58 protein-coding genes (2 of these 58 only partly in view) are annotated in these 57671 nt (G+C 45.1%); 46 read left to right on the forward strand and 12 right to left on the reverse strand.

What is annotated here, in order from left to right; genetic code table 11:
* Both mltA and tcdA read left to right on the forward strand, forming a co-directional pair.
* A protein-coding gene (gene mltA / locus QJR74_RS03610) for a murein transglycosylase A (RefSeq protein WP_304373254.1) crosses the window boundary here: on the forward strand, positions 1-679 show its 3' portion. It extends 443 nt beyond the left edge of the window; the window shows 679 of its 1122 coding nt (coding positions 444-1122); the start codon falls outside the window, past its left edge; it ends in the stop codon at positions 677-679.
* Positions 680-714: 35 nt separating this feature from the next.
* Positions 715-1515, forward strand: coding sequence for a tRNA cyclic N6-threonylcarbamoyladenosine(37) synthase TcdA (tcdA, locus tag QJR74_RS03615; RefSeq protein ID WP_304373255.1), 801 nt, complete (start codon positions 715-717; stop codon positions 1513-1515).
* On the opposite strand, the gene csdE is transcribed toward tcdA, so the two are convergent.
* Entirely contained in the window at positions 1512-1958 is a 447-nt protein-coding gene (csdE, locus tag QJR74_RS03620; protein ID WP_304373257.1) for a cysteine desulfurase sulfur acceptor subunit CsdE, read from the reverse strand. The genes tcdA and csdE overlap by 4 nt on opposite strands.
* Positions 1959-1969: 11 nt before the next feature.
* Entirely contained in the window at positions 1970-3178 is a 1209-nt protein-coding gene (csdA, locus tag QJR74_RS03625) for a cysteine desulfurase CsdA (protein WP_304373258.1), read from the reverse strand.
* A 126-nt stretch (positions 3179-3304) separates the two neighbouring features.
* Here csdA and QJR74_RS03630 point away from each other — a divergent pair, with 126 nt between their 5' ends.
* From QJR74_RS03630 to rlmM, 4 genes are all read left to right on the forward strand, one after another.
* Positions 3305-3532, forward strand: coding sequence for a YgdI/YgdR family lipoprotein (locus tag QJR74_RS03630; protein ID WP_048914013.1), 228 nt, complete (start codon positions 3305-3307; stop codon positions 3530-3532).
* A 437-nt stretch (positions 3533-3969) separates the two neighbouring features.
* A complete protein-coding gene (locus tag QJR74_RS03635; RefSeq protein ID WP_304373259.1) occupies positions 3970-4875 on the forward strand; it encodes a transcriptional regulator GcvA in 906 nt (301 codons plus the stop codon).
* Between the two features lie 34 nt (positions 4876-4909).
* Complete coding sequence (locus tag QJR74_RS03640; protein ID WP_304373260.1) at positions 4910-5305, forward strand: DUF423 domain-containing protein; 396 nt, start codon at positions 4910-4912, stop codon at positions 5303-5305.
* Entirely contained in the window at positions 5298-6398 is a 1101-nt protein-coding gene (gene rlmM, locus QJR74_RS03645) for a 23S rRNA (cytidine(2498)-2'-O)-methyltransferase RlmM (protein WP_304373261.1), read from the forward strand. Before QJR74_RS03640 ends, rlmM begins: the two co-directional genes overlap by 8 nt.
* Positions 6399-6400: 2 nt before the next feature.
* Here rlmM and xni read toward each other — a convergent pair whose 3' ends face one another.
* The 3 genes from xni to queF all read right to left on the reverse strand — a co-directional run bounded on the left by xni (position 6401) and on the right by queF (position 9535).
* Positions 6401-7159 (reverse strand): flap endonuclease Xni, encoded by a 759-nt coding sequence (gene xni / locus QJR74_RS03650; RefSeq protein ID WP_304373262.1) that lies wholly within the window; start codon positions 7157-7159, stop codon positions 6401-6403.
* A gap of 48 nt (positions 7160-7207) precedes the next feature.
* Positions 7208-8572 carry a nucleotide 5'-monophosphate nucleosidase PpnN gene (ppnN, locus tag QJR74_RS03655; protein ID WP_304373263.1) on the reverse strand — a complete coding sequence of 455 codons (1365 nt, stop codon included), beginning with the start codon at positions 8570-8572 and terminating at the stop codon, positions 7208-7210.
* A 117-nt stretch (positions 8573-8689) separates the two neighbouring features.
* Complete coding sequence (gene queF / locus QJR74_RS03660) at positions 8690-9535, reverse strand: NADPH-dependent 7-cyano-7-deazaguanine reductase QueF (RefSeq protein ID WP_304373264.1); 846 nt, start codon at positions 9533-9535, stop codon at positions 8690-8692.
* Positions 9536-9598: 63 nt separating this feature from the next.
* Here queF and syd point away from each other — a divergent pair, with 63 nt between their 5' ends.
* The 7 genes from syd (at position 9599) to eno (ending at position 19227) form a co-directional block, all read left to right on the forward strand.
* Positions 9599-10144 (forward strand): SecY-interacting protein, encoded by a 546-nt coding sequence (gene syd / locus QJR74_RS03665; RefSeq protein ID WP_304373265.1) that lies wholly within the window; start codon positions 9599-9601, stop codon positions 10142-10144.
* A gap of 689 nt (positions 10145-10833) precedes the next feature.
* A complete protein-coding gene (gene truC, locus QJR74_RS03670; RefSeq protein ID WP_304373266.1) occupies positions 10834-11550 on the forward strand; it encodes a tRNA pseudouridine(65) synthase TruC in 717 nt (238 codons plus the stop codon).
* A 60-nt stretch (positions 11551-11610) separates the two neighbouring features.
* Positions 11611-12918 carry a 23S rRNA (uracil(1939)-C(5))-methyltransferase RlmD gene (rlmD, locus tag QJR74_RS03675; RefSeq protein ID WP_304373267.1) on the forward strand — a complete coding sequence of 436 codons (1308 nt, stop codon included), beginning with the start codon at positions 11611-11613 and terminating at the stop codon, positions 12916-12918.
* Between the two features lie 31 nt (positions 12919-12949).
* Positions 12950-15184: a GTP diphosphokinase gene (gene relA, locus QJR74_RS03680; protein WP_304373268.1), complete on the forward strand. Its 2235-nt coding sequence runs from the start codon at positions 12950-12952 to the stop codon at positions 15182-15184.
* Positions 15185-15235: 51 nt separating this feature from the next.
* On the forward strand, positions 15236-16039 hold the full coding sequence (gene mazG, locus QJR74_RS03685) for a nucleoside triphosphate pyrophosphohydrolase (protein ID WP_304373269.1): 804 nt from the start codon (positions 15236-15238) through the stop codon (positions 16037-16039).
* A gap of 162 nt (positions 16040-16201) precedes the next feature.
* The gene (gene pyrG, locus QJR74_RS03690; protein WP_304373270.1) at positions 16202-17839 is read left to right on the forward strand and encodes a glutamine hydrolyzing CTP synthase; all 1638 of its coding nucleotides are present in this window, start codon (positions 16202-16204) and stop codon (positions 17837-17839) included.
* An 86-nt stretch (positions 17840-17925) separates the two neighbouring features.
* Positions 17926-19227, forward strand: coding sequence for a phosphopyruvate hydratase (gene eno, locus QJR74_RS03695; RefSeq protein ID WP_304373271.1), 1302 nt, complete (start codon positions 17926-17928; stop codon positions 19225-19227).
* Between the two features lie 60 nt (positions 19228-19287).
* Here eno and QJR74_RS03700 read toward each other — a convergent pair whose 3' ends face one another.
* The gene (locus tag QJR74_RS03700) at positions 19288-20616 is read right to left on the reverse strand and encodes a GntR family transcriptional regulator (RefSeq protein ID WP_304373272.1); all 1329 of its coding nucleotides are present in this window, start codon (positions 20614-20616) and stop codon (positions 19288-19290) included.
* Positions 20617-20925: 309 nt separating this feature from the next.
* On the opposite strand from QJR74_RS03700, the gene QJR74_RS03705 reads away from it, so the two are divergent.
* The 15 genes from QJR74_RS03705 to queE all read left to right on the forward strand — a co-directional run bounded on the left by QJR74_RS03705 (position 20926) and on the right by queE (position 33055).
* Complete coding sequence (locus tag QJR74_RS03705; protein WP_304373273.1) at positions 20926-21168, forward strand: Flp family type IVb pilin; 243 nt, start codon at positions 20926-20928, stop codon at positions 21166-21168.
* A 66-nt stretch (positions 21169-21234) separates the two neighbouring features.
* On the forward strand, positions 21235-21642 hold the full coding sequence (locus QJR74_RS15205) for an A24 family peptidase (protein ID WP_369685582.1): 408 nt from the start codon (positions 21235-21237) through the stop codon (positions 21640-21642).
* A 13-nt stretch (positions 21643-21655) separates the two neighbouring features.
* Positions 21656-22423 carry a hypothetical protein gene (locus QJR74_RS03710; protein WP_304373274.1) on the forward strand — a complete coding sequence of 256 codons (768 nt, stop codon included), beginning with the start codon at positions 21656-21658 and terminating at the stop codon, positions 22421-22423.
* Positions 22410-23771: a type II and III secretion system protein family protein gene (locus tag QJR74_RS03715; protein ID WP_304373275.1), complete on the forward strand. Its 1362-nt coding sequence runs from the start codon at positions 22410-22412 to the stop codon at positions 23769-23771. The genes QJR74_RS03710 and QJR74_RS03715 overlap by 14 nt, the downstream gene beginning before the upstream one ends.
* A complete protein-coding gene (locus tag QJR74_RS03720; protein ID WP_304373276.1) occupies positions 23771-24217 on the forward strand; it encodes a hypothetical protein in 447 nt (148 codons plus the stop codon). Before QJR74_RS03715 ends, QJR74_RS03720 begins: the two co-directional genes overlap by 1 nt.
* Before the next feature lie 25 nt (positions 24218-24242).
* On the forward strand, positions 24243-25364 hold the full coding sequence (locus QJR74_RS03725) for a hypothetical protein (protein WP_304373277.1): 1122 nt from the start codon (positions 24243-24245) through the stop codon (positions 25362-25364).
* 6 nt (positions 25365-25370) lie between these two features.
* Positions 25371-26642: a CpaF family protein gene (locus tag QJR74_RS03730; RefSeq protein WP_304373278.1), complete on the forward strand. Its 1272-nt coding sequence runs from the start codon at positions 25371-25373 to the stop codon at positions 26640-26642.
* Between the two features lie 4 nt (positions 26643-26646).
* The gene (locus QJR74_RS03735; protein ID WP_304373279.1) at positions 26647-27579 is read left to right on the forward strand and encodes a type II secretion system F family protein; all 933 of its coding nucleotides are present in this window, start codon (positions 26647-26649) and stop codon (positions 27577-27579) included.
* A gap of 1 nt (position 27580) precedes the next feature.
* Positions 27581-28426 (forward strand): type II secretion system F family protein, encoded by an 846-nt coding sequence (locus QJR74_RS03740; RefSeq protein WP_304373280.1) that lies wholly within the window; start codon positions 27581-27583, stop codon positions 28424-28426.
* Positions 28419-29159: a tetratricopeptide repeat protein gene (locus QJR74_RS03745; RefSeq protein WP_304373281.1), complete on the forward strand. Its 741-nt coding sequence runs from the start codon at positions 28419-28421 to the stop codon at positions 29157-29159. The genes QJR74_RS03740 and QJR74_RS03745 overlap by 8 nt, the downstream gene beginning before the upstream one ends.
* 9 nt (positions 29160-29168) lie before the next feature.
* Positions 29169-29675 carry a hypothetical protein gene (locus QJR74_RS03750; RefSeq protein ID WP_304373282.1) on the forward strand — a complete coding sequence of 169 codons (507 nt, stop codon included), beginning with the start codon at positions 29169-29171 and terminating at the stop codon, positions 29673-29675.
* Complete coding sequence (tadF, locus tag QJR74_RS03755) at positions 29672-30238, forward strand: tight adherence pilus pseudopilin TadF (protein WP_304373283.1); 567 nt, start codon at positions 29672-29674, stop codon at positions 30236-30238. The genes QJR74_RS03750 and tadF overlap by 4 nt, the downstream gene beginning before the upstream one ends.
* A 3-nt stretch (positions 30239-30241) precedes the next feature.
* A complete protein-coding gene (locus QJR74_RS03760) occupies positions 30242-30625 on the forward strand; it encodes a hypothetical protein (protein ID WP_304373284.1) in 384 nt (127 codons plus the stop codon).
* The gene (locus QJR74_RS03765) at positions 30607-32313 is read left to right on the forward strand and encodes a hypothetical protein (protein ID WP_304373285.1); all 1707 of its coding nucleotides are present in this window, start codon (positions 30607-30609) and stop codon (positions 32311-32313) included. Before QJR74_RS03760 ends, QJR74_RS03765 begins: the two co-directional genes overlap by 19 nt.
* 70 nt (positions 32314-32383) lie before the next feature.
* Complete coding sequence (gene queE, locus QJR74_RS03770) at positions 32384-33055, forward strand: 7-carboxy-7-deazaguanine synthase QueE (RefSeq protein WP_304373286.1); 672 nt, start codon at positions 32384-32386, stop codon at positions 33053-33055.
* Between the two features lie 3 nt (positions 33056-33058).
* Here queE and queD read toward each other — a convergent pair whose 3' ends face one another.
* Positions 33059-33424, reverse strand: coding sequence for a 6-carboxytetrahydropterin synthase QueD (gene queD, locus QJR74_RS03775; protein WP_304373287.1), 366 nt, complete (start codon positions 33422-33424; stop codon positions 33059-33061).
* A gap of 257 nt (positions 33425-33681) precedes the next feature.
* Here queD and cysJ point away from each other — a divergent pair, with 257 nt between their 5' ends.
* The 3 genes from cysJ to QJR74_RS03790 are packed head-to-tail and all read left to right on the forward strand — an operon-like array spanning position 33682 to position 37951.
* Positions 33682-35493 carry an NADPH-dependent assimilatory sulfite reductase flavoprotein subunit gene (cysJ, locus tag QJR74_RS03780; RefSeq protein WP_304373288.1) on the forward strand — a complete coding sequence of 604 codons (1812 nt, stop codon included), beginning with the start codon at positions 33682-33684 and terminating at the stop codon, positions 35491-35493.
* Entirely contained in the window at positions 35493-37217 is a 1725-nt protein-coding gene (gene cysI, locus QJR74_RS03785) for an assimilatory sulfite reductase (NADPH) hemoprotein subunit (RefSeq protein ID WP_304373289.1), read from the forward strand. Before cysJ ends, cysI begins: the two co-directional genes overlap by 1 nt.
* The gene (locus QJR74_RS03790; RefSeq protein WP_304373290.1) at positions 37217-37951 is read left to right on the forward strand and encodes a phosphoadenylyl-sulfate reductase; all 735 of its coding nucleotides are present in this window, start codon (positions 37217-37219) and stop codon (positions 37949-37951) included. The genes cysI and QJR74_RS03790 overlap by 1 nt, the downstream gene beginning before the upstream one ends.
* Here the strand turns inward: QJR74_RS03790 and QJR74_RS03795 are convergent.
* Complete coding sequence (locus QJR74_RS03795) at positions 37948-38943, reverse strand: M28 family peptidase (protein WP_304373291.1); 996 nt, start codon at positions 38941-38943, stop codon at positions 37948-37950. The genes QJR74_RS03790 and QJR74_RS03795 overlap by 4 nt on opposite strands.
* A 218-nt stretch (positions 38944-39161) precedes the next feature.
* On the opposite strand from QJR74_RS03795, the gene cysG reads away from it, so the two are divergent.
* From cysG to rpoS, 13 genes are all read left to right on the forward strand, one after another.
* On the forward strand, positions 39162-40577 hold the full coding sequence (gene cysG / locus QJR74_RS03800; RefSeq protein WP_304373292.1) for a siroheme synthase CysG: 1416 nt from the start codon (positions 39162-39164) through the stop codon (positions 40575-40577).
* An 8-nt stretch (positions 40578-40585) separates the two neighbouring features.
* Positions 40586-41494, forward strand: a complete 909-nt coding sequence (gene cysD, locus QJR74_RS03805; protein WP_304373293.1) for a sulfate adenylyltransferase subunit CysD — start codon at positions 40586-40588, stop codon at positions 41492-41494.
* A 10-nt stretch (positions 41495-41504) separates the two neighbouring features.
* Positions 41505-42938: a sulfate adenylyltransferase subunit CysN gene (cysN, locus tag QJR74_RS03810; RefSeq protein ID WP_304373294.1), complete on the forward strand. Its 1434-nt coding sequence runs from the start codon at positions 41505-41507 to the stop codon at positions 42936-42938.
* Positions 42935-43540: an adenylyl-sulfate kinase gene (gene cysC, locus QJR74_RS03815; RefSeq protein WP_304373295.1), complete on the forward strand. Its 606-nt coding sequence runs from the start codon at positions 42935-42937 to the stop codon at positions 43538-43540. Before cysN ends, cysC begins: the two co-directional genes overlap by 4 nt.
* Before the next feature lie 26 nt (positions 43541-43566).
* Positions 43567-43878, forward strand: a complete 312-nt coding sequence (locus tag QJR74_RS03820; RefSeq protein WP_304373296.1) for a DUF3561 family protein — start codon at positions 43567-43569, stop codon at positions 43876-43878.
* A 118-nt stretch (positions 43879-43996) separates the two neighbouring features.
* Positions 43997-44308: a cell division protein FtsB gene (ftsB, locus tag QJR74_RS03825; protein WP_048912562.1), complete on the forward strand. Its 312-nt coding sequence runs from the start codon at positions 43997-43999 to the stop codon at positions 44306-44308.
* A 15-nt stretch (positions 44309-44323) separates the two neighbouring features.
* Positions 44324-45034, forward strand: coding sequence for a 2-C-methyl-D-erythritol 4-phosphate cytidylyltransferase (ispD, locus tag QJR74_RS03830; protein WP_304373297.1), 711 nt, complete (start codon positions 44324-44326; stop codon positions 45032-45034).
* A 10-nt stretch (positions 45035-45044) separates the two neighbouring features.
* Complete coding sequence (gene ispF / locus QJR74_RS03835; RefSeq protein WP_304373298.1) at positions 45045-45524, forward strand: 2-C-methyl-D-erythritol 2,4-cyclodiphosphate synthase; 480 nt, start codon at positions 45045-45047, stop codon at positions 45522-45524.
* On the forward strand, positions 45524-46573 hold the full coding sequence (truD, locus tag QJR74_RS03840; RefSeq protein WP_304373299.1) for a tRNA pseudouridine(13) synthase TruD: 1050 nt from the start codon (positions 45524-45526) through the stop codon (positions 46571-46573). The genes ispF and truD overlap by 1 nt, the downstream gene beginning before the upstream one ends.
* A complete protein-coding gene (surE, locus tag QJR74_RS03845; RefSeq protein ID WP_304373300.1) occupies positions 46554-47318 on the forward strand; it encodes a 5'/3'-nucleotidase SurE in 765 nt (254 codons plus the stop codon). Before truD ends, surE begins: the two co-directional genes overlap by 20 nt.
* A complete protein-coding gene (locus QJR74_RS03850; protein WP_304373301.1) occupies positions 47312-47938 on the forward strand; it encodes a protein-L-isoaspartate(D-aspartate) O-methyltransferase in 627 nt (208 codons plus the stop codon). The genes surE and QJR74_RS03850 overlap by 7 nt, the downstream gene beginning before the upstream one ends.
* A gap of 131 nt (positions 47939-48069) precedes the next feature.
* Entirely contained in the window at positions 48070-49248 is a 1179-nt protein-coding gene (gene nlpD, locus QJR74_RS03855) for a murein hydrolase activator NlpD (RefSeq protein WP_304373302.1), read from the forward strand.
* Positions 49249-49290: 42 nt separating this feature from the next.
* On the forward strand, positions 49291-50283 hold the full coding sequence (gene rpoS / locus QJR74_RS03860; protein ID WP_062812130.1) for an RNA polymerase sigma factor RpoS: 993 nt from the start codon (positions 49291-49293) through the stop codon (positions 50281-50283).
* A gap of 57 nt (positions 50284-50340) precedes the next feature.
* Here the strand turns inward: rpoS and mutS are convergent, their stop codons facing one another.
* Positions 50341-52902, reverse strand: a complete 2562-nt coding sequence (gene mutS, locus QJR74_RS03865) for a DNA mismatch repair protein MutS (RefSeq protein WP_304373303.1) — start codon at positions 52900-52902, stop codon at positions 50341-50343.
* 866 nt (positions 52903-53768) lie between these two features.
* Between mutS and QJR74_RS03870 the strand changes: the two genes are divergently transcribed.
* On the forward strand, positions 53769-54290 hold the full coding sequence (locus QJR74_RS03870) for a type IV secretion protein Rhs (RefSeq protein WP_304373304.1): 522 nt from the start codon (positions 53769-53771) through the stop codon (positions 54288-54290).
* A gap of 12 nt (positions 54291-54302) precedes the next feature.
* Positions 54303-54710 carry a putative T6SS immunity periplasmic lipoprotein gene (locus QJR74_RS03875; protein ID WP_304373305.1) on the forward strand — a complete coding sequence of 136 codons (408 nt, stop codon included), beginning with the start codon at positions 54303-54305 and terminating at the stop codon, positions 54708-54710.
* A gap of 365 nt (positions 54711-55075) precedes the next feature.
* Here the strand turns inward: QJR74_RS03875 and QJR74_RS03880 are convergent, their stop codons facing one another.
* The 3 genes in view from QJR74_RS03880 to QJR74_RS03890 are tightly spaced (at most 11 nt apart) and all read right to left on the reverse strand, a layout consistent with a single transcriptional unit that may run on beyond the window.
* On the reverse strand, positions 55076-56422 hold the full coding sequence (locus QJR74_RS03880; protein WP_304373306.1) for an LLM class flavin-dependent oxidoreductase: 1347 nt from the start codon (positions 56420-56422) through the stop codon (positions 55076-55078).
* Positions 56419-57618 (reverse strand): SfnB family sulfur acquisition oxidoreductase, encoded by a 1200-nt coding sequence (locus tag QJR74_RS03885; protein ID WP_304373307.1) that lies wholly within the window; start codon positions 57616-57618, stop codon positions 56419-56421. Before QJR74_RS03885 ends, QJR74_RS03880 begins: the two co-directional genes overlap by 4 nt.
* Before the next feature lie 11 nt (positions 57619-57629).
* Positions 57630-57671, reverse strand: partial view of an SfnB family sulfur acquisition oxidoreductase gene (locus QJR74_RS03890; RefSeq protein WP_304373308.1) — the 3' portion only. Its footprint extends 1164 nt past the window's final position; the window shows 42 of its 1206 coding nt (coding positions 1165-1206); the start codon falls outside the window, past its right edge — the gene reads right to left on this strand; the stop codon is at positions 57630-57632.

A 57671-nucleotide genomic window follows, 5' to 3' on the forward strand; every position in this document is an offset into this window, starting at 1 on the left:
TGGCCGCTATAAATTACCACGTCGTGCAGATATTTATGATGGGGCGATTGATTCCCGTTACGTGATCGCTTGGAGTAACTCTTTAATCGATAACTTTATGATGGATGTCCAAGGAAGCGGTTATGTTGATTATGGCGATGGCCGACCACTGACCTTCTTTGGTTATGGCGGCAAAAATGGCTGGGCGTATCACAGTATTGGCAAAGAGTTGATCGATCGCGGTGAAGTCAAACGTGAAGATATGTCGATGCAAGCGATTCGTGATTGGGCAGATAGCCACTCTTATGCCGAAGTTCGCCAGCTATTAGAGACTAACGATTCCTTTGTCTTCTTCAAACCTGAGCCTTTCACCCCTGTTCGTGGAGCCAGTGCGGTACCGCTGGTGGCTAAAGCCTCAGTTGCGGCAGATCGGTCGTTAATTCCACCAGGTTCAGTGCTCCTTGCGGAAGTACCGCAGCTGAATGAAAAAGGGAAGTTTAACGGTAAATATCAAATGCGCTTAATGGTTGCATTGGATGTCGGGGGCGCGATTAAAGGGCAACACTTCGATATTTATCAAGGTATTGGCCAAGAAGCCGCCCATTTAGCGGGATTCTATAACCACTATGGAAGGGTGTGGATCCTGAAATCTGCGCCAGGCGCAGGTGTATTTTCGGCTAATCCAGTCTTTAGCCAATAATCGATAGAGCGTTTTATTTAAAGAGTAGAGTAACGATGACAGAAGCATGGCAGCAGCGGTTTTCCGGTATTACCCGGTTATATGGTCAGCAAGCCGCACAATTTTTTCCTGACGCACGTTTTTGTGTGATTGGAATTGGGGGCGTTGGGTCTTGGGCTGCAGAGGCCCTTGCTCGAACGGGGATCGGTCATATTACGCTGGTCGATATGGACGATGTCTGCGTGACCAATACCAACCGTCAGCTGCATGCCTTAAAAGAAACGGTGGGGGAGCAGAAGATTGAAGTGATGGCGGCAAGGCTGCGCGAGATTAATCCGGAATGTCAGGTAACCTGCATTGATGATTTTATCAGTCCAGAAAATGTGGCGGAGTACGTTAACCACTCCTTCGATTACGTTATTGATGCCATTGATGCGATCCGCCCCAAAGCCGCCTTACTGGCGTTTTGTCGGCGGCATAAAATCCCCGTTGTCACGATAGGCGGGGCAGGTGGACAGATCGATCCAACCCAGATCGCCGTAGTGGATCTAGCGAAAACGATTCAAGATCCGCTGGCGGCGAAATTACGTGAACGATTGAAAAGCGACTTTTCTATAGTGAAAAATAGTAAAGGGAAGCTAGGAATAGACTGCGTCTTTTCGACCGAGGCACTTCGCTACCCGCAAGCCGATGGTTCGGTATGCCAATCCCGCGCCACCGCTGAAGGGCCTAAACGTATGGATTGTGCCTCAGGCTTTGGGGCTGTGACTATGGTCACCGCTTCCTTTGGTTTTGTAGCGGTGTCTCATGCGTTGAAAAAATTTATCGCCCGTAAACTGCGTCAAGTGGGAAGTTAATCATGCGCCAATGCGGTATTTGCCGCATTATTAATCGCTTGGGCAACCGCTGCTAAGCCACTGTTGCGTGTAGCAGTGAGGTGATGGGCTACGCCCAACTCACTAAATAGAGCTAACAGATCCTTATTAGCCAGTGAGTGAGGAGAATGTCCCTCACATTGGCTGAGGAGAATGGCTAATAAACCTTTTACAATGCGACTTTCACTCTCGAATACAAAGTGAAATTGACCTTGTTCAGTCAGTTCATGGGCGACCCATACGCGATTCTCACAACCAAAAATCTCATTCTCTAAAGTGCGGAATGCATCCGGTAGTGTTGGCATTTGACGACTCAGGCGGATTATCTCTCGATATCGGTCTTCCCAATGAGGGCTTTTAGCTAATCGTTGAGTGATCGCTTCAGTAGTGATATCCGTACCAAAAGGGTGATCGGGAAGCTGCATAAATTTCGGCCTTAATCTTCTTCAGTGAGTAATTGATAAGCAAAGGTGACGGCTTTCATTAATTTTTCGACATCCTCTTCGTTATTATAGGCTGCGAAGGATGCACGTAAGGTGCTATTCACGCCAAGTGCTTGGATATAAGGCTGAGCACAGTGTTGGCCTACACGTAATGACACATCGTATTCGCTGATCAAGGTGAAGAGATCAGCACTGTGCAGCGAGTTGAAAGCGAATGAGATAATCGGTGAACCCGCGGCACGAAATAAAGTTATTCCCGGCAGTGCTACTAACTGTTTTGCTGCACGGTCGGCGAGTTGGCAGGCCCAGGCTTCTGCCGCTTGCCAATCCACGGATTGATGGAAATCGAGTGTGCTTGCTAAGCCAAGTACGCCAGCAATATTGGGTGTTCCAGGTTCAAAGCACCATGGCGCAGGCATTAAACGATAGCCATCGAAATCAACGTGACTAATAATTTTTCCTCCTCCTTGCACCGGGCGCATTTCAGCCAAGCGATCTTCACGGGCATAAAGAATACCGATACCTGTTGGTCCGTATAACTTATGTGCGGAAAACACGTAAAAATCTGCATTCCATTGTTGTACGTCAGCAGGATGATGGACAATACCTTGCGCACCATCCACCAATACGGCTGCCCCAGCGCGGTGGGCGAGCGTAATGATCTCAGTCATCGGCGGCATGTAACCCGTAACATTCGACATTTGTGTTATGGCGACTAAACGCGTCTTAGCTGTCAGCAGTAGCGTTAATTGCTCGATATCCAGCTCACCCACGGCGTTCACCGGCCAACGGATAACCTTCGCACCGGTTTTCTCTGCCAGCATTAGCCAAGGCAATAAATTGGCGTGATGTTCGACTTCGCTAACTAAAATCTCGTCACCAGGTTGTAGTTGATGGGCTAACCATGCATCAGCCACGAGGTTGATGGACGCCGTACTGCCCTGTGTCCAGATAATATGCTTGGCATCGACGGCATTAATTAACGCTGCGACTTGTTGGCGGCAAGCCTCATAACGTTGCGTGACCTCTTGCGCTTGTGAGTAGTGGCTGCGATGTACCGTGCCACCGTTTTGATAATAGGCTTGTGTCGCCTCAATCATTGCCTGTGGACGCAGACTTGTCGCGGCGCTGTCAAGGTAACAGTTCAACGTATGGAGTGCGGGAAACTGTTGACGAAACCATTCAGGAGAGAATTTTCTCATACTGTGCGCGATAACCTTTTTTTGAACTCAAACCATGGCAATTTTCGTGACTTGGCCTATGGTAAGTATAAGAACTGAAAAATCCAGATCTATAATGACTGAAGAAATTCGATACGGAGATAATAAATGAAAAAGCATCTTTTAGCTGTATTGGCTGTCTCGGGCTTAGCTTTTACTCTTGCAGGGTGTTCGAGTAATTATGTTATGCATACCAACGATGGACAGACCATTGTTACTCAAGGTAAACCTTCAGTGGATGAAGATACTGGGCTTATTCTTTATAAAGATGGCGCAGGTGTCAAACAACAGATCAACCGTTCAGAAGTGAAAGATCTGACTGAAGTCGGCCAATAACCTCTTCTCTAGGCTGGCGGTATTCGCTGCCAGTCACCTTCCTCGTAATGCCCTCTAGCATGAATTAAATCTATCCGTATTTCACGCAAACGATTGGTATTTGCGCCCTTACTTTTGTCTCTTTCTAGATCCAAATGATGTCGCCTAGGCAAAAAAAAACACCGCCTAAGCGGTGTTGTAAATAATATACTATGGACAGACAGGGTGTATATCACAGGAAATAGTGGACTTGAACCTTCCAAGTCAAATGCAAACACAACATCACCACCTACGCTTCTCCCGGTAAACATTACCGCTTATCGGAGTACCACATCGGAAGTGGGCGCCACTATAGGTATTTAGTGGAAGTTACTCAATGGACAATTTATAATGCTTCACATTATAAAAACTAATGTTGAGATAGCCGCTCGCTGTCTCCTAATGAGTCCCTATAGGTTATGTCGAAACGTCTTCCTCCTTTGAATGCGCTAAAAGTCTTTGACGCTGCAGCGCGGCACCTGAGTTTTACCCGTGCAGCGGAAGAGCTATTTGTCACACAAGCAGCAGTCAGCCACCAAATTAAAGCGTTAGAGGATTTTCTAGGATTAAAACTGTTTCGACGACGTAATCGTTCACTGTTGCTGACGGAAGAGGGGCAAAGTTACTATCTCGATATCAAAGAGATTTTCTCTGCCTTGAATGAAGCGACTCGTAAACTTCAAGCCCGAAGTGCCAAAGGTGCTTTAACGGTAAGTTTATTACCCAGTTTTGCCATCCAATGGCTGGTCCCTCGACTTACTAGCTTCAATCAGCAACATCCGGGTATTGATGTTCGGATTCAAGCGGTAGACCGTGAAGAAGACAAATTGGCGGATGACGTCGATATCGCTATATTTTATGGTCGAGGAAACTGGCCGGGCTTACGGGTAGAGAAATTATACGCAGAATATTTGCTACCGGTCTGTGCTCCTGTCTTGCTTACTGGTGAACGTCCGTTACAATCCCCAGCGGATTTGGAACATGTCACGCTACTGCATGATGCTTCACGTCGTGATTGGCAAAGTTGGGTGAGACAAGCGGGTTTACCGCATATCAATGTACAACAAGGCCCTATTTTTAGCCACAGTGCGATGGTGCTTCAGGCGGCAATTCATGGCCAAGGTATCGCACTTGCTAATAATGTAATGGTGCAAAGTGAGCTCAGCTCAGGACGCTTAGTCTGTCCCTTCAATGAAGTGCTCTCCAGTAAAAACGCTTTTTATCTGGTTTATCATGACAGCCAAGCAGAACTGGGTAAAATAGCCGCCTTTCGACAATGGATTATTGATACGGCGGCACGCGAGCAAGACAGTATCATAGCCTGATGCCCAGCACGGTTCAGAATAATGAGGGAGTATAATGAGTAGTCGAATGATTTATATTTTTGTAGCGATTAGCGGCTTTTTGCTGGTGGCATTCGGGGCGTTTGGGGCTCATGTACTGAGTCACCTTTTGAGCAGCGAACAGCTGGCTTGGATCCATACGGGCTTACAATATCAAGCTTGGCATACGTTGGCGATTCTCGGTTTAGGATGCGCCACGCAGATCCGACGCAATATTTGGTTCTATTGGAGTGCGGCAAGTATGGCCTTAGGCGTGGTGCTTTTTAGCGGTAGCTTATATAGCTTGGCACTGTCGCATTTACGTTTTTTAGTATTTGTTACGCCAATGGGAGGACTTTTCTTCCTGATTGGCTGGTTATTGATGTTAATTGGCGCACTGCGTCTGAGAAATAGGGCGAGTCGCCATGAATAAAGTTTTACTGTATTGCCGACAAGGTTTTGAAAAAGAGTGCGCAGCGGAGATCACCGCAAGAGCGACTGAGCTGAACGTATTTGGTTTTGCTCGAGTAAAAGATAACTCGGGTTACGTGTTGTATGAATGCTATCAGTATGAAGATGCCGATCGCTTAATCCGTGAACTTGACTTTGATAGTCTAATTTTTGCACGTCAAATGTGCGTGGTCGGCGAGTTACTTAAAAACCTACCGCAAGAAGATAGAATCACGCCTATTGTGGGGATGTTGACAGGCGTGGTGGAAAAAGCAGGAGATCTTCGCGTCGAAGTGCCTGATACTAACGAAGCGAAGGAGCTCCTTAAATTCTGTCGTAAGTTTACCGTGCCGCTTCGTGCCGCGCTCCGTCAAGAAAACTTACTGCTTAACTACGAGAGCACCAAGCGGCCGGTCGTGCACGTTTTCTTTATTGCACCGGGAACCTGCTATGTGGGTTATTCATACTCTAATAATAACTCGACGCTCTTTATGGGCATCCCACGTTTACGTTTTCCTTCCGATGCCCCTAGCCGTTCAACATTAAAATTGGAAGAAGCCTTCCATGTTTTTGTCCCGGCAGACGAGTGGGAGGAACGCCTCGCGAGCGGTATGTATGCCGTGGATTTAGGGGCTTGCCCAGGCGGCTGGACCTATCAGTTGGTTAAGCGCTCAATGATGGTCTTTGCTGTCGATAATGGTCCGATGGCTCCTTCCTTGATGGATACAGGGCAAGTGACTCATCTCCAAGAAGATGGTTTTCGCTTCCAACCTCCGCGAAACAATATCAGTTGGTTAGTGTGCGATATGGTAGAGAAACCGATTAAAGTCGCGCATTTGATGATGCGTTGGATCGCTAACGGTTGGTGCCGTGAGGCGATTTTTAATCTCAAGTTACCGATGAAAAAGCGTTACGAAGAAGTGACGCAAATTTTAGCGATGATGGAGAACACACTGGCCGAACAAGGGATTAATATCCAAATTCGTGCCCGCCATCTCTATCATGACCGAGAGGAAATTACCGTCCATGTCCGACGCATCTGGAGTGCTTGGGCTGGACGGATAGATGAGCGCTAAAATCAGGCAGGGTGGTAGCGTAGCTGACGTAAGTTCCCGCTGAGCGTTAAGTCGGTCCTGAGTTCAGCCAATTGACGGCTGATAAAGGCGCTTTCACGTCCCTGCAAGAGCTTGGTTTGCCACTTAGCGGGTATCTTATCCAACTGTTGATAGAGCTGCTCTAAATCGCCATATTGGCTAATTAAAGTTTGAGCACTTTTGGGACCAATCCCTGGTACGCCAGGGATTTTACTGCTTGAAATCCCACATAATCCCCAGTAATCGATAAGCTGACGAGCTTGCACACCATATTCTTGAGCAAGAAAAGGCATATCCAGCCAGCGTTTTTGGAAGTAATCGCGTATCTGGATTTGCGGTGAAAGTAGCTGACAGTAGCCCTTATCAGTTGAAACGAGCGTCACTTGATGACCTGCTTGGCCTATTTTCACCGCTAAGGTAGCCGCGAGGTCATCCGCTTCATCTTCTGGAGAGGTCCAACTAGGGATCCCTAACTCTGCAAATGCCTTCTCGATAGCGGGGAGTTGTAATGCCAAATCTTCCGGCATTGCTTGACGTCCGGCTTTGTAATCGGGATAAAGTTGGTGTCGCCAGCCACTTTTACGCTGAGGATGATCGAAAACCGCGACTGCGTGGGTCGGTTGGCTATGATGTAGCAGTTGTTTCGCTGCAGAGAGACAACCCGTTAAGCAGTGACTGCCTTGTACGGCGTGAATACGACGAATCAAATTCAGCGCATCAATAATTAACAAATGATTAGTCATAAACGTGGTTCTTTCTAAGGCTGCGCTGTGTCAACGCAGCCTTATAAGTTAGCGGATAATTTTATAGCAAGGTACGTAAGCACTACCGGGTAATTTCATCCGTTGTTGGGCAACGAAACCTTGGAGCATTTCATCCATCCTCGCCATGATATCGCGGTCACCATGGATTAAATAAGGACCATGCTCTGCAATTTCACGAATTCCCACTTCTTTAACGTTACCGGCTACGATTCCAGAAAACATACGGCGTAGGTCGGCGGCCAGCTTCTCAACGGGTTGTTCTTTAAATAGCTTAAGACTCGCCATATTTTCATGCGAAGGGTAGAACGGATGCTGCAGCTCGCTATCAATATGCAGTGACCAGTTAAAGCTGTAAGCATCACCGGTATCGCGGCGATATTGTTTCACCGCCGGCATCGCCTCTTTCATTACGCGGGCGACTTCCGCCGCATCACCAATAATAATACGGTAATGCTTCGTTGCCGATTCGCCGAGCGTATGACGGATAAATTCATCAAGCATAGTGAAGTAGTCTTCACTCTCTTTCGGACCAGTTAAGACTAAAGGCAGAACTTGTTGCTGGTTATCCGGATGCATCATGATGCCTAATAAATAAAGCAGCTCTTCTGCCGTACCAACCCCACCAGGGAAAATGATAATACCGTGGGCGATACGAACAAAGGCCTCAAGGCGCTTCTCAATATCCGGCATGATAATCAGTTCATTGACTAAGGGGTTAGGTGGCTCAGCAGCGATAATCGAAGGTTCAGTCATCCCAATAAAACGGCTATCGTGATAGCGTTGTTGTGCATGCCCGACGGCAGCACCTTTCATCGGAGCTTCCATTGCCCCTGGGCCGCAGCCAGTACAGACATTTAATTCACGTAGGCCTAACTGTTTCCCGACTTCACGGCAATATTGGTATTCAGTCGGATTAATAGAGTGGCCTCCCCAGCACACCACCATATTAGGTAATTCACCGACATGTAAGGCTCGAGCATTGCGTAGTAGCGAGAACACCATATTGGTGATATATACCGAATCGGTCGGCGCGTGTTGTTTCACGCGTTTGTCGGTATTTAATTGCGCGGTAACGAAAACAATATCGCGTAATACGGCAAAGAGGTTAGCTTGCAGGGAACGGATGATCTGCCCGTCGACAAAAGCGGACTGAGGTGGATTAATTAATTCGAGTTTAACGCCACGCTCACGACGTAACACATTGATTTCAAAATCTTTATAAAGTGAAAGGATAGCTTCGCTACTGTCAGTTTGACTGCCGGTATTCAAAACGGCTAATGAGCAATTACGAAACAGCTGGTAAAGATCGCTGCTCGCCGTATCTTTAAGCATATCGACTTCAAGCTGCGAAAGCAGGTCCATTGCTCCTAACGGACTAACATGTGTTATCAAGTGAGCTCCTTAGTATTTATCCAGAGAGTAAACAACATCGTCCTCTACTCTCTGTGTGTGACTTCCAGACTACGGCGTGATGCTTAAGACCATCAACCTCTTTTTAGTATAGCTTCATTATTGTCGCGCTAAGCGGCGGTTATGTGGAGTAAAGTGCTGATTTGTCCGCCATGGATTAATGTCTAAGCCCCCCCGTCGTGTGTAGCGGGCATAGACGGTTAAGGCTTCTGGCGCGCAGAGGGCCATGATGTCCATATAGATACGTTCCACACACTGTTCATGGAACTCATTATGCTGGCGGAAGGAAAGGAGATAGCGTAACAGCGCTTCACGATCAATTTTCTTACCTTTATAGTGGATCATGACGGATCCCCAATCAGGTTGTTGGGTAATAAGACAATTAGACTTTAATAAATGGCTCACTAATGTCTCTTCAACCACTTCATCATGGGTCGCATTACGAAGATAATCACGGTTAAACTGATAATCGTCGACGATGATTGCCTGCTCATCAATCACCTCTCCCGCAAAATCATCAATGGGTTGCGCGTTGAAATCGCTTAAGCGATGTAAAGTAACCCGAACGTCACCCTGCGCACACTGGCTTAGATCACGTATTAAGGTCTGCTCGACGCTCTGCCAATCGCTGAAACGTGTTTGATTAAAGCTATTTAAATAGAGTTTAAAACTTTTGGATTCGATAAGGTTTTTACTGGAGGCTGGCAGGGCGACGTCGCCAATCGCAACTTGCGGAATTCCGTTCTCGTTAAGCCAAGAGAGTTCATAGAGTGTCCAAAAGTCCTCACCATGGAAGGGGAGATGGCTTTCATTCAGTTGTAAACTATCACGGTTTAAACTCCTAGGCACTGCTTGTAAGAGGCTAGGTTGATAATCCGAAATATAAGCGGTCGATTTCCCCAAGGTGAGGTCTGATAAGGTCGGGTGGTTTTCGTAGTCAGCCATTGCATCTGTGCCAAAGTAAAAGGATGATGGACGAATTGTAACTGATTCAGAGTAAGAAATAGAATGATAGATGAGACTTCTCAACAACTCACCGCGTTCACGCAACGTTATTGTCAACGCTGGCAACAGGAACACCAAAGCCCACCGTTTAATGACCAGCTTATTGGTGTCGATTCGCCTTGTCTACTCGCCACTTATGAAAACGGTATCACTTGGCAACCTCAGCCCTTCACATTACCGAAAAATTTAGATGCAGTGTCGAAAGGTGTCGAGTTAATCGTACAACCTTCGGTCGTGGCTTTTTATACGACACAATTTGCGGCGGAGATGCCGGCGACATTCGATGGTAGGTCGCTGACGTTATTACAAGCGTGGAATAGCGAAGATTTTACACTGTTACAGCAAAATCTTGTGGGGCATCTGGTTATGAAGCGACGGTTAAAACATAGCCCAACACTATTCATTGCGACCACCGATGATGACTCGACCATTATTGCCGTCGACAACCTCAATGGTAACGTTATTCTTGAAACCCTCGGTAAAAAACAATTTGAGGTACTGGCACCTTCGCTTAACCAATTCCTAGAAGACTTACATCCAGAGAGATAGCTTTTAATGCTGGTAAGTAAATGAGATTCATCTCATAAGATTGATTTAGATCACAAAAAACACACAATTAATCAAAAAGTAATTTTGTGAAACGTATTTTGAATCAATTGGTTAAGTTTTTAACAATCAATAATCGAAGATTATTAGGAAACGTAGTGTAAAAATCTGGTTGTTAATTACCTTAACTTTGAGAAAATGGACGGGTCAGAAGGATGTAAAAAAGTTCTAAGGATGGGCCCAAGGATGGAACCGCTTTACAGTGAGTGAAGCTTGGAAATAGTTAATTAGGATGATGAACTATTTTCTGAACATTAGGGAATCTTCTGCATAAGGATAAGCTACAAAGGAAATGTAGCTGAGTTCATAGGATTATGTAGTCAGGAAGACACATCCTTCTGGATTGTCGAATCCTATGAATTAGCAGGACGCAGGCAGCGGTAGGATACCGCACTAAATTAGGGAGTATCGAATTTCGGTACTCCCTTTTTTTTCGTTTATTCGCCTAGCTATGCTATGATCCGCCGCTATTAATCACCCATTGGATAAGCGTTTTAACCGTCATTTCTCCTCCGCTCTAAACCTCTCTTCAGACGTTTTTTGACTGTGTCATATCAGCAGAGAGCAATTTCCGAGAATGCCCGTACGCTAGGCGGTTAGGATGAATTTCCTGCTGAGTTTTAGGATCATCTGTGCTTGAAATTATCTATCAAGACGAATGGATTATTGCTGTCAATAAACCGGCAAATATGCTGGTGCACCGCAGTTGGTTAGCTCGCCATGAAACACAATTCGTTATGCAAACCTTACGGGATCAGATTGGTCAGCATGTTTTCACTGTCCATCGTCTAGATAGGCCCACCTCTGGTGTGCTGGTATTTGGCCTTTCTAGCGAGGCAGGGCGTGAGTTATCTCAACTTTTCGAACAGCATCAGATGAATAAAACTTATCATGCGATAGTTCGAGGATGGATAGAGGGTGAAGGGGTAATAGATTACCCCTTACGCGAAGAGCACGATAAAATTTCCGATAAGTTCGCCACGGGTGAACCGGTTACACAATCGGCGATAACGCATTATAAGACACTCGCCAAAGTGGAGATGCCCTATCCCGTTGGGCGATATGAATGCTGTCGTTATAGCTGGGTTGAATTACAGCCTCAAACTGGGCGAAAACACCAACTGCGCCGACATATGTCTCATCTTCGTCATCCTATTATCGGCGATACGGCGCACGGTGACCTGAAACAGAATCGGGGGGCCGCTGAACACTTCGGTTGCCAACGGTTAATGCTGCATGCTTCAACGCTCTCTTTTGTTCATCCTTTTACTCAGCAGCGAGTGACGTTGGAAGCAGAAATGGATGAGACGTGGCAGCGGATGTTGCAACAGTTTGGTTGGACAGATTGATTTATTCACTGGATTACCCAGCAAGACCTTCACTATTTTTACCTGTGGGATGCCATCGCTATGGTGCAATTTTATAAAGCAAAAAAAACAACATCGGTCCGTAAAACCTTTCAGCTCTCGGTAGATGAGCTCGATCAGTTTGGGCAGGGCGTCGGTCATCATCAAGGTAAAGCGTGTTTCGTTGAAGGCTTACTTCCGGGAGAAGTTGGTCAGGTTGAGGTTATTGAGGATAAGCGCCACTACATGCGCGCTAAACTGATAACTTTGTCTAACGCGAGCCCTGAAAGGCGAGAGCCGCGCTGCCCCATTTACGCTAAATGTGGGGGTTGCCAACAGCAGCATATCAGTGAATCTCTGCAGCAACGATCGAAAGCCTCTGCATTAGCGCGGTTACTTAAACCGGTAGGGGTGGAGAAAATCGATGAGGTGATCCATGCAGAGAGTTGGCATTATCGGCGCCGGACGCGGCTTAGTTTACGCGTCGATAACATGGGGCGATTGACCATGGGATTTCGGCGTAAAAAAAGCAATGAGATCGTTTCAGTTCAGCACTGTCCTGTTTTAGTGCAACGCCTCAATACGCTACTTTCTCCATTACACCGCTGCTTATCTCAACTTGAGTCTGTTTCCCACTTGGGGCATGTGGAGCTGGTGGCTGCCGATAACAGTACTGTTACGATGGTGCTTAGACATCTGCGACCGCTGCCGTCAGAAGATATCAAAAACTTGGAACAGTTTTCGCATAATCATTCTGTTTCACTTTTCTTAGCGGATGGGCAGCAACAAACTCTGCTGAGAGGTGAAATGCCGTGGTATGGTATTGACCAGATAAATTTATATTTTAATCCTCAGGGGTTTATTCAGGTAAATGCGAAAATCAATCAACAAATGATTGATAACACTATAAAATGGTTAGACATTAAACCCACTGATCGTATTCTTGACCTTTTTTGCGGAGTAGGAAACTTTACGCTTCCTTTAGCAAGATTCGCGAGTTCAGTCACAGGTGTTGAGGGTTTAGCAGAATTAGTTGCTAAGGCGGAGTACAATGCTCAGCGAAATAACATTACCAATGTTGCCTTTTATCAACACAATTTAGAGCAAGATGTCTCTCAGCAACCTTGGGCAAAACAGGGCTTTACCAAAGTCCTTTTAGATCCCGCTCGCGCTGGCGCGGCAGAGATCATGCCTTATGTGTGTGCGTTAGACCCTGAGTGTATTGTCTACATCTCTTGTAATCCCGCTACCTTGGCACGGGATAGTCAAATTGCCGGTCAGTTAGGATACCGGGTGGTTAAAGTGACTATGCTAGATATGTTTCCACACACAGAACATCTTGAGTCAATGGTGTTGTTTGAACGTCGTTAAGCATTAAGTCTACAGTTATGCGGGAGACATCATGGTTGCAGTAAGAAGCGCACACCTCAATCCGGCCGGAGAATTCGCGGCTGAACAATGGATTGAGAGTTTACATAATATCTCTGAACCAACAGGTAAAACCTTAACGGCCTGTTGGGGCTATTGTCAGGAAAAAACACTCGATCATCCTGCGCAGGCAATTTTGCTGAGTCGCGGTATCGAGATGGTGGAAATCTTGACGACGCTGAGTATGGATTGTGACACCTTATGTGCTGCGCTGATTTTCCCATTAGCTAATGCTGGTGTGCTTGATGCTGAGCAGATTAAAGATGCTTACGGTAATAGCATTCTTTCTCTGGTTAACGGCGTACTGGATATGGACGCCATTCGCCAACTTAAAGCGATTCAAAATGACTCAATGGCTTCAGAGCAAGTGGATAACATCCGTCGGATGTTACTTGCAATGGTTGAAGACTTTCGTTGTGTAGTCATTAAATTGGCTGAGCGCATTGCCTATTTGCGCGAAATGAAAGATGCCCCGGAAGATGAGAGAGTCCTCGCCGCGAAAGAGAGTACTAATATCTACGCACCTCTCGCTAACCGTTTAGGAATTGGTCAACTTAAGTGGGAGCTAGAAGATTATTGTTTCCGCTATCTACACCCCGAGGAATACAAGCGCATAGCAAGTTTGCTTCATGAGCGGCGAATTGATCGCGAGATGTATATCGATAATTTCGTCACACAGATTCGCGACATGATGAGTAAAGAGGGCGTTCGTGCAGAGGTCTATGGTCGACCTAAGCATATCTACAGTATCTGGCGGAAGATGCAGAAAAAGTCTCTGGCTTTCGACGAATTATTCGATGTCAGGGCGGTACGGATTGTCGCTGAACGTCTGCAAGATTGTTATGGTGCCTTGGGGATCGTGCATACCCTCTTTCGTCATTTACCCAATGAGTTTGATGATTACGTTGCAAACCCCAAACCTAACGGCTATCAATCTATCCACACGGTAGTGTTGGGGCCAAAAGGGCAAACGGTTGAAGTGCAAATTCGTACTAAACAGATGCATGAAGATGCTGAGTTAGGGGTCGCGGCGCACTGGAAATACAAAGAAGGTAGTACGACGCCAGCAGGTAGAGGGGCGGCGGGCCATGAAGGACGCATTGCTTGGCTACGTAAGTTGATTGCTTGGCAAGAAGAGATGGCGGACAGCGGCGAAATGCTGGAAGAAGTTCGTAGCCAAGTGTTCGACGACAGAGTTTACGTTTATACCCCTAAAGGGGATGTGATTGACCTGCCTGCCGGTTCCACACCACTTGATTTCGCCTACCATATTCATAGCGATATCGGCCATCGTTGTATTGGCGCAAAAATCAGTGGCCGAATTGTCCCCTTTACTTACCATCTACAAATGGGGGATCAAGTTGAAGTGATCACCCAGAAGCAACCTAACCCGAGTAGAGATTGGCTCAACCCGCACCTGGGTTATATTACGACAAGTCGTGGGCGGGCGAAGGTCCATGCTTGGTTCAAAAAACAAGATCGCGATAAAAATATTCTCGCGGGTAAGCAAATTCTCGATAACGAATTAAACCAACTGGATATCAGCTGGAAAGATGCAGAAAAATATCTGCTGCCTCGTTATAACATGACTTCTATGGAAGAGATTTTAGCGGCGATTGGTGGCGGGGATATTCGTCAAAACCAAATGGTTAACTTCTTGCAAGCTAAGGTTTACAAACCCAGTGCAGAGGAAGAAGATCAGAAAGCCTTAGAGCAACTTACTCAGAAATCGGCAAATAATCAGTCAGCTCGTAAAGATAGCGGTCGTATTGTCGTGGAAGGGGTGGGTAATCTTATGCACCACATTGCCCGTTGCTGTCAGCCGATACCGGGCGATGATATCACAGGGTTTATTACCCAAGGTCGAGGGATTTCCATTCACCGTGCGGACTGTGAGCAGTTAGCCGAATTGATTAATCATGCGCCTGAGCGAATTGTCGACGCGGTGTGGGGAGAAAATTACTCAAGTGGTTATACCCTAGTGGTACGAGTCGTCGCGAACGACCGTAGCGGATTATTACGGGATATCACGACTATTCTCGCCAACGAAAAAGTAAATGTATTAGGTGTTTCCAGCCATAGTGATACACGTAAACAGCTCGCGACTATTGATATGGAAATCGAAATCTATAATCAGCAGGTATTAGGGCGCGTTATTTCTCGGTTGAACCAAATACCGGATGTCATTGATGCCAAACGGCTTCATTAAATTTCTATAAACCACTCTCAGGAGTGGTTTTTTCTTATTAAGAGGTTTTTTATGAGTGATTCATCATTGTCGCAATTATTGTCAGTGATGCAGCGCTTGCGTGATCCGGAGCAAGGGTGTGAATGGGATAAACAACAGACCTTCGATACTATTGCACCCTATACGCTAGAGGAGTGTTATGAAGTATTGGATGCCATTGCGCGTCAAGACTTTACCGACTTGCAGCAAGAACTTGGTGATCTGCTTTATCAAATCGTGTTTTATGCACAAATGGCTACCGAACAAGGGTTGTTCAATTTCGACGATGTATGCCGAGCTATTACTCAAAAATTGATTCGTCGCCATCCTGATGTCTTTACTGATGCTCAGTCGACGCAAGGATGGGAACACATCAAACAGCAAGAGCGTGAACAGAAAAAACAGTTCTCTTTACTCGACGATATTCCTCACGCGATGCCCGCTCTACTTCGTGCCGATAAAATCCAACAGCGTTGTCAGACGGTTGGCTTTGACTGGGACACGCTGGGCCCTGTGGTAGATAAGGTCAAAGAGGAGCTTGATGAAGTGATGGAAGAGGCAACGATGGTTGACCGTAATCCAGAACGTCTTGAAGAAGAGTTAGGTGATCTCCTTTTCGCAACCGTAAATCTGACGCGTCATCTAGGCGCGCGGGCGGAGACTGCCTTACATAAGGCTAACCTAAAATTCGAACGACGCTTTCGTCAGGTTGAACAAAAAATAGTAGAGCAGGGGCTTACGCTTGAACAAGCGTCGCTCGAGCAAATGGAACAGGCTTGGCAACGCGTCAAGGAAGATGAAAAAAAAGCGAACACTCAGGAGTCGGGTGATTGCTGATTGAAATCAACAGAGAGGCATGGCAGATTAGTTATCATCATTGTAATGTGAACATCTAAGGGGGGCGGTGAATGAGCAATTGTGGCACCACAGAGTTTCGGGTATACTGTTTTCCCGTCCTGGTGCATCCACCGTCTTTAAACCTAAACCTTCAGGTTCTGCATGACAACTAACTATATTTTTGTGACCGGCGGGGTCGTTTCCTCTCTGGGTAAAGGCATTGCCGCAGCCTCTCTGGCAGCCATTCTTGAAGCTCGTGGTCTCAAAGTGACCATTATGAAGCTTGACCCCTATATCAACGTCGATCCTGGGACAATGAGCCCGACTCAACATGGTGAAGTGTTTGTCACGGACGATGGTGCCGAAACGGATCTCGACTTAGGCCACTATGAGCGTTTTATTCGTACCCGCATGAGCCGTCGTAACAACTTTACGACTGGACGTATTTACTCAGAAGTTCTGAGAAAAGAGCGCCGTGGCGACTATTTGGGTGCAACCATTCAAGTTATTCCTCACATCACTAATGCTATCAAAGAGCGCATCATTGAAGGTGGCGAAGGCCACGATGTGGTATTAGTCGAAATTGGTGGTACCGTTGGAGATATCGAATCGCTACCTTTCCTAGAAGCGATTCGTCAAATGGCAGTAGATGTAGGACGTGAGCACACGCTTTACATGCACTTGACTTTAGTTCCTTACATGGCCGCAGCGGGCGAAGTCAAAACTAAGCCTACGCAACACTCAGTTAAAGAGTTGCTCTCTATCGGTATTCAGCCGGATATGCTGATCTGCCGTTCAGACCGCGCCGTGCCAGCGAATGAGCGGGCAAAAATCGCGTTGTTCTGTAACGTTCCAGAAAAAGCAGTTATTTCTCTGAAAGATGTCGATTCGATCTACAAAATCCCAGGGATGTTAAAATCCCAAGGGTTAGATGACTATATTTGTAAGCGCTTTAATCTTAACCCACCTGTTGCCGATCTCTCCGAGTGGGAGCAAGTGATTTATGAAGAAGCGAACCCAGGTGGTGAAGTCACTATCGGGATGGTAGGCAAATATATTGAGCTTCCAGATGCTTATAAGTCTGTTATTGAAGCGTTGAAACATGCTGGCCTCAAAAACCGTGTCACTGTTAATATCAAGCTAATTGACTCGCAAGATGTTGAGACTCGGGGAACCGAAGTACTTAAAGATCTTGATGCAATCCTTATTCCTGGTGGTTTTGGAGCACGCGGTATTGAAGGCAAAATTATGACCGCCCAATACGCACGTGAAAACAAAATTCCTTATTTAGGAATCTGTTTAGGGATGCAAATCGCGCTGATTGAATTCGCACGCAATGTGGCAGGTATGCAAGGTGCAAACTCCACTGAATTTGATGCGAACTGTCAATCACCGGTTGTAGCACTAATTACTGAATGGCGTGATGAAGAAGGTAATCTAGAGGTTCGTGATGAGAAGAGCGATTTAGGTGGAACCATGCGCCTAGGTAGCCAACCTTGTCAGCTAACGGATGACAGTATCGTCCGTAAACTTTACGGCTCTAGTACTATCGTTGAGCGTCATCGCCATCGTTACGAAGTTAATAATTTCTTATTAAAGCCAATCGAGAAAGCGGGCTTGCGCATCGCGGGTCGTTCTGGCGACGATCAATTAGTAGAAATTATTGAAAACCCTAACCATCCTTGGTTTGTTGCGTGTCAATTCCACCCAGAATTCACCTCAACACCACGCGATGGACACCCACTATTTTCAGGATTCGTGGGTGCCGCGGTAGATTTTCAAAAGCGGATGGATAAGTAAGCTTTTTGGTGCAGCCAGTGAACCTTTCACTGGCTGTGTGTCTTAGATTTAAGAACGTTAGCTTAACTAGTACTGAGGAACAACGCATGTCCAAAATCGTAAAAATCATCGGTCGTGAAATTATTGATTCGCGTGGCAATCCGACTGTTGAAGCAGAAGTGCATTTAGAAGGCGGTTTCGTAGGTTTAGCGGCTGCGCCATCAGGCGCATCGACAGGTTCCCGTGAAGCACTGGAATTACGTGACGGTGATAAATCACGTTTTCTGGGCAAAGGCGTAACCAAAGCCGTCGATGCGGTTAACGGCCCAATCGCTGACGCGTTAACGGGTAAAGATGCGAAAGACCAAGCTAACATCGATAATATCATGATCGAGTTAGACGGTACTGAGAACAAGTCCAAATTTGGTGCGAACGCTATCTTAGCAGTCTCTCTTGCTGCAGCGAAAGCTGCTGCTGCATCAAAAGGCCAACCTCTGTACGAGCATATTGCTGAGCTAAACGGTACTCCAGGTAAATTCTCAATGCCATTACCTATGATGAATATCATCAACGGTGGTGAGCATGCAGATAATAACGTCGATATTCAAGAGTTTATGGTGCAGCCTATTGGGGCATCAAGCCTGAAAGAAGCGGTACGTATTGGCTCAGAGATTTTCCACCACTTAGCTAAAGTATTAAAAGCTAAAGGGATGAACACTGCAGTGGGTGACGAAGGCGGCTATGCGCCAAACCTTGGTTCGAACGCTGATGCCTTAGCGGCAATCGCTGAAGCGGTAAAAGCGGCAGGTTATGAGCTAGGTAAAGACGTAACTTTAGCCATGGACTGTGCTGCCTCTGAGTTCTATAACAAAGAGACGGGTAACTATGAGCTGAAAGGTGAAGGAAAAACCTTCACTTCTCAAGAGTTCACCCATTACTTAGAAGAGCTGACCAAGCAATACCCAATCGTTTCTATTGAAGACGGTTTGGATGAATCTGACTGGGACGGTTTCGCTTATCAAACCAAAGTATTAGGCGATAATATTCAGTTAGTCGGCGATGACCTATTCGTTACCAATACCAAAATCCTTAAAGAAGGTATCGAAAAAGGTATTGCTAACTCAATCCTGATCAAATTTAACCAAATTGGTTCACTGACTGAAACCTTAGCGGCGATCAAAATGGCTAAAGATGCTGGCTATACTGCAGTCATCTCTCACCGTTCAGGTGAGACTGAAGATGCCACTATTGCTGACTTAGCAGTAGGGACTGCAGCAGGTCAAATCAAAACTGGTTCAATGAGCCGTTCAGATCGTGTTGCGAAATACAACCAACTGATTCGTATCGAAGAAGCGTTAGGTGCTAAAGCAACATTTAATGGTCTAAAAGAAGTAAAAGGCCAAGCATAATCGCTGAATGATGCTATGGAGCCCTCAATAATGAGGGCTTTTTTTTGTCCATAATATAGGTTAACCAGGCTGAAGTAAGGAAGCGTTGACGCGTTCTAACTCGCTTTGGGTAAGTAAGCCATGGGGAAAAAGAAAATATTGATGATCATCTTGGGTTTGCGTGGTGATAGGAAATAAAACCGTATTGATTAACTGTATGGGGATTTCGCTTACTCTTGCTAAAAAACAACTAAACCCATACTCATCATCATGATTAAGTTCTAAGGTTGATAGCTGATTAAGACAGATTTCGCGGGCAAGTCTCGATTTTATATGGCGTTCTTCAAGCAATGCTGTGAGATATTTCATAAGATAAGATGAAGCTAAAAATGTCTCAACCAAATAAAAATTTACCGGTGGATAGGTGCTACTGAGTACGATATTAAGCTCGTTGAAATCTGCGATAAGACTAGGTGGTAACACCAGTAAGGCCACATTATAGGAACTCCCCACTATTTCGATAAGTTGTGTCAAATAGATAATAGTGACGTTATTGGGCTGTAAAAAGAGTGGTGGAGAAAGTGAGTGACCAAATCCAAGCATCGCATAACTATCGTCTTCGATAATCATTATTCTATTGTCAGCGGCCCACTGATAAAGCTGGGCCTTACGTTCCGCACTTAAGCGCGTAGCCATCGGGTATTGCAACGTAGGCATGCAGAGTAGGGTGGCGTCCGTGACCAGTGGAAGATGCGTAACACATATTCCTTCTTGATCAACCGGAACTAAAATAATGTCAAAATTGAATTGCTTGAAAAGCGTACGAATATGAGGTTGGCAAGGCTCCTCAATAATTACTATCGTTTGCTTTCGCTGTTGCAGATAAAGGGCAATAAGGGTTAGCGCCTCTTGAAAACCAGAAAATAATAATAAAGAATCAGACTCAACAGTCATACCACGTGATAATTTTAAAAATCGTTGTAAGTGACTGGCATCGAATGAGGAAATAGAGCGAGAAAAATTGTCATAATCATTCGCCCAGCGCTTAATAAAGTGCGGGGGAAGTTTACAAGTTCGTCGTTGTTCAAGTCTTTGCAGCTGTCTTTCAGTCTCCTCCTCAGGGGAAACAGATAATTCTTTTAAATGACTATCAGCCTGTGGCAGCGTAAATGATTGGGGAGGGATACTATTTTTTATCACTATATAGCCACTGCGTTCAAAACCTTGAATATATCCCATTAACTCAAGCTGTTTATAGACCACCAATATCGTACCACGGGAGACCTTATATTGGTTACTCATGCAACGAATAGAGGGTAAAAGATCTCCCTTATTAAGGGTTCCATTTATTATCATGGAAACGATATCGTTAATTATCTCTTCTTTTACTAATCCTTTAGTCTTGGACATCTCACCCTCATCACTATTACGTTAGATAATAAATGAATTAAAATTATATAAATTAATTATAAAAAGCTATATCGAAAGAAGTATTAATTTTAATGTTTATTTTAATGATAACCGCTAATACGGCAATGATATTTTATCATATCATTAATGTTTTAATTCTTCTAAAGTACTGACATATTTTTAAATTAAAACTGTATCTTGCTAAAATTAATTGTTGAAGTAGCATAAGTGCTGTGGTTTTAAATGGATATTTTAAACCTGTTTCATCATTGGTAATATTTTTATTTGAATAGTTAATAAGGAAAATTAATGAAAGATAAAATTATGTACGGAGTGGTCTATAGTCAAAATATGGTTGGCCAAACCGTAGGGAAAATGAAGGATAAGCTTAGCAAAGAAGATGGTGTGACAGCAATTGAGTATGCAGTTATTGCTGTTGCAATAAGTGCGATGCTTCTGACTGTATTTGGTAATAAAGATGGATCGTTCATCAAAGCTATCACGGACAAATTTGCCGATCTGAATACTAATATTAAAGGAACGATTCCTTAATAGTTTAAAGTTAACCTCTTTAATGCCGATAAAGGAGGTAGACTCCTTTATCGTAATGAGTTAATGATGTTTTACTTGATAGCGGTTATCCTTATCAGGATAGGTTATACAGATATTAGATTTAGGATAATAGAAAATAAATGCGTCCTAATCATACTATTAATTAACGTATTTAAATTTTTTATCGGTAACGAAGAAATTTATCTTTATTCTTCTTTTCTAATTTTTTCGGTAGGGCTTGTCTGTATATTAACTAATTGCGTTGGGGCGGGGGATATCAAGTTACTTACAGTGTTAGGGATGGTGTTTCCACCACGGGAAATACCCGACTTTATATTTTTGGTTACTGTTTCAGGTTTACCTCTAATTTTAATTGTTTTTCTTTTGCACCGCTTCTCAAAAGGGAAGTTTTCAAAGACACTTCCTTACGGTGTAGCAATAATTAGCGGGTATTTACTTAAAGTATTAATGTAAATTAGGGAATAAAGTGAATCAACGGCTGATAATTATAATTTCTATCTTCCTATTTCTTCTAGGTATTGTAGGGATCTACCTCTCTGACTCTGAGGTCGAAACGACTCAACAGCAATCGGAACCGCAAGTGACCTATTTTATCACCAAGCGTGCAATGGCGACCGGTGAACTCCTGACTAAAGATGACTATGATGAGAAAATTGAAACGTTAGCCGCCGACGAACCCTTACCCGAACAGTTAAAAATGGTAGAGGGGCTTTATCTTAAGGAGGCAGTTCAGCCGGGTACTACACTGACTACATCACTCTTAACGAAAGAAAAGCCAGCCGTTACACTGTCATCCGAACTATTTCGTTACACCGTGGATCTTAATAAAAGATATATCAATAATTTAAATGGTTTATTACCTGGTGCTGCCGTAGACGTTTATTTACGATTTGAATCACCAAAAAGAGAGCATGAAAACCGATCAACGATTTATCGCGGCGAGTCGGTAGTAAAAATTGTTAAGATTTTTAAGAATAAAAAATTACTCACTCATGTGATGAAAGGTAAAAAAATATTAAGTGATGATGAGAAAGAAGGTTTTACTCCATCAGGGATATTAGACAAGGATGATGAGAATTATACAGTCGATATTGAACTGACTCGTTCAGATCTAAAGAAGATTTACCAGATTGAAAATAAATACGAAATGATCGTCTTTCCAGCTGAGGTGGTTACAAAAAATAATACCGATACTGGTAACAATACTAAAGGTGTAAGTAATGGGAAGAAATAAATCAGGAAGTGGAAAATATATATCGTTAATTCGGTTGATGTTGCTGTTTTTTTTCATGCTTCCCATTACTAGTCAAGCTGAAACGATCTACCTTTCGAAAGGTGGAGCGAGAACCATCAAGAGTAATACTCCCATTGATACTGTTTTTACGACCGACTCTAATGTCGTTAATTATAATATGATTAGCGATAATGAAGTGGTTATATATGGTGTTGATAACGGCGATGGAGAGATTTTAATCGTACAGAATGATGTGACACGTAATATTAAAGTCACCGTTGATCCTCTAATGGGTAAGTTAACTAAGCAAGTTGAAGACCAATTTGTTGGGTCGAGTATAGGTATTAAAAAAGTAGGTGATAGCTATATTTTGACAGGCACAGCAGCAGATGAAGAGAGCCGAGATGCTATTTATCAAATTGTGGGAGAGGCCTTAGGCCTTGAACGTAGCGAGCTGAAAACTTCTTTTAATAGTAGTGGCAACGGCGACCAATTACAGCAAGATAATATAGGCTACTTAAGTCAATACACATATCGAAAACTACAAAATAAAATAAATTTACCTTTTGCTAATCAGGTCAACGTGAAAATTTCTATTGTAGAGTTAAATAGAAATTACAGCGATGCACTCGGGATAGAGTGGGGCCAGGCAATGGATGTCGGCAGTTTTGTGTTGAATAAATTAAAATTTGATGCAACCCAGCTCACCTCAGTCATTAATGCCTTAGGTAATGAGTCTGTGGCAAGAGTACTGGCTGAACCTAATCTCTCAGTTCTTTCAGGTGAAACTGCTGATTTTCTAGTAGGCGGTGAAATCCCTATCCTAACAAGTTCTTCCAATGGCAGTTCGGTGGAATATAAGGAAGTGGGAATTAAGATGTTGATTGCCGCAAAAGTTGAGAATAGCCAAAAAGTGAGATTAACGCTCTCTCAGGAAGTCAGTAATGTCGACAGTAACAATATTAGTAAAACTAACGAACTGGTTTTACCATCAATTAAGTCAAGAAAATCAAGAACAACCATAGAACTTGCGGATGGTGAAAGTTTTGTACTAGCCGGTTTATTGAGTGAGTCTGAAAAAGAGATTTTGAAGAAAGTTCCTTATATTGGTGATATTCCTGTGTTAGGTGCTTTCTTTCGTTCGACATCTTCGCAACGTGAGCGAACTGAGTTAGTAGTAGTTGCAACCGTTAACTTAGTACGCCCAATTTCGTCGGCACAAGTAACCTTACCTAATTGGCAACGCAGTACTTTGTTAGAACGATATCTCAATATTGGAGGGTCGACGAATCAAACATCTAAAAAATCTGTCGTGGAATTTCTTGAGCAGGGAGGATTTATTTACTAATGCGTATAAGAAACTTTTCCTTAGTATCAGCCCTGGTGCTTTTTTTTAGCTCCATATCACTCTGTTCCGCTAGTGAATATAACTTTCCGATTGTGGGACGTAGCGATATTGAACAGGAAATAGCGATATCAAAATTATTGCCGTTTTATCAATATTTAGGTGGCCAAGTTAAAATTCAGTGGGCAAATCCTGAGTTAACCCCATCCATTACTAAAATTGAAAGTATGTTAGTCAAAGAAGGAATAAAAAAACAGGATATTGTCCGAAACTATATGCTGAGTATGTCGAGCAAGAATCAATCTCGCGATTCAATTTTACTAGTTCTTAATACTTTACACAGCCGCAGTGATTGCCTTACCTATCGTTTAGATATCTCTTCCAAAGCCATGGGAAAAGATAGTTGTGCAATTGATGACAATCTTGATGCGATGAAGATACGGAAATAATCTTTTAGTAGTACAAGGAATCGTTATGTTACTTTTTTCCGAATACACCAAAAATGATGATGTAGCCGAACACACTATTTTGGTTGTGACACCTGATCCAGATAAAATGGATAAGGTGTGCGAGCAATTAGCTATGCGGGATGTGGGTGAAATAAAGCGCTTCGTTGGCAATATCGACATGCTTGAACTCTTTAAAGACACCGCACACATTGATTGCATTGTGTTTGATGCTTCGCAAATAAGTTCGCCAGACAGTGCTACGGAAATTATTGACCTTCAGATATCTAAGAATGTCACCAAAATCGCATTCAGTACTACTGATTCTCTTTTGTTGGCTAATGAGTTTGAAAAGAAAAACATCCTTTACTGCCACTATCCCACACAACTTAATCGACTCGGGGGATTAGTTAATAATACTCATCAAGAGAAAACTGAAGGGAATAATGCTATCCGGATCACTATCATGAGTTGCAAAGGTGGTGTCGGAAATTCAATGCTTAGCTACTGTGCAGCAGAGTATATCGCTAATACTCGACAATCACCTACCTTAATTGTTCAAGGGGCTTACGGTAGTCAAAACTTAGATTTGATTTCTAAAGTGGCAATCTCTAATGAAGTAACCATGCTGCAAAAAAATCTATCAGGATTTTTTGAAGATAAAAATCATGCTTGGCAATATTATAATCCAGTTTATGATGATTATGATTGTATTGTTTTTGATTTTACTGCGTACAATGCAGCCGACGAAAATATTGAAAATGTTCTTACCCATACAGATTGTTTATTATTAGTATGCGATCGAGATATCTCATCATCAAGAATAGCAAAGAAAATTATCGAAGCTAATAATCACTTGATGAAAAGCAATAATGGCGTTAGAAGGATCTATATTTGCCATAATTTACATCATGGAAAAATAAGCGGCGAGATCAGTACTCAAGAAATCAGTGGATTAATTGGAAAACCTGTGGATATTACAATCCCTTATCTTATTAAACCAGGCGATCCATCTCTACCCATAAATTTCAGTGGTAAAAATAGTCACCATCTAGAAAGTTTATGTAATCTCCTTTTGGGTAAAAAGAATATAAATTCTTCATCAACTAGTTTACTAAGCTCTTTAAAAAAATTCACACAGGGACGCTAATGAGTTATGGCAGATAAATTCGATGACGTAGCGAAGCAGTTGAGAGGAATGGTTTTACCTGAGTTAGATATCGATATCATTGAAAACCTTCTTAGTGATCGTACTGCCCTGATCCGGGAAATATCCAAGACTGTACAACGCGTAAGCGTCGAACGAAACCTCTATCTACCTTCCGAAAATACCCAGATTCTCTCGGCAGCGATTGCCGATGAAATTCTAGGTGTTGGGCCACTGCGGGAGCTTATGGAAGACCCAACCGTGAGTGATATTTTGGTGAACGGGCCAGATAAAATTTTCGTCGAACGCAGTGGAAAGTTGGTTAGAACGAATAAACGTTTCATCGACAATCAACAATTGACGGAGATTGCTAAACGTCTTGTTAACCGAGTGGGGCGTCGTATCGATGAATCACAGCCACTGGTTGATGCAAGGATGAGTGACGGTAGTCGTTTAAATGTCGTGATTAATCCCATTACGTTGGATGGTACCTCAATTTCCATTCGTAAATTCAGCACGGTCTCTCGGACGTTAAAGGATTTAGTCAGTTGGGGGGCAATGAATGAGCAAATGGCGAATTTTTTAGCCTTAGCAGTTGGCTGCCAAGCGAACATTATAATCTCGGGAGGAACAGGTTCAGGTAAGACGACATTATTAAATGCATTATCTCGGCATATTAATAGTGACGAACGCATCATTACTTTAGAAGATGCGGCAGAACTGAAACTCCAGCAAGAACATGTTGTTCGATTAGAAACAAAGATGGCAGGGGTTGAAAGTAGCGGGCAAGTGACTATGCGTGATCTGATGATTAACACATTACGTATGCGTCCAGACCGCATTATTGTTGGGGAGTGTCGGGGGGGCGAAACCTTCGAGATGCTTCAAGCCATGAATACCGGACATGATGGCTCGATGACAACATTACACGCAAACTCACCCCGTGATGCGGTGGCTCGGCTCGAGAATATGGTCATGATGGCCGGATTGAATCTTCCTCTAGAATCAATAAGAAGGAACATTAGCTCAGCGGTCAATTTACTCATTCAAGCAAACCGCTTACACGACGGTTCTCGTAAAATAACCCATATTACAGAAATTATGGGGCTAGAAGGCGATACCATAATTTTACAAGATATCTTTACCTTCCAAATTGCTGAGTCTGTTAACGGGAAGGTTCAAGGTAAATTTGTAACGCCAGGTCTCTCAACGAGATCGAATGTTTATACTCGAGCGAAAATGCACTCTAAAGAAAATTATCTTAAGCAAATTTTTGGTTGATGCGATGAAGAGTATATCCTTTACTTTTATTATTCTATCTGCTTTGTTTGCCTTAATGGTTTTTATTAGGGTAAAGAAAACTCGCCATATCTTTACTAAGAGTGCCGATAGAAAAAATACTCTTAAAATGCTACTGGGTAGAGAGTTTTCTACTTCTGATAAACCGTCTTTCAATGAAATTTTTATCAAGTGGATAAATGATAGAGTTGAAAGTGTTAAGTCTGTATTTGTTCAGGATAACTTAATAAATTTCATTAAAATATTAACTGTGCCCATTATTTTTGTATTGGTGGTACAAATAATTAATATCAATTATCTTCATTTTTCAAGTGGCCCCATAGTGGCCGCCCTCACACCCGTTAGCTATTTCGTTTGGTATAAGATACTACTAAAGAAAAGGAAGAAAGAGTTTGAGGTCGATTTCACCGAGTCTATTTCTGCCATCAATGGTGCTATCTCATCAGGGCGAACTTTTTTGCAAGCAATGGATGACTACAGTAAGGGTAACGACAATAAATTAGCTAAGGAATTTGGAATTATCACTCGTAAAATTAACTTTGGTGATAATCCAGAAGTGGTTTTTTTAGAATCTTGGAAAAAATACCCCTATAAAGAATATTATTTCTTTATCGTAGCAATATTATTAAATATTAATAGTGGGGGGCGGCTAAGAGAGGTACTAAGTAAGTTACAGCGCTCACTGGCTAATAATGCTGCTATGGAAAAGAAGATGATGACCCTGACCTCAGAAATGAGGATGGCATCGAAGATCACCGGGGCGATTCCCTTTTTTTTCCTGGTGTTACTGAAATTTATTAGTGAAGAAAACTTTGATTTTATCTTTGAGGACCCGAGAGGGAATATTTTGCTTTACTATCTCTTAGGGAGCGTTGCAACAGGAGCATTAATAATTAAATTTTTGATGAGGAAAATATGATATGAATATTTTCATACTGCTCTTTTCTATCATGGTGTTCGTAGTAGTCGCAACATTCTTGTTCACTAAATATAGAAAATCGTTGATTAACAAAAGTATTACCCTCGTTGATCCTAATGTCCAAGCCCTTAAAATCCAAGAGCATAAAGAGCATTATCAAACAGAGGCTGTGCTTGAACAAAACAGCCAAACGCTGAGTTTATATCGACGAATCGATGGTAGCGTTGTCTTAAAGATCATGCTCGCTTTAGGACTGGCCACTATCAGTATTATCGCGACATATTTATTATCTTGGCAGATGAGTAGCAGTGACTATGTTGTGACGATTATATTGAGCATGGTCATTACTATTATATTACCTAGCATGTTACGCGCGATGTTCGTAAAGAAAAAAGTAAGAAAATTGACTGCTGAGCTACCTTGGATGATCGATCTGCTCGCCGTCAGCATTCAATGTGGTATGACGCCTGAACAAGCCTTTAAGTTTCTCGCCACTAAGATGTCAGGGATTAATCCTGATTTTGTACCTTTTTTACAAAGGTTGGTTAGAAGGACTGAAATGAGTGGCCTAAGTAATGCGCTCTACCACTTCAGTCAGGAGCTTCCCTCCACTGAAACACGTCTTTTCTGTTCCATGTTAGAGCAGAGTTTACAATATGGTTCCTCGCTATATGAACAATTCATGGAGCTTTCAAAAGAAATCCGTGAGATTCAACTTCTGGCAACTGAAGAAAATATTGGGAAATTATCTGCAAAGATGAGTGTGCCATTAATTCTCTTCTTTATGTTTCCCGTTGTCATTATCGTCGCCGCACCAGGCATTATGAGGGTTTTTTCAAATGGTTAAATCAGTGCGCAACCCATTGTTAGGTCTAGCCGTTATTTTATTGTTAACCAGTTGTTCTGGCAGCGATCATTCAACGGGTTCATATAAAAATAATACTTCAACTGCTAATGAACAACTTCTACTCAAAGTCAAAAATTACTCTGGCTTGATAAAAATGAAACGTGAGGAGTTAAAGAAATCGAATAACAATAAGGTCCGTTACGATTTAGCTAATTACTATTATTTATCCCAAGATTACCGTTCTTCGATGTTCTATTTAAAACCATTGCTTTCAACTGGTGCCTCTTCAGAGGTTTATTTGTTGCAAGCGAAAAACCTATCTGAATTAGGTGAGTACAAAAAATCTCTCAGCTTTATTGATATTGCATTGAGTAAAACACCAAACAATGCTGAAGCACTGAATGTAAAAGGGGTTATTCAAGCTCAAATGGGCGATCTTGATAACGCTTTAGTCTCATTTACTCGAGCAAGATCAGGATATAAGCAAGAAGAGGATGTCGTGAACAATATGGCGATGGTATATATTGCGCAAAAAAAATATACCGAAGCAGTACAATTACTATTACCTATTTATTTGCGGGGCTATAATAATTCACAACTCGAGCGTAATTTAGTCTTTGCGCTAGCGAAAAGTGGCGATCTACGTTACGCAAAAGATATTATAAAAAAACGTGGCTTCAGTAAGCACCCTGATTTGTTAGCAACGGATTTATTTAACGTTCAAACTTTTTGAAAATAAATTATGATAAAAGATTTTATAAATAAAATTAAGGCTAATCACGGTGTGATTGCGCTGGAATTCTCATTTATCTACATTATCTTTATAGGTTTCATTTTTATCATTTTCGAAGCCTGTAAAATTATATTTGTTATCACTTCTATGGAATATTCCTTATCAGAGGCAGCGAGGAGAAGTGCATATATTGATAATAAAACGACCAGTGCAAATTATACTGAGGTATTCAAAGAACATTTTTTCAAGCAAAGCGCATTTTGGGATTTTTTTATCGATCCTTCAGCGATAAAAATTGAAGCAAGTTTTTGTAGTACGGTCAATGAGTTGCTTAGGAACAGGTGTTCGTCTGTATATAATGAGCATAAGCGATTGGCTCTATATTCTGTCAGTTATAAGTACTTACCGTTAAAAGCTATCAAAGGGTACAAATGGTCAGAATCGCTTTACACGAGTTTAGACAGCTACCTTACTAGAAAAGTTGTTTATGTTATTGAGTCTTCGAGGTCTAAATGAAAAAGAGATTCTTTTCATTACTTATTGGCAATAAAGGCAGTGTTTTTATTGAGGCAGCCTTTATTTTTACCTTTTTATCGATATTAACCGTGGGATTATTGGAGTATGGCACTCTATTAGTATTAAAAAGCCAGGTTGAAAGAGTAAATTACTCTATTGCCTCGGTGATTCGTGAAAGGAGTGAGTTGTACAGTAAAAATGATGCGTTTACCACGTCAGAAATGAAAGAGATTTATGAATTAACCAAAGCATTGACCTATCATCGTTATGACAAAGAACTTTGTATTCGGATTGAATCAGTTCATTTTAAAGCACAGCAAAAGAAAGTCATCAGCCATCAACAAAGCGAAAATTATGGCTCGTCGCTATGTAATAAACTGAATACTACGCCGATTAGTAAAAAAATTGAATTTTCACCTTTAAGCAGTCGAAACCGTTGGTTGCCGATGTATCAAGTCTCCTTAATTATCCCTACCCCAGCCGGGTCATTAAACAAGCTTTTGAAAAAAGTTGATGCGCTTCCTGAAACGGTTTCTGCTCACACATTAATGCTAGTGAGATAAATAATGAGACGGGTTTTGCTATCTGGATTATTGTTGTTACTCAGTTTCCCGCTTTCGCTCCGTGCTTTTGAGGATAAAGGGAGAGAGTGCTTTATTTTTATTAATAGTTCGATTCCTGAACAATTATCGCTCTTTAATGAGTTTAATCACGAATTTTTTTTAAGTCGGAAACTTCAGGGACAGGGTAAGGTCACTTTTATTAATATTGGGCAGATACCGGTCGCCAATAGTTTTATTACACCGATTATTAACGATAGTCAGGGTATTTGGGTCAGAAAGTTCAAACCCCAGTCACTGCCTGCATTGTATTCAGTGTCTCATCAAAAAGCGCTTGCGCGAGTTATATTTACCACAGGAGAGATCCGCCAATGCTTACAAGGAAAGTAAGACATTTTTTTTTGAAAATTATCGGCGAACAGGGTGGTGTGATGATCTCTTTCGCTATTTTGCTTCCACTACTCATGATGTTAATTGCGTTAGCTTTAAACGCGCCGAAAATGTTTATCGCCAAATCCAAACTCAGTGATGTCGCGGCAGAGATAGGATTGATTGCCTCTTCAAAAAGTTCGGTAAATGAGAAAGAAACGTTCACTGACGACTTCAGGGAACTGACGGTTAACTTTGTGAAAGAGTATTTTCCAGAGAGTACCAAATCACCCTCGGTGAATATCCACTATTCTGAGTCAGGCTCCAATAGTGCCAATAATTCTACGTATAAAACCTATCATCCCACTATCCAACTTGAACTGCCTTTCCCTTTCTATAATGCTGTGTTATCTGCAGGAGAAAAAAATTTCACGCTTTCCTCCTCTCCAATTACGGTAAAAAAACAGGTTGCACGACCTATTGACTTGGTTTTTTTAGTCGATTTTTCGACCTCTCAAGCGTTAAATGGTGGCGTTAAATTGCTTAAAGGAGTAGTTGCTGACCTTAGCGATTTTGTTCTGTCAGCTAATCCAAAATCTAAAATCGCGCTGGTTCCTTACAGCTCTGGGGTCGCAGTGAAATATGATGAGCCAAATCAGCGCGGTGGGGAGAAAGCCGGCTGTAGTGTTCTGTTCGTTCCCAAACCAGATTGGGCGATTGATTATGCTTTCTGGGGAGATAAATACCTTAATTCAAAGTACAAAACTTTGAATGAGCAGCTCTACTATATGGATGAACGTCGTTACAATTATTACTCAAAAAATGTGGCGGGTGCAAAACCTGCTTTGTCGGCTAACACTCTACACAATGAATGGTGCCGAGAGAATCCGACTTATGGTAAGGCGGCTGGCCGTATGCGCTATTCATGCTTTGATAAGCGTTTCCAAAGCCAAGATTTGAATGGCAATGTGTACTATACCGACGATATGTTTACCCAGCGTTCCCAGCAGATTGTGAAAAACGAATATGCCAAGGCAGCCAGAATCCAAGCTGCGCAGGCTAGCGCTACCAAAGGCCAATCTATCGAACAAGATAGCGGCATCGACTACGAAGCGACCCTCCAAAAAATGTTTAGCGATGAAGCAATCATTACTTTTCCAATGCTCTGGGTAAAAAATGCCTCTGATGCAGACTATCGACCTTTTAATCAGATGTGTCACCATACAGGAACATGGACTAATAATAATCAGCTGACAAATGCCAAACTCTCTTCATGGTTGATCGATCTGACCAACGATAAGAAAAAAATCGACGAATTCCAAACCATGCAGGTTGGTGGCTGGACGGCGACGACATCAGGTTTAGTTCGTTCCGTACCGGTGATGATGAAAGGCAAGAATCCACGCAAAGTTTTTGTGATTATCACCGATGGTGACGATACGGGAGCGGCAGAGTTGGTCACGCAACGCTATTTAAAACAATATAAGCTCTGTGATCGAATAAAAGAAGGCATATTGGCGCGTCCCGAAACCAACGCGGAGCGGATTGATATCTATTATGTATCTACTACCAATTCCTCAAGTCGGGTCAAATTATGGCAGGATAATTGTTCTGGTGTAGGCAATGCGGCGTTAGCCAAAAACCGTAATGAAGTGGTTGACCTAATTAAAGGTTATCTCAGTGACGAAATCGGTAATTTTACTGACTAAGCATAATTGGGCATGATCAATCGGGTAACTTCTGCGATAATAGCCTTTTTCGAGCAGAAATTGAGTCTCCATGCTTTACCCAATAAATGAAATGTTCCAAACCTTACAAGGCGAAGGATTTTACACGGGCGCACCTGCCATCTTTATTCGCCTGCAAGGATGCCCTGTTGGCTGCAGTTGGTGTGATACCAAGCACACTTGGGAAAAGTACGCTGACCAACAGCAGCCGCTTACTGCCATTGTTCATAAAACGGCAGAGAGCGAAGCGTGGGCGGATGCCAGTGTCGAACAGTTATTAGCCGTTATTAACGAGCAAGGCTGGACTGCAAAGCATATCGTCATCACTGGCGGTGAGCCCGCACTGTATGATTTAACGGCGTTAACCGAACAGTTTGCACAGCAGGGATTTCAATGCCAAATCGAAACGAGTGGTACGCATCCTATTCGTTGCTCAGCGGCAACATGGGTGACGGTTTCGCCAAAAGTGAATATGCGCGGTGGCTATGATGTGTTGAACAGTGCTTTACTAAGAGCGAATGAGGTGAAACATCCTGTTGGACGTCAGCGCGATATTGACGCACTGGACCTCCTGCTTAGCCAAGTCCCACCTTCATCACAACGCATCATCGCCCTGCAACCAATAAGCTGTAAGAAGGCTGCGACTGAATTATGTATTGCGACCTGCATCGCGAGAAACTGGCGTTTTTCAATGCAGACGCATAAATACCTCAATATCGCTTAACGGTTATTCTCCGCGATACGTACATCCCGCTGTACAGGTTTCTTTAATCATCACCGCGCTGAGTAACGGCAGTTTGGGTTTCATTTGTTGCCAAATCCAGACTGCAAGTACCTCGCTAGTCGGATTTTCAAGACCGGCGATATCATTAAGATAGTGGTGATCTAATCTTTCATAAAGAGGCTTGAAAACCGCTTTTAATTCTGCGAAGTCCATCACCCATCCGGTGTGGGTATCGACTTCACCGGTAATTTCCAAGCGAACGAGAAAGGAGTGTCCGTGTAAACGGCCACATTTATGCCCTTCAGGAACGTGCGGGAGGAAATGCGCCGCTTCAAATTGAAACTCTTTAAATAACGTTGTAACTGCCATGGCGTTGAAAAATTCCGCAATTGATTAGGGGGAAAGGGAGAAGTTTACCGCAAAAACGACTGCTTCTCACCCTTTTACCGCAGAACAGTAAGATCACTGTGCGCAGGGTTAACCAGTTTTATCGATAAGGCTTAGCACTAAAACGAGTTAGTGTATTTAGTTATTTAATATGCTTAAGCTGTCTTTATCAGTAATAATCGTACGGTTACTCTACACTCACTGATCTTTTTGCCCTTGGCACTGGAATACGATAAGCAATGACCACTCAAGCCCCTCAGCTGCCGCTTAGTGCGGAGCAACTTGCCCGCTTACAAGACGTCACCCAAGAACTGACTTCCCATCAACTCGCGTGGATCTCCGGGTATTGCTGGGGGCGTCTTGGTGATGCCTCGGCGGTGTCGAGTAGCCCTGTCGCGGCTACGCCCACAGCGCCGCAAGTCGAACAACCGAGTATTACGTTGATTTCTGCTTCGCAGACCGGTAACGCTCGGCGTTTAGCAGAACAATTACGTGATGATCTCCTTGGCGTGCAGTTGCAGGTTAACCTGGTCAATGCGGCAGATTATAAATTTAAGCAAATTGCGTCAGAAAAGATTGTGTTGGTGGTGACCTCTACTCAAGGCGAAGGGGAAGCCCCGGAAGAAGCGGTGGCGTTCCATAAATATCTGCACTCTAAAAAAGCCCCAGCATTACCTGACGTCCGCTTTGCGGTCTTTGGTCTAGGCGATTCTTCTTATGAATTCTTCTGTCAGGCGGCGAAAGATTTTGATCAGCAATTATCTGCTCTGGGCGCAGAGCGGCTGTTGCCACGTGTCGATGCCGACGTAGATTATGCTCAGGCGGCAGAACAATGGCGTTCAGAGGTTGTGACTAGCCTCAAAAGCCTAGTACCGAGTAGCTCGCCACAGGCCGTTTCACAGGCTGCGTCAGGGACTAGCGATACATTGGATAGCACTCCCTACACTAAAGAGGCACCCCTAAGTGCAATGCTCTCCGTTAACCAAAAAATTACTGGCCGTGAGTCTGACCGCGATATTCGCCATATCGAAATTGATATCAGCGAATCCGGATTACGTTACCAAGCCGGTGATGCGCTGGGCGTGTGGTTCAAAAACGATCCGGCATTAGTCAGCGAACTTCTCGAACTACTATGGATTGAGGGGAGCGAAACCGTCAGCATTGAGGATGCCACCTTATCGATCAGTGATGCATTACGTAGCCGTTTAGAACTCACCGTAAACAGTAGCAAAATCGTTGAAAGTTATGCCCATCTTTCGGGGAATGAGGCCCTACTTGGCTTAGTTAGCGATAAAAGCGCGTTACAGCAGTTTGCACAGCAATGGCCGATTGTCGATATGATCCGTCATGCGCCGACACAGCTTACTGCTCAGCAGCTTGTCGAGCTGCTCCGCCCGCTGACGCCACGACTTTATTCCATCTCCTCATCGCAAGCGGAAGTTGAAGATGAAGTGCACATCACTGTTGGTGTAGTGCGCTACGACATTGAAGGACGTGCACGGAGTGGCGGCGCCTCAGGTTTCCTTGCTGATCAGTTACAAGAAGATGATGAAATTGAGATTTTTATCGAGCATAACGACCACTTTCGCTTACCGGCAGAAGGGGATACACCAGTCATTATGATTGGTCCGGGTACTGGTATTGCTCCATTCCGTTCGTTTATTCAACAACGGGATAATGATGGAGCAGAAGGGCCCAACTGGTTATTCTTCGGTAACCCGCATTTCACTGAAGATTTCCTCTACCAGGTGGAATGGCAGAAATATGTAAAACAAGGACTCCTCACTCGGATCGATCTGGCTTGGTCTCGCGATCAGGCAGAAAAAGTTTACGTTCAAGATAAACTTCGTGAACAAGGTGAGGAAGTGTGGCGCTGGATAGAACAAGGTGCCCATATCTATGTCTGTGGCGATGCTACCCGAATGGCAAAAGATGTCGAAAACACTTTATTAGAGATTATTGCTCAATATGGTGCGATGGACAGCGAGACTGCAGATGAATATTTGAGCGATTTGCGCATTGCTCGTCGCTATCAGAGAGATGTCTACTAATGAGTACAAAATATCCTGGCCCTTTAGTCGTAGAGGGTAAATTATCCGATGCTGAGCGCCTGAAAAAAGAGAGTCATTTCTTACGCGGGACAATCAAAGAAGATCTCGATGACGGCCTTACTGGTGGCTTTAACGGTGATAACTATCTGCTGATCCGTTTTCATGGCATGTATCAACAAGATGATCGTGATATTCGTGCGGAGCGTACCGAGCAGAAGCTAGAACCGCGTCATGCGATGATGCTGCGTTGTCGCTTACCTGGCGGGATTATTTCACCTCAGCAATGGTTAGCTATCGATCGCTTTGCACAAGAGAAGACGCTTTATGGCAGCATTCGTTTAACTAACCGTCAGACCTTTCAGTTTCACGGTATTTTGAAGAAGAACGTTAAACCTGTGCATCAAATGCTGCATGAAGTCGGTCTCGATGCCTTAGCCACGGCAAACGACGTCAACCGTAACGTTCTTTGTACCTCAAATCCGGTAGAGTCTGCTCTGCATCAAGAAGCCTACGAATGGGCGAAGAAAATTTCTGAACATCTACTACCACAGACCCGTGCCTATGCGGAAATTTGGTGGGATAAAGAGAAAGTGGCGACCACGGATCAAGAGCCTATCCTAGGTGAGACCTACCTTCCTCGTAAGTTCAAGACCACGGTAGTGATCCCACCTCATAATGATGTGGATCTGCACGCGAATGATCTGAATTTTATTGCCATCGCGGAAGAGGGGAAATTAGTCGGTTTTAACCTCCTCGTCGGAGGGGGGCTCTCGATCGATCATGGTAATAAAGCGACTTATGCCCGCACCGCGACTGAATTCGGTTATTTACCTCTCGAAAAAGTGCTAGACGTGGCAGAAGCCGTAGTCACGACACAGCGCGATTGGGGCAACCGGACCGATCGTAAAAATGCCAAAACTAAATATACCTTAGAACGCGTTGGGCCTGATGTTTTTAAAGCTGAAGTCGAAAAGCGTGCTGGACTCACTTTTGCCCCTATCCGTCCTTACGAATTTACCACCCGTGGTGACCGCTTTGGTTGGATTAAAGGGATTGATGATCAGTGGCATTTAACCCTGTTTATTGAAAACGGACGTCTACTCGACTATCCAGGCCGTCCGCTAAAAACAGGTATGGCAGAGATTGCGAAAATTCATCAAGGCGATTTCCGACTTACCGCAAATCAAAACCTGATCGTTGCCGGGGTGCCTGAAAGCCAAAAAGAGGCAATTGAGGCCCTAGCGGTAGAACATGGTTTGATGGAGAAGGTGACACCACAACGCGAAAACTCGATGGCTTGTGTGGCATTTCCTACCTGCCCATTAGCGATGGCCGAAGCCGAGCGCTTTCTTCCTGGTTTCATCAGTGAAGTTGAAACCTTAATGAGCCGTCACGGCGTAGCTGATGAAGCGATAGTGATGCGGGTAACGGGCTGTCCAAACGGTTGTGGCCGGGCATTATTAGCTGAAGTCGGGCTGGTAGGTAAAGCGCCGGGGCGTTACAACTTGCACCTGGGCGGAAACCGTATCGGTACCCGTATTCCAGCGATGTACCGTGAAAATATCCAAGAAGCTGAAATACTTTCAATCCTTGACGAACTTATTGGCCGCTGGGCAACCGAGCGTGAACAGCATGAAGGCTTTGGCGATTACATCGTTCGTGCAGGGATTGTTCGTGAAATTGTCGATCCGGCGCGTGATTTTTGGGCCGCAGTGGAGGCGTAATGACTGAGTTCAACTTAGCAGAATTAGTCTTACTCGATAAGAGTGAACAACAAGCGGCCCTAGCGGCCGCTAATCAGCAACTCGACGCTTTGACGGCTGAAGAGCGGGTTGCTTGGGCACTAGAGCATCTTCCCGGTCAGCATGCGTTGACCAGCAGCTTCGGTATCCAAGCTGCGGTAAGCTTACATCTTATGGCGCAACAGTCCCCGAACATTCCGGTGATTCTAACTGATACAGGCTACTTATTTCCCGAAACCTATCAGTTTATCGATAGCTTGCAGCAGCAGTTACAGCTTAATTTACAGGTTTACCGCGCGGCATTATCACCCGCTTGGCAAGAAGCCCGTTACGGTAAGTTGTGGGAGCAGGGAATAGAGGGGCTCGAGCGTTATAATCAACTTAACAAAGTCGAGCCACTGAATCAGGCACTGGAAACACTGAAGGTACAAACCTGGTTCGCCGGTTTACGTCGCGAGCAGTCGGAGAGCCGTTCCCAGCTTCAAATTTTATCGATCTCACGAGGCATTTTTAAATTCTTACCGATCGTCGATTGGGATAATCGCCAAGTGTACCAATACTTGAAGAAACATGGTTTGAGTTACCACCCTTTATGGGAACAAGGTTATCTCTCGGTAGGGGATACCCATACGACGCGTAAATGGGAACCGGGAATGCGTGAAGAAGAGACGCGTTTCTTTGGCTTGAAACGCGAATGTGGTCTTCACGAGGGCTAATGCTCAGCCAAAGGGGGATGCGTTGGAGTCAACAGCTCTCGCAGTAGAGGAGTGAGGATCACCATCAATTGATGGCTACGTTGCGATAAACGATGTGGATAGTGGCGATTGATATAAGTAAGATTATCTTTCGCTGCTTCATCATGCAGTACCGATGCCGTCCCTCCTGCAGCCAAGGTTGTCAGTTTCATCGCGTTCGACGCGGTGATAGATAAATAAGGCAGTCCTGCCTCTTCATAAGCATTGAATGTCCGTGTATGGCTACTCGCTAACTGGGCCGTTAACAGTGGAATGGCATGCTGCTGAGCAATCTGCTTGGCTCTGCCTGTTGTTTGCTTACGCACGGCGGCAGCGGTGGTATGACCACTGAGGAAGGCAAGGTTTTTCCCCGCCACGATATCTTCAATGTCGATGACTAATAGCGTATTTTTGTGTTGATCAACTGACAAACTTTTTACGTAATTGCTTACCCCTTGCAGTGGCGGCTGGGTACCCCCTAATGCCACAAATCGTAAGCTATAGCCATTATGTAGCGAAGCTAAGCGTTTTGCTAACTCCAGCATTAACCCTAAACTGGCAGCATTATTATCGACGCCTTGAAAGCTGAGGCCACCAACATTGTGCTGACGCTGCTGGTCTGTGTAGGCTTGTGGTGTATCGATATGGCTAACGATAACGATCTCTTGAGGATATTTCCCCGGATGTTCGGCCACTAGAGAGGTTGCGCTGAGTGGATGAGTCGTGCCGGGAGAATGAACGATATGTGTTCGATAGCCTAATTGACTAAACTGCTGAAGCAAATACTGCGCGGTGAGAAACTCTGCAGGCGACCCTGACATTCTGCCGGGAAAATAGGTGGCGATATAACGAGTGTGTTGCTCTGCTACCTTACCGGTATCCGAAACCGCTTCGGCATGAACGGCTAAAGGGGCCAGTGAAAACCCGAAGTAAAGTGCTAGCAAGATCGATTTTTTCTTCAATAAACGTAACATTATTAATAGGTTCCACACCGCCACTAAGCCAAGATAATAGCATTGTTTTGCTGGGATTAAGTCGGCAAATTATCTTATTTCCTGATGGGCCACTCTAAAGCAAAAAAGTTGCTAAGCTTATTCCATAAAGTTACTGCTCATTCCAAAACAACATTTCATCTATTGGTTAATAAACTTATATAGTTTAGTCATTGAACGACTAACTTTATTGAGTGTGTGTGGACTACTTACCGCTGTTTGCTGAATTAAAAAACCGCCCGGTTCTCGTAATAGGTGGCGGGGAGATTGCATCGCGAAAAATTGATCTCTTACTTCGCGCGAACGCTATCGTCCATATTGCCGCTCGTGAACTCTCGCAAGAGGTTCAGGCGTTAGTTAATGAGCAAAAAGTCTTTTGGATTGCGACTAAGTACGATGCCGCGCAAATTGATCAGGTTTTCTTCGTGATTGCTGCCACCGATGATTCAGACTTGAATGAACAGGTGTATCAAGACGCTCAACGCAAATTTAAATTGGTCAATGTGGTTGACGACCAAGCACGTTGCAGCTTTATTTTTCCTTCTATTGTCGATAGATCACCTATTATCGTGGCGATCTCCTCAGCGGGTACCGCGCCGGTGTTAGCGCGCTCCTTGCGTGAAAAAATTGAAACCTTATTACCTGCACGCTTGGGTGATGCAGCACAACTTGCCGGAAAATGGCGCGATAGAGTTAAGCAGCGTTTTGAACGTATGGTTGATCGTCGTCGTTTTTGGGAGCGGTTATTTGACGGGGAATATCTGCATCACGCGACATCAGGCAATCTCCCCCAAGCAGAAAAGCTTTTAGCAGACAGTTTACAGCAGCCCATTTCAGCCCGTGGAGAAATTTATCTTGTCGGCGGTGGGCCAGGGGACCCTGGATTGTTAACGCTACGGGGGCTCCAAGTCATGCAGCTGGCCGACGTTGTACTCTACGATCATCTCGTCAGTGACGAGGTTTTGGATCTTGTGCGCCGTGATGCCGAACGTATTTGTGTCGGGAAACGTGCTGGCGCCCATTCAGTTCCGCAAGAAGAGACTAACCAATTACTGGTTACCTTAGCGCTACAAGGCAAAAAAGTCGTACGGTTGAAAGGCGGTGACCCTTTTATTTTTGGTCGGGGCGGTGAAGAGTTGGAAGCTGCGGTGGCGGCGAATATCCCTTTTCAAGTGGTTCCTGGTATTACGGCAGCAGCCGGTGCTACCGCCTATGCGGGGATCCCGTTGACCCACCGAGACTATGCGCAAAGTGCAGTCTTTATCACCGGACATTGTCGTAAAGATGGACGGGAACCGGATTGGGCAGCATTAGCCTTAAGCGATCAAACCCTCGCCATTTACATGGGCACGGTTAAAGCGGCGGAAATTAGCCGTCGTCTGATTGAACATGGGCGTGCTGCCGAGACACCCGTTGCTGTGATCGGCAGAGGGACTCGACAGAATCAACAGGTCTTAACCGGGCGTCTTGATCAGCTCTCAGAATTAGCGGCCGAAGCGCCTACCCCCGCATTGGTGGTCATTGGCGAGGTTGTCCACTTACATAAGCATTTAGCCTGGTTTCAGAAATCATCCGTATCGGTGACTTCCTCTTCAGTGCTAACACCCATTACTTGAGGTATCGTATGGACCAACAACGACTCACTCATCTGCGCCAGCTGGAAGCAGAGAGTATTCATATCCTACGCGAAGTCGCAGCGGAATTTTCCAATCCGGTCATGATGTATTCGATCGGTAAAGATTCTTCGGTAATGTTGCACTTAGCCCGTAAGGCATTCTATCCCGGTAAATTACCTTTCCCGCTTCTGCACGTTGATACCGGCTGGAAATTTAAGCAAATGTATGAGTTTCGCGACCGTACCGTCAAAGAGATCGGCGCGGAATTAATCGTCCATCGTAACCCTGAAGGGGTAGCCATGGGGATTAATCCTTTTGTGCATGGCAGTGCCAAACATACCGATATCATGAAAACCGAAGGGTTGAAGCAAGCCTTAAATAAGTATGGATTTGACGCGGCTTTCGGTGGTGCACGACGCGACGAAGAAAAATCACGAGCGAAAGAGCGTATTTATTCTTTTCGTGACCGCTTCCACCGCTGGGATCCTAAAAACCAACGACCAGAGCTGTGGCATAACTATAATGGTCAGATCAATAAAGGCGAAAGTATCCGTGTGTTCCCACTCTCTAACTGGACAGAACTCGATATCTGGCAATACATCTTTTTAGAGAATATTGAGATCGTTCCACTCTACTTGGCCGCTGAACGCCCTGTGCTCGAACGTGATGGAATGTTGATGATGATCGATGACGATCGAATTGACTTGCAGCCGGGTGAAAAGATTGAACAGCGTAAGGTGCGCTTCCGTACGTTAGGATGCTGGCCATTAACGGGCGCAGTAGAGTCCTCTGCCGAGACATTACCGGAAATTATTGAAGAGATGCTGGTCTCCACCACCAGTGAGCGTCAAGGGCGGGTTATCGATCGCGACCAAGCGGGATCGATGGAAATGAAAAAACGCCAGGGTTACTTCTAAGGATCTGATTATGAATAATGCACTCGCACAACAAATTGCCGATCAAGGTGGCGTTGAAGCGTGGTTGACCGCTCAGCAACACAAAAGCTTATTAAGATTCTTAACATGCGGAAGTGTCGATGATGGGAAAAGTACCCTGATTGGCCGTCTGTTACACGATACCCGACAAATTTATGAAGACCAGCTCTCCTCCTTGCACAATGACAGCAAACGTCATGGTACCCAAGGCGAGAAGCTCGATTTAGCTCTTCTGGTGGATGGGCTTCAAGCCGAGCGTGAGCAAGGGATCACTATTGATGTGGCTTACCGTTATTTTTCTACTGAAAAACGTAAGTTCATCATCGCGGATACGCCGGGACATGAACAATATACGCGTAATATGGCAACCGGTGCCTCGACCTGTGATCTCGCTATTTTATTGATCGATGCGCGTAAAGGTGTACTGGATCAGACACGTCGTCACAGCTTTATCTCAACACTATTGGGGATCAAGCACTTAGTTGTGGCAGTGAACAAGATGGATTTGGTCGAGTACAACGAAACCACGTTCAACGAAATCGTTCAGCAATATCTTGATTTTGCAGAGCAATTACCAAAAGACCTCGATATTCGCTTTGTCCCCGTGTCGGCTTTAGAGGGCGAAAATATCGCGGCGAACAGCCAGCACATGCCCTGGTACAACGGCCCAACGCTCTTAGAAATTCTTGAAACGGTTGAAGTAAAACGCGTGGTTGAGGGGCAGGCGATGCGTTTCCCAGTCCAATACGTTAACCGTCCAAATCTCGATTTCCGTGGTTATGCGGGGACTGTTGCCTCAGGTACGGTTTCGGTGGGACAAACGATTAAAGTCTTACCCTCCGGTGTCAGCAGCCGAGTCGCCAAGATCACTACCTTTGACGGTGATTTGCCACAGGCTTCTGCGGGTGAAGCGGTGACATTAGTTTTGGAAACGGAAATTGATATCTCTCGCGGCGACCTATTAGTTGATGGTGATGCACAATTAAGTCCAACCCATGCAGCTGAAGTTGATGTAGTTTGGATGGGAGAGAATGCATTACAGCCGGGACAAAGTTACCAGATCAAGGTTGCTGGTAAAACCGCACGTGCGGTGGTGGATCAGATTATCCACCAAGTTAATATCAATACTCTGGCTACCAGCGAAGCAGAGAGCCTGCCACTGAATGCGATTGGGCGTGTAGCCTTAACTTTCGATGAGCCATTAATGCTCGATCCTTACGCTGAAAATCCGGTGACTGGCGGCTTAATCTTTATTGATCGCCTAAGTAATGTCACCGTCGGCGCAGGCATGGTTTACCAGACACGCACGCTTGATGCCGCAGCATCGACCGGGCAATTTAGTGCTTTTGAACTCGAACTTAATGATCTCGTACGTAAACACTTCCCTCATTGGGATGCAAAAAATTTGCGAGATAGCCTTAAATGAGTCGGCAAGCTGAAAATATTGTGTGGCATGACCATGCTGTGACGCCAACCATGCGTGAAACGCTGCACCGCCACCGCGGTGCAGTAGTCTGGTTTACCGGGCTTTCAGGTTCAGGAAAGTCGACCCTCTCGGGGGCAGTGGAGCAGGCTCTTCATCAGTTAGGCATTAGTACTTTCCTGCTTGATGGCGATAATGTCCGTCAAGGGTTATGCCGTGATCTTGGGTTTAGCGACAGCGATCGCAAAGAGAATATTCGCCGCATCAGTGAAGTGGCAAAGTTGATGGCAGATGCTGGACTGATCGTGTTGACCGCCTTTATCTCACCGCATCGCAGTGAACGGCAACTGGCGCGTGAGCTGATTGGTGAAGAGCGGTTTATCGAAATATTTGTCGATACCTCTCCCGAAACTTGTGAGGCACGCGATCCTAAAGGGCTCTATCGTAAAGCGAGAGCGGGTGAGATCAAAGATTTCACTGGGATCGGATCCGGCTACGAAGCTCCGCTCTCACCGGAATTACGTGTCGATGGCGAACAATTGGTTACAAAACTCAGCGATCAGATCATCACTCTGTTACGTGAGCGCGCTATTATCGCAGCTTAACCCTTTAAGGATAAGTTACGATTGTTATGCCAGACCCCGTTATGACCCGCCCTTCGTTGACTCAAGAGTGGCCCTCAACACTTGTTGCCGGGGGCTGCTTTGGCCTTTTTGCTTATTTCCTCGCGATACTTTCCCCATTCATTGCATTCGGTGCCAGCGTCCTATTTTTTTTCCTCTATACTTGGCCTTTCTTTTTGGCGTTATTACCCGTAGCGGTTTTTTCAGGGATGGCGATATCAGTCTGGCAACAACAAAAGATCTTCTTAACTTTTCTACTCACACTACTTTTAGTGGGTGGCAGTTTCTGGGGACTCTTTTATGCATTTGTCGGCTGGTAGAGGCCTAGCGAACTGACGGCATTACCTGAAAGTTGTCAGAAAACGCTGACTTGCAACAGGTTACAGTGGAGTCAGACGCTAACTTGTGGGAAGATTAGCGAATCTGTTGGGGGGAAGGATGGGTAAACTCACTTTATTGCTACTTATTTTACTAGGCTGGTTACAATATTCGTTGTGGCTGGGTAAAAATGGTATCCACGATTATAGTCGTGTCAGCGAGGAAGTTACGCAGCATCAAGATGCTAACGCTAAACTCAAAGCGCGTAATGACCAGCTGTTCGCTGAAATTGACGATCTGAATGGCGGTTCTGAAGCTATTGAAGAGCGTTCACGAGATGAACTTGGGATGATACGTCCAGGTGAAACCTTCTTTCGCTTAGTGCCTGAACAGAATCGCAACGCCGTAAATAATTCGGCATCAGGACAATAACAACGACGAAAATTGATGATGACAACCGTTTCAACTACGGGAATTATTGCTGTGCTCCCTGCTGCCGGTATCGGCAGCCGCATGCAATCATCTTGCCCAAAGCAATATCTCTCTATTGGCTCCAAAACACTTCTAGAACACAGCATTGCGGCGCTAATTGATCATCCAGCAATTCATGGCGTCATCGTAGCGTTGCATCCTGAAGACGACCGTTTTCAACAGCTTCCTATTGCTCGCGATCCACGTGTTAGGTCAGTCATTGGTGGTGCAACCCGGGCTGAGTCGGTGCTCGCGGGCTTATCAGCCATCGACACCAATGCTGTATCTTGGGTACTGGTCCATGATGCGGCACGCCCATGCTTAGCACGTCAAGACCTTGAACGGCTCATTGCATTAACCACTCACTCTACCGTGGGTGGCCTATTAGCTACCCCGGCGAAGGATACTATGAAACGGGCAGTCAGTGCGGAGCAGCGCGTGCAACACAGTGTGGAACGGGCCGACCTTTGGCATGCGTTGACCCCCCAACTCTTCCCGCTATCGCTACTTAAACAGTGCTTAGAGCAAGCGCTTCAACGAGGTGAAGAGATTACTGATGAATCCTCAGCCTTGGAACTCGCTGGTTATCAGCCAATGTTGGTAGAAGGACGCAGCGATAATCTAAAAGTGACGCGTCCTGAAGATCTGGCGCTAGCAACATTTTATCTTTCTCAACAACACCAATAGGAACATCATAATGCGTATTGGCCACGGTTTCGATGTACATGCTTTTGGCGGAGAAGGCCCGCTAATCATTGGCGGGGTACGTATTCCTTTTCCACAAGGTTTTCTCGCTCATTCTGATGGCGATGTTGCCTTACACGCGTTAACTGATGCGCTACTCGGTGCGGCCGCCCTGGGGGATATTGGTAAACTCTTTCCCGATACCGATCCGGCTTTTAAAGGTGCCGATAGCCGTGGACTCCTGCGTGAAGCATGGCGCAGAGTCAAAGAAAAAGGCTATACCCTAGGCAACGTCGACGTCACCATCATTGCGCAAGCACCGAAAATGCTGCCACATATTCCGCAGATGCGCGTCAATATTGCCGAAGATTTGGGATGCCATATGGATGACGTCAATGTCAAAGCGACGACCACTGAAAAGCTAGGCTTTACGGGCCGTGGTGAAGGCATTGCCTGCGAAGCGGTCGCGCTACTGGTTAAGGTTGCTAACTAATGGAGTCGACCCCACTGCACTGGCTTTTCGGTAAGCCAACCGCGACAGGACTGATTAAACAATCGGCCAGTGACTTCCGTGTTATCGAAGATCTTGGCTATACTGCTGATCAGCAAGGTGAGCATTTACTTATTCGGCTACGTAAGACGGGATGTAATACCCGTTTTGTGGCTGATGCGCTGGCAAAATTTTTAAAAATTCCTGCTCGAGAAGTGAGCTATGCCGGAATGAAAGATCGTCACGCTGTCACTGAGCAAACGTTCTGTGCACGACTCCCAGGTAAAGAAATGCCTAACTTGACGCACTTTGTGCTTGAAGGGGTGGAAATTCTGGAGGTCGCACGTCATCAACGTAAAGTGCGTGTCGGCGGCTTAGCGGGTAATTATTTTGAATTGATCGTCCGAGATGTTAGCGATATAGCTAGCGTTGAACAACGCTTAGCCATGATTGCCGAAAAAGGCGTACCCAACTACTTTGGAGAGCAGCGTTTTGGACGAGATCGTCACAACCTTACGCTTGCAGAACAATGGGCATCGGGCGAAATCCGAATTAAAGATCGCACCAAGCGTAGTTTGCTTCTCTCCGCGATACGCAGTGACATCTTCAACCAAGTGACCAGCGCACGTCTCGCTGCACAAACGAATCTTACGACGCTATGGTCGGGAGATTGCGTGCAATTAACGGGGCGAGGAAGTTGGTTCGTTGTCAGTGAAGATGAGTTTAGTGAGACATTTGAGCGTGTGCAGCAAGGTGAATTACGAATTACTGCTCCTTTAGTGGGTAAGGGCAATAGCGTTGTAACCGGTGAGGCCGCCGATTTCGAACAGCAGCAGCTAGCCACGCAGCAAGCGTTTATTTCACTTCTTGCTCAAGAACGTGTTGAGGCGGCACGTCGTGCCATGCTCGTTTGTCCGCGAGACATGACGTGGTCTTGGGTAGACGGTCAGCATCTCAAGCTTAATTTTTGGTTGCCAGCGGGTAGTTTTGCAACCAGTGTCGTTAGAGAACTCGTTTTACAGGGAGATATGATTGAGGATCCTGCTGAGTAATGATGACGGTGTCTTAGCACCCGGCATTCAACAGTTGGCTGAAGCACTGCGCGATGTAGCAGTCGACGTGTGCATTATTGCTCCCGATCGTAATCGTAGCGGAGCTTCCAGTGCATTAACCTTGGATATGCCGTTACGTACTTATCGTTACGATAATGGTGACATTGCTGTGCAGCACGGTACGCCGACAGATTGTGTCTACCTTGGTGTGAATTGCTTAATGACGCCAGCGCCTGATATCGTCATTTCTGGCATTAATGCTGGTCCTAATCTTGGTGATGACGTCATTTATTCAGGAACAGTTGCCGCGGCAATTGAGGGCCGCCATTTGGGTTTGCCAGCACTTGCGATCTCGCTCAATGGTACTACCCACTACGACACTGCCGCTGAAGTTACCTGTCAGCTTTTGAATATACTGGTCAATCAGCCGCTGCGCTTAAGCCCGGTACTCAATATCAATGTACCTGATGTACCTTTAGCCGAGATAAAAGGCTGGAAAGTTACGCGCTGCGGTTATCGACATCCTGCGGATAAAGTGATTACCCAATGCGATCCACGTGGGGAAACCTTATATTGGATTGGGCCGCAAGGTAAGCCACATGATGCGGGTGAAGGGACCGATTTTGATGCGGTAGAAAAAGGGTATGTTTCTATCACTCCCTTAGGTGTTGATCTGACTGCATACCATGCAGTATCCCAATTATCAGAATGGTTAGGGAATGTCGAGGGCCAAGTCACATGCTAAGTCGGCGTGTAGAGATGTTACTTGATTACTTACGTCAGCACGGTATTGCTGATGAATCGATTTTGCGTGCCATCTCCTTGGTTCCGCGTGAGCAATTTGTCGATGAGGCATTTGAGCACAAGGCTTGGGACAATAACGCATTGCCGATTGGCTATGGTCAAACGATTTCTCAACCTTATATGGTGGCGAGAATGACCGAGTTGCTAGGCTTAACGCCCTTTTCACGCGTATTAGAAATTGGGACAGGATCGGGCTACCAGACCGCGATTTTAGCCAATTTGGTAGAGCATGTTTACTCAGTCGAACGGATAAAAGGTTTACAGTGGGCAGCCAAACGACGCCTTAAAAATCTGGATTTACATAATGTCTCGACTCGCCATGGTGACGGCTGGCATGGCTGGGTCTCGCGCGGGCCTTTCGATGCCATTATTGTCACGGCAGCTGCGCCAGAGATTCCTCTTGAGTTAGTGGCGCAATTAGCTGATGGCGGGGTGATGGTACTTCCGGTGGGTGAAGAACAGCAATTTTTACAACGTATACAGCGTATTGGTGATGAATTCACCGACGATATGATAGAGCCTGTAAGGTTCGTCCCGTTAATTCCAGGTGACCTGGCTTAACGTTTTCCTGACATCGTCTCATAGCCTGTCTTGGCGTTGCCTGCTACTATTGGACGATAATTTCATTTAAGTTGTTTACAGTCCGAATTAGGATGGTAACACCAATAGCCGTAAGCCTTATGGGGGAATGAATGAGCAAAGGAAGCAACCGTATTAAATATCGCCAGATGGCGCTCGCCTCATTGATTGCTGCCAGCTTGGCAGGATGTAGTTCAGACAGCAGCGATTCACAAGCGCCAATCACTGCAATTGGCGCAAGCGGTGGGGCACCAGCAGGTTCCACCCAACGCGCGGCTGCACAGTATCCGACGACTTCTACTACGGTCCCCACGGCGCCGAGCTCGATTGCCGCACAACCTGTGCAAACTGCACAACCTGTTATGCCAGTCCAAACTACACAGCCCGTTCAATCTCGCCAACAAGCTGTTAATAGCCAACCTGTAAAGCTACAGAATGGTAAAATTGTCTATAACCGTAATTATGGGAATATTCCTAAGGGTAGTTATAGCGGCAGCACCTACACTGTTAAGCGCGGTGATACATTATTTTATATCGCATGGATTACTGGTAACGATTTTCGCGATCTTGCGCAAAAAAACAGTATTGCAGCGCCTTATAGCTTGAATGCTGGGCAAGTGCTACAGATTGGTAATGGAGCTGGACAACCCATAACGGGGCCTAATGAAATTAGTAAAGCAGATAATCTCTCTTCTACTAACAATAGTGCAAATAATGTTCAGAGAACCGTTCCCAAACAGGTTGCACAACAGCCAATTGTTACGTATTCTGAAGATACTGACGAGCAAAGCAGCAATAATTCTGCTCAATCAGGCAGTAAATTATTACCGAGCAAAGCTGCTACAACCGGAAGTGCTGCCGCGCCAATTGTGGCGCCGACAACCACTCCAACCGTCAGCAGCACCACCAGTGCAGCGCCAATCACAACGTGGCGTTGGCCGACAAAAGGAAACATTATTGATGGTTTCTCAGCGTCGGAAGGTGGAAATAAGGGGATCGATATTGCGGGTTCTCGTGGTCAAGCAGTGGTCTCCACAGCAGCGGGTAGAGTCGTGTATGCAGGTAATGCCTTACGGGGCTATGGCAATCTGATTATCATCAAACATAATGATGATTACCTCAGTGCCTACGCACACAACGACACGATGCTAGTGAGAGAGCAACAGGAAGTCACTGCCGGTCAGAAGATTGCCACCATGGGCAGCACAGGGACGAGCTCGGTAAGATTGCACTTTGAAATTCGTTATAAAGGAAAATCCGTCAATCCGTTGCGTTACTTACCGCAGCGATAGATGCAGGGCCTTCTGGCTCTGCCAGGACCAGGAGGCATCAAAATGAGTCAGAACACGCGTAAAGTTGAAGAGTTACACGATATTGACTACGACGATCAAGAGAATGTAGCTTTTGAAGAGCAGAATGCGACCAGCGATTCTAAAGATGATTATGAAATTTCTAGCGCTGAAGAAGAGCTCTTCTCGCCGAATTCATCCCAACGGGTCCTGGACGCTACGCAGCTTTATTTAGGTGAAATTGGTTTCTCGCCACTGCTTACCGCAGAAGAAGAGATCCTTTTCGCACGCCGTGCACTACGTGGAGACGTGGCGTCCCGACGTAGAATGATCGAGAGTAACCTCCGCTTGGTGGTGAAAATCTCACGTCGTTATAACAATCGTGGCCTACCATTACTCGACCTGATTGAGGAAGGCAATTTAGGGCTTATTCGTGCAGTAGAGAAGTTTGATCCTGAGAAGGGCTTCCGTTTCTCTACCTATGCAACCTGGTGGATCCGTCAAACGATCGAGCGGGCTATCATGAACCAGACGCGTACCATTCGTCTGCCTATCCATATCGTTAAAGAATTAAATGTGTATTTACGTACCGCACGTGAACTAACGCAAGTTCTGGACCACGAGCCAACTGCTGAAGATATTGCGCAGAAATTGGATAAGCCAGTCGAGGATGTCAGTCGAATGCTTCGCCTTAATGAACGTATCGCATCCGTTGATACGCCAATAGGTGGTGATTCAGAAACCTCATTACTTGATATGATTTCTGATGACGACGACAACTCTCCAGAGTACACCAACCAAGATAACGATATGAAACAAAGTATTGTTAAATGGTTATATGAGTTAAACGCTAAGCAACGTGAAGTCCTTGCACGTCGTTTTGGTCTACTCGGCTATGAACCTGCAACTTTAGAAGATGTCGGTCAGGAAATCGGATTAACACGTGAGCGTGTTCGTCAGATTCAAGTCGAAGGTCTGCGTCGTTTACGTGAAATTTTAGAAGGTCAAGGTTTAAGCCTCGATGCACTGTTCCTGTAATCAGTAATTACGTCATAAAATAGCCATCTTCGCGATGGCTTTTTTTATGTCTAAGAATTAAAGCAGAGTTTTGAGGCGATAGATCCATTCCAACGCTTGGCGAGGGCTGAGCGTATCAGGATCGAGTGTTTCTAAGGCTTCGATCGCAGGAGAGGTTTCTTCAACGAGAAGCGAGAGTTGATTCGTTTCTGTCCCTGCGGCAGTAAATTGGGCGGGTTGTGCCTCTAATTCTCGTAATTTTTGCCGAGCTCGTTTAATCACTTCTTTTGGTACACCGGCTAACGCGGCAACTGCCAGCCCGTAACTCTTACTGGCCGCGCCTTCGCTTACGGTATGCATGAAAGCAATACTGTCACCATGCTCCCGCGCATCGAGGTGAACATTCTCTACACCTGCTATTTGACTCGGCAGCGCCGTCAGCTCGAAATAGTGGGTAGCGAATAGCGTTAATGACTGCAATTGGCTGGCAAGGTTCTCCGCACAGGCCCAGGCCAGTGATAACCCGTCATAGGTTGAGGTACCCCGACCAATCTCATCCATCAAGACTAAGCTATGACGCGTGGCATTATTGAGAATATTAGCGGTTTCGGTCATCTCGACCATGAAGGTTGAGCGGCCAGAAGCCAAATCGTCGGCGGCCCCCACACGAGTAAAGATCCGATCGATTGGGCCGATCGTCACGGCTTCGGCTGGAACATAACTCCCTACCCAGCTCAATAATGCGATTAACGCGGCTTGACGCATATAGGTACTTTTACCACCCATATTTGGACCAGTAATGATGAGCATGCGGCGTTGAGGCTGTAACATTAAGGGGTTGGCGATAAAGGGTTCTTTAAGCACCTGTTCAACCACTGGATGTCGGCCTTGGGTGATGTTGATCCCTGCTTGCTCGGTTAATTGTGGGCAAACATAATGCAAGGCTTCGGCGCGTTCAGCTAAATTTGTTAATACGTCCAATTCAGCGAGCGCTGCAGCGCTTTGCTGGAGATCAGCGAGATGCGGTAACAACTGGTCGAAGAGTTGGTCATAAAGCGCCTTCTCCAACGCCAATGCTTTACCTTTAGAGGTCAGAACCTTATCTTCATACTCTTTAAGTTCAGGAATGATATAGCGTTCGGCATTTTTTAGGGTTTGGCGGCGAACATAGTTAATTGGCACTAAGTGACTCTGTCCTCGACTGACTTGGATAAAGTAGCCGTGTACGGCGTTATAGCCCACCTTTAAGGTATCAATGCCTAAACGATCGCGCTCGCGGATCTCTAAGCGATCGAGATAATCTGTGGCTCCCGCCGCTAAGGCTCGCCATTCATCCAATTCTTCATGATAGCCTTCGGCAATCACGCCGCCATCCCGCACTAATACCGGCGGTGCTTCCACTATGGCATGGTCGAGAAGCTCGCGTAGTGCCGTAAATTCACCACTGCGTTCAGCTAAAAGGTTGAGAGAGCGACCAGAGGTCTCGGCCAGCAGTGCTTGAATATCAGGAAGCTGATGAAAGGCATGGCGCATACGGGCTAAGTCGCGAGGCCGTGCTGAGCGTAAGGCTAATCGTGCAAGAATACGTTCTAAGTCACCGATTTGATGAAGTAGCGGCTGGAGCGATGAGACTAACGGCTGTAATTCGCTAATGGCCTGTTGACGGGCGGTAATGATAGCCGTATCGCGCAGGGGAGTATGTAACCAACGTTTTAACATCCGGCTGCCCATAGGCGTTACCGTGCGGTCGAGAACGGAGGCCAGGGTATTATCTGTTCCCCCTGCAAGATTCTGCGTGATCTCTAAATTCCTACGCGTTGCCGCATCCATGATGATGCTGTCTTGCTGGCGCTCCATGGTGATACTACGAAGATGTGGGAGTGCCGTACGCTGAGTATCTTTCGCGTATTGTAATAAACAGCCGGCAGCGGGGAGGGCAAGGACGGCTTGCTCAACGCCAAAACCTTGTAAGTCTCGGGTACCGAACTGCAACGTTAGTTGTTGACGAGCAGTTGCTAGGTCAAACTCCCAGATAGGCCGCCGACGTAAACCCCGGCGCTGTTCAATCAATGCAAAGGCAGCGAAGCCTTCTGGATAGAGCAGCTCGGCAGGATTAGTACGTTGTAACTCTGCCGCAAGGGCCTCCTCGCTTTCTGCTTCCGTCAACAGAAAACGTCCTGAACCAATATCCAAGGTGGCGTAACCAAATCCTTGCTGAGTTTCATAGACAGCAGCCAGTAAATTGTCTTGGCGCTCATTCAATAAGGCTTCATCACTGATCGTACCTGGCGTCACGATACGTAACACCTTGCGTTCTACTGGCCCTTTGCTGAGTGCGGGATCGCCGACTTGTTCACAAATCGCCACCGATTCACCCATTTGAACTAACTTTGCCAAATAGCCTTCGACCGCATGATAAGGTACCCCAGCCATTGGAATGGGTTGGCCCGCGGAGGATCCCCGTTTGGTTAATGAGATGTCCAGGAGTTGGGAGGCACGCCGCGCATCATCAAAAAACAACTCATAAAAGTCACCCATCCGGTAGAACAACAAGATATCAGGGTGTTCAGCTTTTAAGCCGAGATACTGCTGCATCATGGGGGTGTGGGCGGCTAAATTCGCGTTGTCATTGGTTGACATAACTTATATTCCATCGATTTGAGGCTAATAGTGATTTTTTTATTCTTATGACGTATCACTTAGCTTTTTAAAATTACCGCAACGCTTGCGGACAGTATTGGGCCTAAAAATAGGGCATAAAGCGGGTTAGGGGCAATTGTACTGAACAAAAACGTCATCCACACTACGCATAGTAAGTATTTTATCGTAGTTACCAATAGGTTGTCGCAGATAAAAATGAGAGCAGTATCGTAAAGCTAACTCGCTATAGATCCTGCAAGGCGCTCATTAGTGAAATGACGTAGAGCAGGAGATGACAAGCTGATTGTTACCTTAAAAATGGGAGAAGGGTTGGTCAGTTGGGAAAATCTATCTTGTAGGTACCTACCTGAATGGCTGACGTTATTAAAATGCCCCCGTAACCCAGCCCCTGCTTCGAGGTATGTTAATAGATAACAACGAGAAACTGACTGAGCGACACTGGGCCATTTCGAACGGACTTCGTTTGTTTACTTAAACCTTACGCTATACCTTACTTAGCTTTCCGTATTAACTAAGGGTTGTGTCAAAGGAAAACTGCTTTTGTCTGAAAGAATAGGTAATTTTTCCTCCATTATAAACTCATCATCTACATTAATTTTTACATAAAACTATGCAACGCTCAGTGAGGTTAAAGGGATAGTAGTCATAGATATAAAAAAATTCAATGCTAGCGAAGCTTATATTAAGGTATATCGGCTTAGTTTCAGGGAAGAGTTTCGGGATTAATAAGATTTTATACAGCCTAGGTGTTTTTTTAGAAATAGAGCTCTTGTTAAAATTATCGTTTCTGAGGATTATAATTTAGAAGTGATATGTTTATTCATTATATGAGAGAGGGAGGGAGTATGAACAAGGAAAAATCTCTTCGCCTTTTAACTTTAGGTGAAATAAATCTAGGGAAAACCGTTTTCGGTAACTCTATTCAATGGAACAAAGTATGGGTTCATTGTGATAGCTATCTCCCCTTTGGTTTACAAGGGAAGTTCGTTGGTATGTCACCAAATGGCGAAATATATTTTAGGAAAGAAACATATCTTAAAGATTTCTCCTTATCTTCAAGGGCTTCCCAGCATTTTTTTATGCATGAAATAACTCATGTTTGGCAGCATCAGCACGGGATGTGGGTGAGGGCTAGAGGGCTTTTTAGTTGGGCTACAGCTTATCAGTACACCATCGTTCCTAATAAAAAATTAAGTCAATATAGTATGGAGCAACAGGCTCAGATTATTGCTGATTATTTTCTATTAAAAAATTATGGAGTGAATGGTTTAAAAAACGAAATTGGGCGTCAGGCAGGTTTTCAAGGTGTACTGGATAATAATACCTTATTGCTTTATAGGAACATTTTACCTGAAACAATTTTATAAGGGGTTGATATAATGAAATGTTTGATGGTGTTTTTTTTCGTGATTATACTGACATCCTGTCATCTGAATGATACCCGTACAGAAATTCATCGGGCTAAGGTGAGCATAAAAAATAAAATAATTTGTATTACATTACCTGATTCTAAAGATGAGAGTATTATCCAGTTAAATATAAATGAAATAGGTAATGATAGAGGAATGGCAAGTAAAAATATAAAAATGACAACTGACTCTATTGTAGAGGCCGATCAATGCTTGCCGAATTATGGTTTTTATTTTGAGAAAGGAAGGTCATATGTTTTTTCTGTCGATACAATTAAAGTAAAAGAAGGGCGTAAAATTAAAAATGGGAATAGCTATAATGTTACATTTTCCGTTGAGGATAATGAAAGGGAATTAGAAGTGAAAAATATCGACTAATGATAATCATAAACATCATCAATACTCAGTGTTCTAATTTTTTACGTTAGTTAACCTTATTCGTGTTGTCGGTAAAAGTTCAGCTCACTGTGAATGTGAAGAGCACAACGTTGAGCCGCTCCCTACCTGTCGCGAACACGAAGAGTGATCGAGCAGGACAGAGAAGACTTACAATGGTTTAGCGGTGCAACAAATGCTAAATCAAGCGAGCACAACCGGAATTTAATTTTTTATTCCTCTGCCTAAGTTATCACTCATCGCGATTCCAAATTGTTATCAATACTTAATTAATCCGCCCTTTGGTGACGACCCTGCAACGACGGAACGTAATAGTGATGTGGTAGAGAAGGGAATGCGTTCCCCTTCTATACCCGCCATCGGGCAGCGGGGTGGGTGTCAGGGAGCCTATCACTGTGTTGAAACAGTTTTTGTCGTAGGCTTCCAGAATGATAAGCGGTTTTATATCGTCCACGGGATTGAAGCTCGGGTACAACGTAATCAACGAAATCTTGATAGCTTTGTGGGTTAAGAATACGAGTTAGGTTAAACCCATCAATATCTCCCTCATCAATCCAATGAATCAAGGCATCAGCCACTTGACTAGGATTCCCGACAATAATGGGATAGCGACTTCCTAACGCATGTTGTTCAAGGATCTGCCGACGTGTCCAGCCGTTAAAGGTTTGACTTACAGATTGAATGGCACGAGTGTCGCCACTATGGATGGGTTCATCGAGTTCAAAGGCCGAGAGATCAACACCGATAGAACTGGAAAAATGGGCGATTCCCGCTTCTGGGCTGGCATAGTGTAAATAGCTATGATATTTCTCTTTAGCCTCCTGTTCGGTTGCCGCCACGATCACACTTATTCCCATAAAGATAAGAATATCATTAGGATGCCGACCGGTAGCGACTGCCGCTTGCCGCAATCGCTGAGATTGAATCTTTAAGGCGCTCGGAGAGGCCGCATTCACAAAAGAGCACTCTGCATGTTGTGCCGCAAAAGCGATCCCTCGCGGCGATGAACCCGCTTGAAACAACAGTGGGGTACGTTGGGGAGAAGGGCTACTCAGATGATAACCCCGTACTTGATAAAACTCACCCTGGTGATCAATTTCATGGATTTTCTGGGCATCGGCATAGCGTCGGTGCGGTTTGTCGGCTAAGAGCGCATCATCTTGCCAGCTGCCTTCCCAGAGTTGGTAGACAACATCGAGAAATTCGTCTGCCTGATCGTAACGACGGTCGTGATTCATTAACTGAGTGTGACCCATAGCGCGTGCTGCACTATCTAAATAGCCCGTCACAATATTCCATCCGATACGACCTTGCGTCAGATGATCGAGTGTTGAGAAACGTCGCGCAAAAGGATAGGGGGCCTCGTAGCTAAGATTCGCCGTAACCCCAAAACCCAGATGTTCGGTAACACTTGCCATGCCAGAAATTAACAAGAGTGGGTCATTAACGGGTAGTTGAATAGATTCACTGGCGGTGATGCCTATTCCCTGTTGATAAACATCATAAACACCAAGAATATCGGCAATAAACATCCCATCAAATAACCCTTTTTCGAGCAAACGCGCAAGGTCAAGCCAGTAGTTCAAAGAGTTAAATTCAATGGAACGATCGGCAGGATGTGTCCACATGCCATGGTGAATATGCCCGACGCAGTTCATCGTAAAAGCGTTGAATAATATTTCTTTAGTATTCATATCGTGCCTCGGCGTGGCGGTAATACGCCGTTTAGCACGTAATTACCGATGATGGGGTATTTCCAGCGTACGGGGTCATGGAGGGTATGGGTGCGTGCATTACGCCAATGTCGATCAAACTGGTTTTCCGCAAGACTTGCACGGGTTCCACCCAGCTCGAATAAGAGATTAGCCGCTTCTAATGATATCTCGGTTGTCCAAGCACGTGCTTTGGCTACCGCGACAGAGGCTTGCGCGACATGGTCAGCATTGCTCTCTTGTTGAGCAATATCTACGGCTTCACCGGCTAAAGAGAGTAAGGCCTCGCCCGCGGTCAAACGCGCCGCCAAGCGACCAATACGATCCAACGTGAGGGGATCCTTGGCGGCGTATTCGATCTGGCTATCCGGCCAAGGCCTCGCGCGTTCTCGTACGAAGGGTAATAGCTCGTTGAAGGCTGCGCGCGCGATACCTTGGTCCACTGCGGCATGCATAATTTGGGCAAAAGGGCCAAGGGCAGTTGGCCGTGTAAAAGCGGTATGAAAGGGGATAATATCTTGTGGCGCGATGACGACATCACGAAATTGGACACTCCCGCTTGCGGTGGTACGTTGACCAAAGCCAGTCCAATCGTCAATAACGGTTATACCGGGAAGATGTCGAGGAACAAACACAAGATATTCATTACCATCCTCTCCTTGCGCTAAAGTCGGTATTCGATCTGCAAAGAGCGCACCGGTAGCGTAGAATTTATCGCCATTCAGGTAGAGGGTATTGTTCCGTGAAGTGAATGCCGTTGACCGGTGATGAGCCGCCGTTGAACTAAACTCCGCTAGAGCATTACCTAAATGAACACCTGCGAGGACCTCTGCGTAGAGGCGTTGTTTCTGTTCAGGAGTGCCATTGAGACGGAGGACTTCTAGGGCGTAGAAATGATTCTGTGGAATTTGTCCGATAGCGCTATCGGCTTCGCTAAGCGTCACGAATATCTCCACTAGTTCTGCGGTAGAAATTGCTATTCCCCCATAGGCCTCGGGGAGCGTAATTGCCCCAAGCCCTGACTGAAAATAACGGGCTAATGCAGTATGGGGTAATTCACGATGGCGGTCTCGGTAGGCAGCACCCTCGCGAAATTGTAGGGCCAAAGAGTGTGCCACGTCTAAAGCTTGTTCGGCGCTGGTGATCCGATTGGCAAGGTGTTTCGGCATAATGGTCATCTATCCTCCAGCTATATCCAAGCGTGACGGGCAGGAAGCGTATTGTTCAAGTA

This window comes from Tatumella ptyseos (genome assembly GCF_030552895.1).
In the GTDB taxonomy this organism is placed as follows: Bacteria; Pseudomonadota; Gammaproteobacteria; order Enterobacterales; family Enterobacteriaceae; genus Rosenbergiella; species Rosenbergiella ptyseos_A.

Bases quoted from the DNA above. Each gene is read 5' to 3' on its own strand.
- csdE (WP_304373257.1), bottom strand. From the start codon at position 1,958: ATGCAGCTTCCCGATCACCCTTTTGGTACGGATATCACTACTGAAGCG.
- nlpD (WP_304373302.1), top strand. From the start codon at position 48,070: ATGAGCAAAGGAAGCAACCGTATTAAATATCGCCAGATGGCGCTCGCC.
- QJR74_RS03735 (WP_304373279.1), top strand. From the start codon at position 26,647: ATGAAGAGTATATCCTTTACTTTTATTATTCTATCTGCTTTGTTTGCC.
- tcdA (WP_304373255.1), top strand. From the start codon at position 715: ATGACAGAAGCATGGCAGCAGCGGTTTTCCGGTATTACCCGGTTATAT.
- QJR74_RS03725 (WP_304373277.1), top strand. From the start codon at position 24,243: ATGTTACTTTTTTCCGAATACACCAAAAATGATGATGTAGCCGAACAC.
- QJR74_RS03745 (WP_304373281.1), top strand. From the start codon at position 28,419: ATGGTTAAATCAGTGCGCAACCCATTGTTAGGTCTAGCCGTTATTTTA.
- QJR74_RS03730 (WP_304373278.1), top strand. From the start codon at position 25,371: ATGGCAGATAAATTCGATGACGTAGCGAAGCAGTTGAGAGGAATGGTT.
- QJR74_RS03850 (WP_304373301.1), top strand. From the start codon at position 47,312: ATGCTAAGTCGGCGTGTAGAGATGTTACTTGATTACTTACGTCAGCAC.
- QJR74_RS03870 (WP_304373304.1), top strand. From the start codon at position 53,769: ATGAACAAGGAAAAATCTCTTCGCCTTTTAACTTTAGGTGAAATAAAT.
- queD (WP_304373287.1), bottom strand. From the start codon at position 33,424: ATGGCAGTTACAACGTTATTTAAAGAGTTTCAATTTGAAGCGGCGCAT.
- cysD (WP_304373293.1), top strand. From the start codon at position 40,586: ATGGACCAACAACGACTCACTCATCTGCGCCAGCTGGAAGCAGAGAGT.
- rpoS (WP_062812130.1), top strand. From the start codon at position 49,291: ATGAGTCAGAACACGCGTAAAGTTGAAGAGTTACACGATATTGACTAC.
- truD (WP_304373299.1), top strand. From the start codon at position 45,524: ATGGAGTCGACCCCACTGCACTGGCTTTTCGGTAAGCCAACCGCGACA.
- QJR74_RS03885 (WP_304373307.1), bottom strand. From the start codon at position 57,618: ATGACCATTATGCCGAAACACCTTGCCAATCGGATCACCAGCGCCGAA.
- QJR74_RS03750 (WP_304373282.1), top strand. From the start codon at position 29,169: ATGATAAAAGATTTTATAAATAAAATTAAGGCTAATCACGGTGTGATT.
- rlmM (WP_304373261.1), top strand. From the start codon at position 5,298: ATGAATAAAGTTTTACTGTATTGCCGACAAGGTTTTGAAAAAGAGTGC.
- QJR74_RS03720 (WP_304373276.1), top strand. From the start codon at position 23,771: ATGCGTATAAGAAACTTTTCCTTAGTATCAGCCCTGGTGCTTTTTTTT.
- QJR74_RS15205 (WP_369685582.1), top strand. From the start codon at position 21,235: ATGTTTTACTTGATAGCGGTTATCCTTATCAGGATAGGTTATACAGAT.
- syd (WP_304373265.1), top strand. From the start codon at position 9,599: ATGATAGATGAGACTTCTCAACAACTCACCGCGTTCACGCAACGTTAT.
- cysJ (WP_304373288.1), top strand. From the start codon at position 33,682: ATGACCACTCAAGCCCCTCAGCTGCCGCTTAGTGCGGAGCAACTTGCC.
- QJR74_RS03700 (WP_304373272.1), bottom strand. From the start codon at position 20,616: ATGTCCAAGACTAAAGGATTAGTAAAAGAAGAGATAATTAACGATATC.
- QJR74_RS03875 (WP_304373305.1), top strand. From the start codon at position 54,303: ATGAAATGTTTGATGGTGTTTTTTTTCGTGATTATACTGACATCCTGT.
- QJR74_RS03760 (WP_304373284.1), top strand. From the start codon at position 30,242: ATGAGACGGGTTTTGCTATCTGGATTATTGTTGTTACTCAGTTTCCCG.
- ispF (WP_304373298.1), top strand. From the start codon at position 45,045: ATGCGTATTGGCCACGGTTTCGATGTACATGCTTTTGGCGGAGAAGGC.
- cysC (WP_304373295.1), top strand. From the start codon at position 42,935: ATGAGTCGGCAAGCTGAAAATATTGTGTGGCATGACCATGCTGTGACG.
- ispD (WP_304373297.1), top strand. From the start codon at position 44,324: ATGATGACAACCGTTTCAACTACGGGAATTATTGCTGTGCTCCCTGCT.
- mutS (WP_304373303.1), bottom strand. From the start codon at position 52,902: ATGTCAACCAATGACAACGCGAATTTAGCCGCCCACACCCCCATGATG.
- xni (WP_304373262.1), bottom strand. From the start codon at position 7,159: ATGACTAATCATTTGTTAATTATTGATGCGCTGAATTTGATTCGTCGT.
- tadF (WP_304373283.1), top strand. From the start codon at position 29,672: ATGAAAAAGAGATTCTTTTCATTACTTATTGGCAATAAAGGCAGTGTT.
- cysN (WP_304373294.1), top strand. From the start codon at position 41,505: ATGAATAATGCACTCGCACAACAAATTGCCGATCAAGGTGGCGTTGAA.
- QJR74_RS03820 (WP_304373296.1), top strand. From the start codon at position 43,567: ATGCCAGACCCCGTTATGACCCGCCCTTCGTTGACTCAAGAGTGGCCC.
- QJR74_RS03740 (WP_304373280.1), top strand. From the start codon at position 27,581: ATGAATATTTTCATACTGCTCTTTTCTATCATGGTGTTCGTAGTAGTC.
- csdA (WP_304373258.1), bottom strand. From the start codon at position 3,178: ATGAGAAAATTCTCTCCTGAATGGTTTCGTCAACAGTTTCCCGCACTC.
- QJR74_RS03880 (WP_304373306.1), bottom strand. From the start codon at position 56,422: ATGAATACTAAAGAAATATTATTCAACGCTTTTACGATGAACTGCGTC.
- eno (WP_304373271.1), top strand. From the start codon at position 17,926: ATGTCCAAAATCGTAAAAATCATCGGTCGTGAAATTATTGATTCGCGT.
- QJR74_RS03765 (WP_304373285.1), top strand. From the start codon at position 30,607: ATGCTTACAAGGAAAGTAAGACATTTTTTTTTGAAAATTATCGGCGAA.
- QJR74_RS03790 (WP_304373290.1), top strand. From the start codon at position 37,217: ATGACTGAGTTCAACTTAGCAGAATTAGTCTTACTCGATAAGAGTGAA.
- queF (WP_304373264.1), bottom strand. From the start codon at position 9,535: ATGGCTGACTACGAAAACCACCCGACCTTATCAGACCTCACCTTGGGG.
- QJR74_RS03640 (WP_304373260.1), top strand. From the start codon at position 4,910: ATGAGTAGTCGAATGATTTATATTTTTGTAGCGATTAGCGGCTTTTTG.
- QJR74_RS03715 (WP_304373275.1), top strand. From the start codon at position 22,410: ATGGGAAGAAATAAATCAGGAAGTGGAAAATATATATCGTTAATTCGG.
- pyrG (WP_304373270.1), top strand. From the start codon at position 16,202: ATGACAACTAACTATATTTTTGTGACCGGCGGGGTCGTTTCCTCTCTG.
- QJR74_RS03635 (WP_304373259.1), top strand. From the start codon at position 3,970: ATGTCGAAACGTCTTCCTCCTTTGAATGCGCTAAAAGTCTTTGACGCT.
- mazG (WP_304373269.1), top strand. From the start codon at position 15,236: ATGAGTGATTCATCATTGTCGCAATTATTGTCAGTGATGCAGCGCTTG.
- cysI (WP_304373289.1), top strand. From the start codon at position 35,493: ATGAGTACAAAATATCCTGGCCCTTTAGTCGTAGAGGGTAAATTATCC.
- rlmD (WP_304373267.1), top strand. From the start codon at position 11,611: ATGGTGCAATTTTATAAAGCAAAAAAAACAACATCGGTCCGTAAAACC.
- QJR74_RS03705 (WP_304373273.1), top strand. From the start codon at position 20,926: ATGAAAGATAAAATTATGTACGGAGTGGTCTATAGTCAAAATATGGTT.
- relA (WP_304373268.1), top strand. From the start codon at position 12,950: ATGGTTGCAGTAAGAAGCGCACACCTCAATCCGGCCGGAGAATTCGCG.
- QJR74_RS03630 (WP_048914013.1), top strand. From the start codon at position 3,305: ATGAAAAAGCATCTTTTAGCTGTATTGGCTGTCTCGGGCTTAGCTTTT.
- queE (WP_304373286.1), top strand. From the start codon at position 32,384: ATGCTTTACCCAATAAATGAAATGTTCCAAACCTTACAAGGCGAAGGA.
- QJR74_RS03795 (WP_304373291.1), bottom strand. From the start codon at position 38,943: ATGTTACGTTTATTGAAGAAAAAATCGATCTTGCTAGCACTTTACTTC.
- ftsB (WP_048912562.1), top strand. From the start codon at position 43,997: ATGGGTAAACTCACTTTATTGCTACTTATTTTACTAGGCTGGTTACAA.